The sequence below is a fragment of the Paenibacillus sp. J22P143 genome (assembly GCF_059692035.1).
Genome location: NZ_JCAUAQ010000002.1, coordinates 57672 through 115342 on the forward strand (window position 1 = coordinate 57672; position 57671 = coordinate 115342).

58 protein-coding genes and 1 riboswitch (2 of these 59 cut by a window edge) are annotated in these 57671 nt (G+C 46.0%); of the genes, 49 read left to right on the top strand and 9 right to left on the bottom strand.

Annotated elements, in window-relative coordinates; genetic code table 11:
* Window positions 1–401, top strand: the end of a protein-coding gene (locus AC58PQ_RS04025) for a bifunctional metallophosphatase/5'-nucleotidase (RefSeq protein ID WP_497240691.1). 1195 nt of this gene lie to the left of the window's left edge; 401 of the gene's 1596 nt are visible here — the last part of the coding sequence; its start codon lies off the left edge, out of view; the stop codon is at window positions 399–401.
* Between the two features lie 85 nt (window positions 402–486).
* On the opposite strand, the gene AC58PQ_RS04030 is transcribed toward AC58PQ_RS04025, so the two are convergent.
* Entirely contained in the window at window positions 487–711 is a 225-nt protein-coding gene (locus tag AC58PQ_RS04030) for an HD family phosphohydrolase (RefSeq protein WP_497240692.1), read from the bottom strand.
* Window positions 712–728: 17 nt separating this feature from the next.
* A complete protein-coding gene (locus AC58PQ_RS04035) occupies window positions 729–1049 on the bottom strand; it encodes a YbjQ family protein (RefSeq protein ID WP_497240693.1) in 321 nt (106 codons plus the stop codon).
* A 117-nt stretch (window positions 1050–1166) separates the two neighbouring features.
* Here AC58PQ_RS04035 and AC58PQ_RS04040 point away from each other — a divergent pair, with 117 nt between their 5' ends.
* From AC58PQ_RS04040 to AC58PQ_RS04095, 12 genes are all read left to right on the top strand, one after another.
* Window positions 1167–1952, top strand: coding sequence for an alpha/beta hydrolase (locus AC58PQ_RS04040; protein ID WP_497241285.1), 786 nt, complete (start codon window positions 1167–1169; stop codon window positions 1950–1952).
* The gene (gene pxpB, locus AC58PQ_RS04045; RefSeq protein WP_497240694.1) at window positions 1949–2728 is read left to right on the top strand and encodes a 5-oxoprolinase subunit PxpB; all 780 of its coding nucleotides are present in this window, start codon (window positions 1949–1951) and stop codon (window positions 2726–2728) included. Before AC58PQ_RS04040 ends, pxpB begins: the two co-directional genes overlap by 4 nt.
* Window positions 2718–3731 carry a 5-oxoprolinase subunit C family protein gene (locus AC58PQ_RS04050; protein ID WP_497240695.1) on the top strand — a complete coding sequence of 338 codons (1014 nt, stop codon included), beginning with the start codon at window positions 2718–2720 and terminating at the stop codon, window positions 3729–3731. Before pxpB ends, AC58PQ_RS04050 begins: the two co-directional genes overlap by 11 nt.
* 439 nt (window positions 3732–4170) lie before the next feature.
* Window positions 4171–4938, top strand: a complete 768-nt coding sequence (locus AC58PQ_RS04055) for a LamB/YcsF family protein (protein ID WP_497240696.1) — start codon at window positions 4171–4173, stop codon at window positions 4936–4938.
* 653 nt (window positions 4939–5591) lie between these two features.
* Complete coding sequence (locus AC58PQ_RS04060) at window positions 5592–5879, top strand: CD3324 family protein (RefSeq protein ID WP_028556449.1); 288 nt, start codon at window positions 5592–5594, stop codon at window positions 5877–5879.
* A 100-nt stretch (window positions 5880–5979) separates the two neighbouring features.
* Window positions 5980–6363 (top strand): gamma-glutamylcyclotransferase family protein, encoded by a 384-nt coding sequence (locus tag AC58PQ_RS04065; RefSeq protein WP_497240697.1) that lies wholly within the window; start codon window positions 5980–5982, stop codon window positions 6361–6363.
* Window positions 6364–6459: 96 nt separating this feature from the next.
* Window positions 6460–6834: a response regulator gene (locus AC58PQ_RS04070; protein WP_497240698.1), complete on the top strand. Its 375-nt coding sequence runs from the start codon at window positions 6460–6462 to the stop codon at window positions 6832–6834.
* Between the two features lie 48 nt (window positions 6835–6882).
* Entirely contained in the window at window positions 6883–8646 is a 1764-nt protein-coding gene (locus AC58PQ_RS04075; RefSeq protein ID WP_497240699.1) for a response regulator, read from the top strand.
* Between the two features lie 154 nt (window positions 8647–8800).
* Entirely contained in the window at window positions 8801–9304 is a 504-nt protein-coding gene (nikR, locus tag AC58PQ_RS04080; RefSeq protein ID WP_497240700.1) for a nickel-responsive transcriptional regulator NikR, read from the top strand.
* 52 nt (window positions 9305–9356) lie between these two features.
* Window positions 9357–9761 (top strand): DUF2203 domain-containing protein, encoded by a 405-nt coding sequence (locus AC58PQ_RS04085; RefSeq protein ID WP_497240701.1) that lies wholly within the window; start codon window positions 9357–9359, stop codon window positions 9759–9761.
* A gap of 10 nt (window positions 9762–9771) precedes the next feature.
* Window positions 9772–11427, top strand: a complete 1656-nt coding sequence (locus AC58PQ_RS04090) for a copper resistance CopC/CopD family protein (protein ID WP_497240702.1) — start codon at window positions 9772–9774, stop codon at window positions 11425–11427.
* Window positions 11428–11466: 39 nt separating this feature from the next.
* Window positions 11467–11652, top strand: coding sequence for a hypothetical protein (locus AC58PQ_RS04095; RefSeq protein WP_477587553.1), 186 nt, complete (start codon window positions 11467–11469; stop codon window positions 11650–11652).
* A gap of 77 nt (window positions 11653–11729) precedes the next feature.
* Here the strand turns inward: AC58PQ_RS04095 and glsA are convergent, their stop codons facing one another.
* Window positions 11730–12683: a glutaminase A gene (gene glsA, locus AC58PQ_RS04100; protein ID WP_497240703.1), complete on the bottom strand. Its 954-nt coding sequence runs from the start codon at window positions 12681–12683 to the stop codon at window positions 11730–11732.
* A gap of 24 nt (window positions 12684–12707) precedes the next feature.
* Window positions 12708–13628, bottom strand: coding sequence for an aldo/keto reductase (locus AC58PQ_RS04105; RefSeq protein WP_497240704.1), 921 nt, complete (start codon window positions 13626–13628; stop codon window positions 12708–12710).
* Window positions 13629–13761: 133 nt separating this feature from the next.
* Between AC58PQ_RS04105 and lepB the strand changes: the two genes are divergently transcribed.
* A complete protein-coding gene (gene lepB, locus AC58PQ_RS04110; RefSeq protein ID WP_497240705.1) occupies window positions 13762–14292 on the top strand; it encodes a signal peptidase I in 531 nt (176 codons plus the stop codon).
* A 50-nt stretch (window positions 14293–14342) separates the two neighbouring features.
* On the opposite strand, the gene AC58PQ_RS04115 is transcribed toward lepB, so the two are convergent.
* Both AC58PQ_RS04115 and AC58PQ_RS04120 read right to left on the bottom strand, forming a co-directional pair.
* On the bottom strand, window positions 14343–15989 hold the full coding sequence (locus AC58PQ_RS04115) for an MDR family MFS transporter (RefSeq protein WP_497240706.1): 1647 nt from the start codon (window positions 15987–15989) through the stop codon (window positions 14343–14345).
* 29 nt (window positions 15990–16018) lie between these two features.
* Window positions 16019–16447, bottom strand: coding sequence for a MarR family winged helix-turn-helix transcriptional regulator (locus AC58PQ_RS04120; protein ID WP_497240707.1), 429 nt, complete (start codon window positions 16445–16447; stop codon window positions 16019–16021).
* Between the two features lie 553 nt (window positions 16448–17000).
* Between AC58PQ_RS04120 and pheS the strand changes: the two genes are divergently transcribed.
* The 5 genes from pheS (at window position 17001) to AC58PQ_RS04145 (ending at window position 24662) form a co-directional block, all read left to right on the top strand.
* A complete protein-coding gene (gene pheS / locus AC58PQ_RS04125; RefSeq protein WP_497240708.1) occupies window positions 17001–18035 on the top strand; it encodes a phenylalanine--tRNA ligase subunit alpha in 1035 nt (344 codons plus the stop codon).
* Window positions 18036–18060: 25 nt separating this feature from the next.
* Window positions 18061–20559 (top strand): phenylalanine--tRNA ligase subunit beta, encoded by a 2499-nt coding sequence (gene pheT / locus AC58PQ_RS04130; protein ID WP_497240709.1) that lies wholly within the window; start codon window positions 18061–18063, stop codon window positions 20557–20559.
* 93 nt (window positions 20560–20652) lie between these two features.
* Window positions 20653–22845 (top strand): hypothetical protein, encoded by a 2193-nt coding sequence (locus AC58PQ_RS04135; RefSeq protein WP_497240710.1) that lies wholly within the window; start codon window positions 20653–20655, stop codon window positions 22843–22845.
* 6 nt (window positions 22846–22851) lie between these two features.
* A complete protein-coding gene (locus AC58PQ_RS04140) occupies window positions 22852–23406 on the top strand; it encodes a CvpA family protein (protein ID WP_497240711.1) in 555 nt (184 codons plus the stop codon).
* A gap of 614 nt (window positions 23407–24020) precedes the next feature.
* A complete protein-coding gene (locus AC58PQ_RS04145) occupies window positions 24021–24662 on the top strand; it encodes a transposase family protein (RefSeq protein WP_497240712.1) in 642 nt (213 codons plus the stop codon).
* A 78-nt stretch (window positions 24663–24740) separates the two neighbouring features.
* On the opposite strand, the gene AC58PQ_RS04150 is transcribed toward AC58PQ_RS04145, so the two are convergent.
* Window positions 24741–25130 (bottom strand): cupredoxin domain-containing protein, encoded by a 390-nt coding sequence (locus AC58PQ_RS04150; RefSeq protein ID WP_497240713.1) that lies wholly within the window; start codon window positions 25128–25130, stop codon window positions 24741–24743.
* Between the two features lie 175 nt (window positions 25131–25305).
* Window positions 25306–25674, bottom strand: coding sequence for a phage holin family protein (locus tag AC58PQ_RS04155; RefSeq protein ID WP_497240714.1), 369 nt, complete (start codon window positions 25672–25674; stop codon window positions 25306–25308).
* A gap of 242 nt (window positions 25675–25916) precedes the next feature.
* Here AC58PQ_RS04155 and AC58PQ_RS04160 point away from each other — a divergent pair, with 242 nt between their 5' ends.
* From AC58PQ_RS04160 to AC58PQ_RS04290, 27 genes are all read left to right on the top strand, one after another.
* Window positions 25917–28277: an endonuclease MutS2 gene (locus AC58PQ_RS04160; protein ID WP_497240715.1), complete on the top strand. Its 2361-nt coding sequence runs from the start codon at window positions 25917–25919 to the stop codon at window positions 28275–28277.
* Between the two features lie 91 nt (window positions 28278–28368).
* Entirely contained in the window at window positions 28369–29049 is a 681-nt protein-coding gene (locus AC58PQ_RS04165; RefSeq protein WP_497240716.1) for a PspA/IM30 family protein, read from the top strand.
* A gap of 125 nt (window positions 29050–29174) precedes the next feature.
* The gene (locus tag AC58PQ_RS04170) at window positions 29175–29594 is read left to right on the top strand and encodes a DUF350 domain-containing protein (RefSeq protein WP_477587538.1); all 420 of its coding nucleotides are present in this window, start codon (window positions 29175–29177) and stop codon (window positions 29592–29594) included.
* Window positions 29595–29732: 138 nt separating this feature from the next.
* A complete protein-coding gene (locus tag AC58PQ_RS04175; RefSeq protein ID WP_497240717.1) occupies window positions 29733–30233 on the top strand; it encodes a hypothetical protein in 501 nt (166 codons plus the stop codon).
* Between the two features lie 125 nt (window positions 30234–30358).
* Window positions 30359–31591 (top strand): MFS transporter, encoded by a 1233-nt coding sequence (locus AC58PQ_RS04180; protein ID WP_497240718.1) that lies wholly within the window; start codon window positions 30359–30361, stop codon window positions 31589–31591.
* 63 nt (window positions 31592–31654) lie between these two features.
* Window positions 31655–32575 carry a cysteine synthase A gene (cysK, locus tag AC58PQ_RS04185; protein WP_497240719.1) on the top strand — a complete coding sequence of 307 codons (921 nt, stop codon included), beginning with the start codon at window positions 31655–31657 and terminating at the stop codon, window positions 32573–32575.
* A gap of 172 nt (window positions 32576–32747) precedes the next feature.
* The gene (locus AC58PQ_RS04190) at window positions 32748–33239 is read left to right on the top strand and encodes an Lrp/AsnC family transcriptional regulator (protein ID WP_056609404.1); all 492 of its coding nucleotides are present in this window, start codon (window positions 32748–32750) and stop codon (window positions 33237–33239) included.
* 15 nt (window positions 33240–33254) lie between these two features.
* The gene (locus AC58PQ_RS04195; protein ID WP_497240720.1) at window positions 33255–34457 is read left to right on the top strand and encodes an aminotransferase class I/II-fold pyridoxal phosphate-dependent enzyme; all 1203 of its coding nucleotides are present in this window, start codon (window positions 33255–33257) and stop codon (window positions 34455–34457) included.
* 81 nt (window positions 34458–34538) lie between these two features.
* A complete protein-coding gene (locus AC58PQ_RS04200) occupies window positions 34539–34805 on the top strand; it encodes an aspartyl-phosphate phosphatase Spo0E family protein (protein WP_497240721.1) in 267 nt (88 codons plus the stop codon).
* 60 nt (window positions 34806–34865) lie between these two features.
* A complete protein-coding gene (locus AC58PQ_RS04205) occupies window positions 34866–35393 on the top strand; it encodes a hypothetical protein (protein ID WP_497240722.1) in 528 nt (175 codons plus the stop codon).
* Between the two features lie 32 nt (window positions 35394–35425).
* Window positions 35426–35579, top strand: a riboswitch (cobalamin riboswitch).
* Window positions 35580–35736: 157 nt separating this feature from the next.
* The gene (locus AC58PQ_RS04210) at window positions 35737–36756 is read left to right on the top strand and encodes an ABC transporter substrate-binding protein (RefSeq protein ID WP_497240723.1); all 1020 of its coding nucleotides are present in this window, start codon (window positions 35737–35739) and stop codon (window positions 36754–36756) included.
* A complete protein-coding gene (locus AC58PQ_RS04215; RefSeq protein WP_497240724.1) occupies window positions 36756–37793 on the top strand; it encodes a FecCD family ABC transporter permease in 1038 nt (345 codons plus the stop codon). Before AC58PQ_RS04210 ends, AC58PQ_RS04215 begins: the two co-directional genes overlap by 1 nt.
* Window positions 37794–37798: 5 nt before the next feature.
* A complete protein-coding gene (locus AC58PQ_RS04220) occupies window positions 37799–38575 on the top strand; it encodes a heme ABC transporter ATP-binding protein (RefSeq protein ID WP_497240725.1) in 777 nt (258 codons plus the stop codon).
* A gap of 23 nt (window positions 38576–38598) precedes the next feature.
* The gene (gene cobT, locus AC58PQ_RS04225; protein ID WP_497240726.1) at window positions 38599–39687 is read left to right on the top strand and encodes a nicotinate-nucleotide--dimethylbenzimidazole phosphoribosyltransferase; all 1089 of its coding nucleotides are present in this window, start codon (window positions 38599–38601) and stop codon (window positions 39685–39687) included.
* A 590-nt stretch (window positions 39688–40277) separates the two neighbouring features.
* Window positions 40278–40838, top strand: coding sequence for a bifunctional adenosylcobinamide kinase/adenosylcobinamide-phosphate guanylyltransferase (gene cobU / locus AC58PQ_RS04230; protein ID WP_497240727.1), 561 nt, complete (start codon window positions 40278–40280; stop codon window positions 40836–40838).
* A gap of 22 nt (window positions 40839–40860) precedes the next feature.
* Window positions 40861–41859, top strand: coding sequence for an adenosylcobinamide-phosphate synthase CbiB (gene cbiB, locus AC58PQ_RS04235; protein WP_497240728.1), 999 nt, complete (start codon window positions 40861–40863; stop codon window positions 41857–41859).
* The gene (gene cobS / locus AC58PQ_RS04240) at window positions 41835–42659 is read left to right on the top strand and encodes an adenosylcobinamide-GDP ribazoletransferase (RefSeq protein WP_497240729.1); all 825 of its coding nucleotides are present in this window, start codon (window positions 41835–41837) and stop codon (window positions 42657–42659) included. Before cbiB ends, cobS begins: the two co-directional genes overlap by 25 nt.
* A 23-nt stretch (window positions 42660–42682) precedes the next feature.
* Window positions 42683–43792: a threonine-phosphate decarboxylase CobD gene (cobD, locus tag AC58PQ_RS04245; RefSeq protein ID WP_497240730.1), complete on the top strand. Its 1110-nt coding sequence runs from the start codon at window positions 42683–42685 to the stop codon at window positions 43790–43792.
* Window positions 43785–45374 (top strand): cobyric acid synthase, encoded by a 1590-nt coding sequence (locus AC58PQ_RS04250; RefSeq protein WP_497240731.1) that lies wholly within the window; start codon window positions 43785–43787, stop codon window positions 45372–45374. The genes cobD and AC58PQ_RS04250 overlap by 8 nt, the downstream gene beginning before the upstream one ends.
* Before the next feature lies 1 nt (window position 45375).
* Complete coding sequence (locus tag AC58PQ_RS04255) at window positions 45376–45945, top strand: cob(I)yrinic acid a,c-diamide adenosyltransferase (RefSeq protein WP_497240732.1); 570 nt, start codon at window positions 45376–45378, stop codon at window positions 45943–45945.
* Window positions 45942–46883 carry an RluA family pseudouridine synthase gene (locus AC58PQ_RS04260; protein WP_497240733.1) on the top strand — a complete coding sequence of 314 codons (942 nt, stop codon included), beginning with the start codon at window positions 45942–45944 and terminating at the stop codon, window positions 46881–46883. The genes AC58PQ_RS04255 and AC58PQ_RS04260 overlap by 4 nt, the downstream gene beginning before the upstream one ends.
* A gap of 126 nt (window positions 46884–47009) precedes the next feature.
* Window positions 47010–47375, top strand: coding sequence for an arsenate reductase family protein (locus AC58PQ_RS04265; protein WP_497240734.1), 366 nt, complete (start codon window positions 47010–47012; stop codon window positions 47373–47375).
* A 7-nt stretch (window positions 47376–47382) separates the two neighbouring features.
* A complete protein-coding gene (locus AC58PQ_RS04270) occupies window positions 47383–48483 on the top strand; it encodes a site-2 protease family protein (RefSeq protein ID WP_497240735.1) in 1101 nt (366 codons plus the stop codon).
* A gap of 31 nt (window positions 48484–48514) precedes the next feature.
* On the top strand, window positions 48515–49690 hold the full coding sequence (locus tag AC58PQ_RS04275) for an aminotransferase class I/II-fold pyridoxal phosphate-dependent enzyme (RefSeq protein WP_497240736.1): 1176 nt from the start codon (window positions 48515–48517) through the stop codon (window positions 49688–49690).
* A 202-nt stretch (window positions 49691–49892) separates the two neighbouring features.
* Window positions 49893–51059: a DNA sulfur modification protein DndB gene (locus AC58PQ_RS04280; protein WP_497240737.1), complete on the top strand. Its 1167-nt coding sequence runs from the start codon at window positions 49893–49895 to the stop codon at window positions 51057–51059.
* A complete protein-coding gene (locus AC58PQ_RS04285) occupies window positions 51059–52234 on the top strand; it encodes a DNA sulfur modification protein DndB (RefSeq protein ID WP_497240738.1) in 1176 nt (391 codons plus the stop codon). The genes AC58PQ_RS04280 and AC58PQ_RS04285 overlap by 1 nt, the downstream gene beginning before the upstream one ends.
* A 171-nt stretch (window positions 52235–52405) precedes the next feature.
* A complete protein-coding gene (locus AC58PQ_RS04290) occupies window positions 52406–52597 on the top strand; it encodes a hypothetical protein (protein ID WP_477587515.1) in 192 nt (63 codons plus the stop codon).
* Between the two features lie 96 nt (window positions 52598–52693).
* Here the strand turns inward: AC58PQ_RS04290 and AC58PQ_RS04295 are convergent, their stop codons facing one another.
* Complete coding sequence (locus tag AC58PQ_RS04295; protein ID WP_497240739.1) at window positions 52694–53719, bottom strand: LacI family DNA-binding transcriptional regulator; 1026 nt, start codon at window positions 53717–53719, stop codon at window positions 52694–52696.
* Between the two features lie 524 nt (window positions 53720–54243).
* On the opposite strand from AC58PQ_RS04295, the gene AC58PQ_RS04300 reads away from it, so the two are divergent.
* The 3 genes from AC58PQ_RS04300 to AC58PQ_RS04310 form a co-directional block, all read left to right on the top strand.
* Entirely contained in the window at window positions 54244–55560 is a 1317-nt protein-coding gene (locus AC58PQ_RS04300; RefSeq protein WP_497240740.1) for a sugar ABC transporter substrate-binding protein, read from the top strand.
* A gap of 93 nt (window positions 55561–55653) precedes the next feature.
* Window positions 55654–56967, top strand: coding sequence for a carbohydrate ABC transporter permease (locus AC58PQ_RS04305; protein WP_497240741.1), 1314 nt, complete (start codon window positions 55654–55656; stop codon window positions 56965–56967).
* A protein-coding gene (locus tag AC58PQ_RS04310; RefSeq protein WP_497240742.1) for a sugar ABC transporter permease crosses the window boundary here: on the top strand, window positions 56964–57671 show its 5' portion. Its footprint extends 141 nt past the window's final position; the window shows 708 of its 849 coding nt (coding positions 1–708); its start codon is at window positions 56964–56966; its stop codon lies beyond the right edge, outside the window. The genes AC58PQ_RS04305 and AC58PQ_RS04310 overlap by 4 nt, the downstream gene beginning before the upstream one ends.

Sequence of the window (57671 nt, forward strand, 5' to 3'; positions counted from 1 at the left end):
GTCAGGATATTAAAGATGCGTTGGAGCAGTCTGCCGAATATTTTGAAGTGTCGGAAGATGGGGGCCTTCAAGTAAGTAAGGTGTTCATGGAACCGAAGCCTGCTCATTACAACTATGATATGTGGGAGGGAATCTCCTACACGTTGAACATTTCCCGTCCTGTCGGGAACCGGGTTGTACAGCTGGATTTTGAGGGACAACCGATTCATCTTGAAGCCTCTTTCGATGTGGTGATGAACAATTATCGCGCTGCTGGCGGAGGCAACTACGCGATGTTCCAGAATAAGCCGGTGATCAAGGATATCCCAACCGACGTAGCGGAGCTGCTGGCAGGGTATATCATGGAGCGAGGTACGATCGAAGCGAGTATCAACCATAACTGGAAAGTGATTTGGGAGTAGATATTGCTGCATATAAAAAGCCTGACAAGAGCGAGAGAATCTTAGGTTCTCAGCTGTTGCAAGGCTTTTTTTGCTGGTGAAAGGGTTACTTTTCACGAATATAAGCACGATCACCCGTTCGAGGATTATAGTAGACCCGATAAGTAAATCCGTCTTTGGGATCAATAAATACCTCGTTGGTGAATAAAAAACCATTTGGAGGCGATTGGGGTGTCGCGGCACCATCTGTTTTGTAGCGTTTGTCATAAACGAGATAGCCTAGAAGAAATAAAATAATGAAGCCAACAATCCATAAACCGTATATTAGCAAAATGGTTATGATCCCGCTCACAGCTTTCGCGCACGAACGGCTGTGCCGTAGGCAACGATCTCGCTCATGTTTTGACCAATATCCCCGCTATCGAAACGCATCATCACAATGGCATCGGCGCCCATGGCAGCTGCATTTTTGACCAGTCGGTCCATCGCTTGCTTGCGGCCATCTTCGACCATTTGCGTATACTGCGTGACTTCTCCGCCAATTAAGCCTTTCAAAGAGGCCATAATATCCCCTCCAATGCCTCTGGCCCGCACGACGACGCCAAATGTACTGCCCAAAACCTCTGTTACCTCATAACCTGCAATATTTTCTGTTGTAACTACAATCATTTCAAATCGCTCCTTTATAGCTGAAATAGATGCTTTTCTACTGGAACAGGATTGGCTATTATTAACTTAGTACGTTAATCGCATGAGGGGGTTTCACATTTGAACGCAGTGACAACGATGCAATTATGGCCAGGAGCTACACAAGATAGTCAAGGTGAGGCCAATCAAGGCTGTCCAAGCTTAACCTTATATCCAGCCGAGGGTGATGGCTTGCGCGCAGCAGTTATTGTCTGTCCAGGTGGCGGATACGGCGGGCGTGCCCCTCATGAAGGGGAGCCAATCGCAAAGTGGTTAAATGGGCTGGGCATTTCCGCCTACGTGTTGAATTATCGAGTAGCCCCGTATAAACATCCCGTACCGTTGCAGGACGCACAACGGGCTATTCGGACTGTGAAACATCATGCCGAGGCATGGGGAGTCGATGCAAACCGCGTTGGTATTCTTGGTTTTTCGGCTGGTGGACATTTAGCCGCAACAGCGGGTACGCATTACGATGCGGGAGATCAGACCTCCTCGGATCCGATTGAGCTGATCACCTCCCGTCCTGATCTTATGGTGCTGTGTTATCCTGTCATTTCATTCGGTGTGAACGCACATCAAGGTTCACGAATCAATCTGATTGGCGAAGATGCCAATGAAGAGTTAGTCAAGGATTTGAGCAATGAACTTCAAGTAACAACGGATACGCCGCCAACCTTCCTGTGGCACACAGCTGATGATGCAGCAGTTTCGGTGGAAAATAGCTTGCTTTTCGCAGGTGCACTTAGCCGTAATAAGATTCCTTTTGACCTACATGTTTTTGAATCAGGACGCCATGGTATTGGGATCGCAGCTGATCATCCGGAAGCGTATGTCTGGCCTGAGGTTTGTGCGAATTGGTTGAAAAAGCAGCGTTTTGCATGACCAAGCTTGTCTATGAATGCCATCCGCTCGGAGACTCGGCGATTGTGATTCGACTAGGCGCGGACATTTCGATAGTGAATCTTCATAAGGTCAGGCAGGTAGCGAATTACATAGAGAATAACTGGCGTGAGGGCTTCATGGAGCTAGTCCCCGCCTATACAACCATTACAATTTATTATGATGCTTTCCACATCTATAACTATGCTTCCGAAGCTGTGTTAAAAAGTGGGCCCGCCAACATGACGGCGACTTGGCTTCCTTATGATTATGTCTTGAAGTACATCGTTAAGCTATTAGATGCCTATAGGGAGGACGCTAGCTTAGCCGGGCAGTTGGGACCGATCATTGAGATCCCTGTTTGTTATGAGGCGGCGTATGGTCCTGATCTTAGTGAAGTAGCGGCCTATCATCAAGTAGGTACAAAAGAAATCGTGACTTGGCATACTGCTCGTGTGTATCCCGTGTATATGATTGGCTTTGCACCTGGTTTCCCTTATATGGGTGGTATGGATGAAAGACTTGTAACACCGCGCAAATCAGTGCCTCGCACACAAATTCCTGCGGGATCCGTGGGCATTGGCGGGGCACAAACAGGCATATACCCTTTTGAAACACCGGGTGGCTGGCAGCTCATTGGCAGAACGCCACTCCGTTTATTTCGTCCGGACACGGATCCACCCTCCTTATTAAAGGTTGGAGACCAAGTGAGATTTGTAGCCATCACATCAGAGCAGTTCCATGCCTTAGAAGAAGGGAATGCGAGCTATGGGCTTTGAGGTAATGAAACCTGGCCTTTTATCCACGTTACAGGATGAGGGGCGCTATGGTTCTCGGAAACATGGTGTGATCGTGGCGGGGCCGATGGATCGGTTTGCCCACCGCGCAGCGAATTTGTTGGTTGGCAATGGTCGCGAAGCGGTAGCTTTAGAAATGACACTTAGCGGGCCTGCACTGGTTGCGCAAAGAGATATGCTGGTTGCTATTTGCGGTGCAGACATGGAAGCGGAAGTGGATGGAACTTCAGCCCCAATGTGGCGTCCCTTCGTTCTTCGTACAGGAAGTGAGCTGTATTTTCGCTACGCATCACGTGGTTGTAGAACGTATTTGGCTGTGCATGGAGGTTTCAAGGCGAAATACGTACTGGGAAGCTGCAGTACCTACCTTAGAGCAGGTATAGGTGGATACGAGGGAAGAGCTCTACGTGCTGGAGATGTATTGGAAGTTAAGCAGGATGAACAGACTTCTCAGCTCATGAAAGGCTTTGAGCTTCGAAGTAAGTCCGTGAGTCCAACCAAGTATATGAGTACAATGATTCGTCCTGACTATCGCGACGATCCGATTATACGGATCGTGAGAGGCAAGGAAGCCTCCTTGTTTACTATCGATAGCTGGTTGAGATTGCTTTCTCAAAGCTTTCTGGTGACGTCCCAATCAGATCGCATGGGGTATCGGTTGTCGAGTGAGCCCAAGCTGGAGCTCGAAGCTGGCTTATCTTACGAAATGATCTCGGAAGCGGTAGTTGGAGGCACGCTGCAGGTACCTCCAAGCGGGCAACCCATTCTATTGCTGGCTGATTGTCAAACAACAGGCGGTTACCCTCGAATCGGTCATGTGATCACCGCAGATCTTCCGTTGGTCGCTCAGGTGAAGCCAGGTGGAACGCTGCGTTTTCAAGAGGTTACGCATCTCGAAGCGCAGGAGCAGCTGTTGCTGCAGGCGATGGATCTCAAGCTGCTGGCGGTGGGGATGAAGGCTTGGTTGAGAGATGAGATGAGATGAGATGAGATGAGATGAGATGAGATGAGATGAGATGAGATGAGATGAGATGAGATGAGATGAGATGAGATGAGATGAGATGAGATGAGTAAAAACCGAGAGTTGATTATGCACATGTGGATGACACGGAAAAATGAAGTTTACGAGTTGAACCCTAGAGAAACGAGAAACCTTATCGTAATTGTTGCTATCCTGTTCCCTTCACTAACTTTGGAAAAACTGAGTTAGTCGAAAAATTCGAGTATCTCGGGAGTGAAAGTAGCAAAAGAGGTAGAGTAAGTCGAAAAATTCGAGTATCTCGAAGTGAAAGTAGCAGAAGAGGTAGAGTTAGTCGAAAAATTCGAGTATCTCGGAGTGAAAGTAGCATAAGAGGCAGAGTTAGTCGAAAAATTCGAGTATCTCGAGAGTGAAAGTAGCATTTAAGAGGGAGTGTGAAAAAGTAATGCTGCGTATTGATTTGAATTGTGATATGGGCGAAGGCTTCGGCGCTTATCGCCTCGGCCGCGATGCGGAGCTGCTGGACTTCGTCAGCTCCGCCAACATCGCCTGCGGGTTCCACGCAGGCGACCCCGCAACCATGCGCAGCACGGTACAGCTGTGCCTGCGCAAGGGCGTTGCGATCGGGGCCCATCCGGGCCTGCCCGATCTGCAAGGCTTCGGCCGACGCGAGATCGCGATCACGCCGGCTGAGGCTTACGAGCTGACGCTGTATCAGCTCGGGGCGCTGCAGGCGTTCGTCCACGCCGAAGGCGGACGCCTGCAGCACGTCAAGCCGCATGGCGCGCTCTACCACATGGCTGCGAAGCGCCATGAGATTGCCGCCGCGATTGCGGCTGCAACGGCCAGCGTCAGCGCGGAGCTGACGCTGTATGGCCCGCCCGGCAGCGAGCTGCTGCGGGCGGGCGCCGCCGCGGGGCTGCGGCTAGCTCACGAGGCTTTCGCGGACCGCAGCTACCAGCGGGACGGCTCTTTGACGCCCCGCGACCAGCCGGGGGCGCTGCTTGAGAGCGCGGCCGAGGCTGCGGCGCAGGTGGAGCGGCTTGTCCGCGAAGGCAGGGTGCTCTCCCTCACGGGAGAGGATCTGAGCATGCGCGCGGACACGATCTGTATCCACGGCGATGGCGTTCACGCCGTGGAATTCGCGCGCGATATCCGCGCGCTGTTGGAGCGAGGCGGCATCGCGGTGATGCCGCTTGGCGCAAGCAACTAAACCGACAAGTAGCTAAAGTTGATTTAGGAGTGGTCAACCGCTCTTAACCAAGCTGTTGAGCCACTTTTTTACTTATCCCGCATTGGTCTCACCATGTCAACTCCTCCCCAAGGAAAGAATCCCTATAACCATTCTTTCACTTGAGACACGCTCGGCAATATGAGTAAATAGAGATGTAGCCGGCCGGCTTCCATGCCTTCAGAAAGGAGTGATCAAGGTGATTACAACGCAAACAGAGGTGATCTCTGCGTAAGCAGAGGTCACTGTTCCAAGCGGGGGCCCCTAGGCCCTCGCATAACTTTAACGAACGAGTAGACAGCGAGAAGCTTTTTACATATAATGAGAAATGTGAACACGATGTGAACACACAATAAACTATGGTGAAGGGAGTGCTTTATAAATGAACACAATGACAATGACAGTAGCGATGAATGTTGCGGCCGCCGCAGAGGTACTCGTCTCCTAACTGAATATCATTCGTGGAATAACCGTTCACCTGAATTGTATAATTGCATATACAACCGACAGGCACGATTATGATCGTGTTTTTTTTATTCCATTTTTGAGAATGGTAGGAGGTTAGTGGGCGATGAAGATACTCTCTGCAAATCAGTCAAAGTTAAGCTTTGCACAATTTGAGGAGGTTTTCATCCATGAGTTACAAGAACGGGAAAGATGTTCTTCCCCCTAACCTATTAAAACAATTACAAGAATATATCCAAGGCGAAATCGTGTATATCCCTAAGAAAGAGCAGAAACGTGCTGGTTGGGGTGAAAATAACGGCACTCGCATCATCATTGAGCGGAGAAATCGCGAGATTTTCCGTTTGTATCAGACGGGTTCGACGGTTTTGGAGCTGATCAAAGTGTTTCATTTGTCCGAAGACAGCATCCGCAAAATTATCGTTAAAACACGCGAATTAACAGCCAATCAGGCATAGCAGCAGCATCCATCGTGATGCTGTTTTTTTTTGTAGGAAATCATGGTTTCCACGACGAAATCATTCATATAGAGCTTGTAGACGATTAGGAGGCGTAGAGATGATAGCTGTATTTGTGTATGGCACATTACTAGTGGGAGAAAGTAATCATTCCGTTGTCTCTCCGTATTTACTAGATGTGCAACCTGGTGCGATCAAAGGACGATTATATGATGTAGGACCCTACCCAGCGCTAGTTCGCACAGGTGATGAACATGATCATAGGGTTGTGGGGGAATGGCTCGAGGTTACCGAAGAGGGGTTAGTGGCCATGGATGTCTTGGAAACGTACGTTGGTCCCGATCATGAGGACAATGAATACGAACGAATGTGGGTGAAGGATGTCAATGGGGAGCGGGAAGGCTGGGTCTATTGTTGGACAAGTCCTCGCGGATTGCCAGAAATAAAAGGTTCGTCATGGAAGGTCCATCTTCACGATAAGTAAGTGTGATTTCTTTCGATATTTTCCGACATTTTCCTATCAAGGCGCTAGCGATGGTGCTATAATTAATCGTAATTCATAGACTCGAGGAGAGAGAAAATGTCAGCTTACAAAATTTTGCTAGCCGATGATGAGTTGGCGCTTCGCTTTCTGCTGACGGAAACGTTATCTGATGAAGGATACGTCATCACTGAGGTTGAGGATGGTCAACAAGCGATTGACCAGCTGGGCAAGGAAGCCTATGATTTAATCATTTTGGATTACATGATGCCAGAGCGCACGGGCGTAGAAGTTTGCTCTTGGTTGAGAGAAAGTGACAATGTGAATCGGGACTTGCCGGTTATTCTTTTAACAGCCAAAGCACTAGAGAAAGATAAAGAGAGAGCTAAGGCAGCAGGTGTCACCACGTACATTGTGAAACCTTTCAGTCCACTTCAATTATTAGACACCATAGGGCAACTGTTGCAGCGCTAGGTTGAACAAGAATGCTTTGATTAAGCTTATAAAGGGTGATTGTCTGTTATGAGCCATAGAAATATAGAGAGATCCAAAGATTCAGGTTCAGAATCTGATCGAGATGCAAGAATTCTTAAACAAGGAAGAAAGCTGTTTATTCGTGAATATGACAAGCAGCTGCAGCAGCTTCAGTCGTTGCTGACAGCGATTCAAGCCCAGCCGATACTAGAGGAATTACAACAATGCTATCGAATTGCGCATACACTCAAAGGTAGTGCGCCCGTTTTTGGTTATACGAGAATCGGGAAGCTTGCGGAAGATCTGGTACGGAATTGGGAATGGACCCTAGCCATACAGAAGCAAGATGATGAGTTACTCTTCTCGACGAGCCCTGTCTATGAAAGCATAGAGCGTACGGTCGGATTATTGCTTGATTTGAAAATGGAGCTGGACATCGGCTTCACGGAAATTCAGATGGATGAGGAGCAAGACCCAGCTACGGGCTCCATGCTGAGAACCTTGAAAAGCCGCATATTGCTAGTCGATGATGACGATGCGCTGCGCTTCTATTTGACAAGACGATTGCAACTCGATGATTGTGTGGTTGATGAAGCCGCTGATGTGGAGTCAGCTAAGAAATTACTTCGTGAGCATACGTATGATCTCGTTACGTTAGATCTTATGATGCTCCCGCAGTCAGGCTATGAATTGTTTGAATACTTGAAGGAAGATCCTACACTGAAATGGCTGCCGCTTATTGTATTATCAGGACGGGACGATGTAAGTGATAAGGTTCGCTGTTTTCACTTGGGGGCGGATGATTATGTGACCAAGCCATTCCAATACGAGGAATTGGCGGCACGAATTTATGGTCTCCTCAAACGGACTCGGAATTTCGAGCAGTTAGCTTTCCGCGACCCACTGACCGGTGTGTTTAATCGTCGCTATTTTGATCTGCAAATTGGGCTAGAGCTGCAGCGTATTGAGCGCTACCCGGCGCCAATATCTCTTGTGTTTATCGATATTGACAGTTTCAAAAGCGTCAATGATACGTATGGACATCACGTAGGGGATTTGGTACTACAAGGATTAGCTCACTTGATGCAGGTCAATCTGCGATCGACGGACTTATTGGCTCGCTTTGGCGGAGAAGAATTCGTTATCGCACTTCCGAATACGAGTGTGGATCAAGCTCGATCTATTATGCAAGCTATTCTAGATACAGTTCGTGAGAAAGCTGTCGCCCAGAACGATGGCCAAATGTTCTCCATCACGTTTTCGGCCGGTGTAGCTGAATGGCAAGTAGGTATGACGGTTGCGGAGTGGGTAGCTAAAGCTGACGATGCGATGTATCAAGCGAAGCAACAGGGCAAGAATCGCATTATACTTGCCGACTTAGAAGATGAAGGTGTACAATTCACGAAGCTAGTCGCTCATGCGCATGCACAACTGCAGAAGAAAAAGCTCTTAATTGTGGACGATGATCCGATTCTAAGGGCGATTCTGAATTCCCAACTGGAACACTTGCCGATTGTAATTACGCAAGTTTCAGATGGTGAACAAGCTTGGCAGTTGCTGACTACGCAAGTCTTCGACGCATGTATATTGGATGGCATTTTGCCAGGCCTTGATGGTTTTACCATATTGGAGAAGATCAAGACGGATGCGAATGCGATCTCGAAAAATATGAAAATATTGATGCTATCTGGGAAGAAGAAGGAAGCGGATGTGGCGAAAGGCCTCCAAATGGGAGCCGATGATTATATGACGAAGCCGTTCTCACTCGTGGAATTGGAGAATCGCGTCAAACAGTTAATGAAACTCGTCTAGGAAGGGAGGGGCTGATGATGCCCTCTCCTTTTTTGCTTTTTGCCTAGTGAAAGCTTGTGTGCGGTGTAATCAGCCCTGATGGAGGTTTGCGACTCCAACGCTTTCTGCTACAGTAGGATATATAGACGAAGATACCAATGAAGGAGCAAGATGAATGTCGGATAAAGACAATCTAGTGCGTTTCGGAATTTCGATGCCGCAATCCCTGATCGAGCAATTCGATCGTTTGATTGCATTACAAGGGTATGATAATCGCTCGGAGGCCATTCGAGATCTTGCGCGCAAGGCGCTTTTAACCTCAAGCAGTATGCAGCCTAATGAATGGGTCGCCGGTACGATTGTTATGGTGTATGACCATGAAATTAGAGATTTGCCGATCACCTTAATGGAGCTTCAGCACGACTATCATCATGCCATCATCTCAACCATGCATATCCATTTAAACCATCAGCAATGCTTGGAAATACTCGTAGTTCGCGGTGAAGTGGAGAAGCTTCGAGAGTTGCAGCAACGGATCCAGGTTTTAAAAGGTGTCGGCTACGCGGAGCTGTCTGTTACACATGTGGACGAGCATAGCTCAAGCCAGAATCACGGTCACCACCATGGCCATAACCATAGCCATCATCACGTTCACGATAAGCCCCATACGGATTCGTAGAATTCGTAGTTCTTCCGTTTTTTTGCTAATATAAAGGACATGGAGGTGCGTTATGTCGGAAAAGAAATGGTTCTCTTTGGAAGAGGCCAATGGTCTATTGCCTTTTGTTGATCAGGAACTGAAGAAAATGCAAGCCTTGAAGAGTGAGTTTGAGGACAAATATATGGAGTTACGCCATAAGAAGAATGAATATGCTTCAATGCCTGGCACGGAAAAGGATCCTTTTTTTGTCATGGAAGCTGCATTGGAATTCCTACAAATTGAAGCGCGTGGACTCATACAAAGCTTTCAAAAGACGGGCATTGAGCTGAAGGATATCGATTCAGGTCTTGTTGATTTTCCAGCGATGATGAATGGTCAAGAAGTGTTGCTGTGTTGGAAGCAAGGAGAGGATCAGATTCGTTATTATCACGGGGAGCAAGATGGTTTTGCTGGCCGTAGACCGATTGCGGATTAGAGGGGTACGGATGACGAGATTATTCAAACAACGAACCAAGAATTGGTTCCTACGACTGCCTGTAGGCTTGATTGCTGTGTTAGCCATCATGTTATTGAGTGCGGTCATTGCGCCTCAATCTGCCTCTGCGCATGCTTCATTAGTTGAAGCAACACCGGAAGCGGGGGCGAAGCTCGAAAGCTCGCCTGCTGGGGTGTCCGTCACGTTCAATGAACCATTAGATAACGGGCTCTTTTATATTAAGGTTTACGATCATAGCGGAGCGCAGATAACGGATCGCAAAGCGACGATGAATAAGGATCAGATGGGTATCAAGCTGGATTTGCCGAAGCTGGCAGAAGGCGTGTACTTAATTAGCTATCACGTCATCTCAGCAGACGGTCATCCCGTGGGTGGAAGCTATCCGATCACAATCGGCAATCCGCCGCAGGAGGAAGTTCTTGATGTGCCTTCCGCACATACGGGACACGATCATAGTGCGGGTCCGTTGACGACAAAAGGCTTGCTGCAATACGCCTCTCGGGGCTTATGGTTCTTAATGTTGTTAGCCTTGACCGGATGGGCATTCTGGTTACGATTGGTGAGACCGCAAGGGGAAGAAGCACAGAAGTCGGTTTCCGAGTGGACACTCAATCTCCAACGCGCTCATATCGTTGCCCTACTGCTGCTGATTTTTACACATATCGAGGATTTATTGGGTGGCGGCGGTGTAGATGAAATATGGCAGCTGGTAAGCTCAACAAATATCGGGATTTCTTGGGTGCTGCTACTCGCGTTATCCTTCCTAGGCTTTGTTATGCTGGGCAGGTTGGCTTGGGTAGATGTGGGTTGGTCTCTGGCTCTGTTGGCTGTCAAAAGCTTTAGCGGTCACGCCGCCTCCTTTTCTCCCTTGTGGGCGACGATTGGGCTAGATTTTATTCATCTTGTCGCTGCAGCCTGTTGGGTAGGCGGATTAATTCTGCTGTATGCGAAATGGCGTCACAACAAGATGGATCTCGGCAGCTATATGCAGAAGTTCTCCAAATTTGCACTGATCTCGATTCTTGTTTTAACTGTTTCAGGGTCCATTTCCGTCTTGATATTCCTGCCGAATCTGCGTTACTTGACGTACACAACTTGGGGTATTCTCTTGCTTGTGAAAATTGGCGTAGTGGTGCTCGTCGCACTGATGGGGTTCGTGATTCGGCTATTCCTTCGCAAGAAGAAAGTGAATCAATCGATCGTCTGGGTGAAGCTAGATCTGTCTTTGATGGTCGTCATTGTTGTCCTTGTTGGACTGCTTACCTATATGGCGCCGATCCCGGCTAATGAGCCGCTTGGGTGGCATCAGATGGGGGAGAAAGTCCATGTTTCGGTCGATATTACACCGAAGTTACCTGGTAATAACACGTTTATTGCCAAAGTTTGGCTGCCTGAAAAATCAGGCCAACCTAAACAGGTTCTCTTGATTTTGCATAATAAAGACGATCAGGAAATCGCCCCGATTTCTGTTCCGTTAACGATATACCAGGATAGTAAGGAAGAGGAATCGTACGGCTTTGCGAAATTCAGCTATAAATCGGAAGGTCCTTTCCTGCCTTTTAGAGGGAACTGGGAGCTAGAAATGCGCGTGATGGATACAGAAGACAATGAGACTGTGTATACCAAAGACTTCATTGTGTATTGAGACTGAGGAAGTCTGATCAGAGTAGCGAGGAGGATGACCATGGCTTGGGTTCAAATTCTAGATAAAGACCATCTGTCAGTCAAACTGGATGACAAAGATGATACTGCGCTAATAGAAATCAATGACGGTGGCATTTCACCGAACTATGTGACGATTCGACTGAAAGAGCATGAAGTGGATGAGTTGATTGAGGCTCTTCAACGAATCAAGCAATCGATGCAATAATGGTAAACGTGAAAGAACCTTCCCTCGACTGCCAAACAGTCAAAAGGGAAGGTTCTTTTTGTAAGCAACTCGTTAGCTTAAAATAAGCTCCAGTCGAATTCCTGAGAGAGAATGCCGAGGAGATGCACACCAGCCGTGCTGTTCCCTTTACGGTTCAGTGCAGGTCCTACGAGGCCAATACCATATTGTCCAGGTACCATTGTCAGGATGCTGCCGGACACGCCGCTCTTGGCAGGAAGCCCAACATTCATGGCAAATTCGCCAGAGGCATTGTACATACCACAGGTAAACATGAACGTCTTGGCGATTTGCACGAAGCGCCGCGGGATGAGACGTTGCTTGCGAATCGGATCCACGCCGTTATGAGCGAGAACGAGAGCCATTCTGGCCAGATCCGTACAGTTGACCTCGACAGAGCAGTGGCTGAAGTAGACACGAAGCACATCGTCAACTTCTTTGTCCAAGACACCGTTATCTTTGAGGAAATAGGCTAAGGAACGATTGCGGTGAGCTGTATCGGACTCGGATTTAAACACGTTTTGATTGATGGTCAGCTTCGGATTATCGGCAATATCCCTGAAGAAAAGAAGGATACGATCGACCTGTTCATCCGTGCTGTTCCCAGCAATTAAGGAGGAGATGGCTATAGCACCGGCGTTGATTAAAGGGTTGAAAGGGATACCTGGCTCCACAAGCTCAAGCTTCAACATGGAGTTGAAGTCATCACCTGTCGGCTCCATACCTACTTTAGAGAATACAATGTCTTCGCCATTGTCCATCAGTGCTAGAATCAGTGTGAAAACCTTCGAAATGCTTTGCAAGGTGAAACGAAAGTCAGAATCCCCAGAGCTAGTAGTTTGCCCTTCGCTGTCCATAATACAAATACCTAGAATATCCCCAGAAGCGTTCGCTAACTCAGGAATGTAAGAGGCAACATAACCTTCCGATGTATGTGTTTTACTTACAGCAACCCATTCGTCGATGTGTGATTGAAGCTTCTTCCAGGTTTCATCGTGCTGTTGGTGAGGCATGGCGAAGTCAGTCCTTCCTCTTCTCTAGGCTTTCCAAGCTTGCGGATGATTGTCGCTGATAAGCTCTGTTGCCGCGGCATTCGCAATCACTTGCTCAGGGTTTTTGCAGCCTGGAATAACGGAAGTGACGGCATCATGCTTCAAGCACCAAGCCAATGCCCATTTGGCCATATCCATGCCTTCAGGCACTTCATTTTGCTGAATGCGCTGAACTTCTTCCAGCTTCTGTCTGACGCTTTCAGCATCGTGACGATGACGTACGTCCGTGTTACCGAAAACGGCGCCTGGCTTATATTTACCGCTTAGATAACCACTAGCTAGTGGTACGCGTGCGAGTACACCAAGATCTTGATCTATACATGACTGGAATACGAGTTCTTCCGGCGCGCGGTCCAAGCGATTGTACACCACTTGAATAGCTTTGGAGTTCATTTTACTTGAAGATGCCGTTTGATGAATATTGGCATTGCTGCCGATTGATGTTCCCAGGTGACGGATTTTGCCCGCCTGTACTTGTTTATCAAGCGTAGTCCAGAGATCATCGTTATCGAATAAAGGATCAGGCCCGGAATGGAATTGGTATAAATCAATGTAGTCCGTATGTAAAGCTTGCAGCGACGCATCCAGTTGTTTGATGACGGAATCCGCGCTAAATTCGTCGGTACGCGTAAATAAATCATGGAAATGGTGCCCGAATTTCGTGGCAACAACCCACTTATCACGATCACGGCGGGATAAATAATTACCAATAAATGACTCTGAAAGGTGATCTCCATAGCATTCAGCCGTATCTATCAAATTGATCCCGAGATCAGCGGCTTGATCTAGAATTGCGTCTGCTTCATTTTGCGTATACGTTAATCCCCATTCACCGCCAAATTGCCAAGTGCCAACACCAACGATGGAAACTTTCATGTCTGTTTTGCCAAGTCTGCGATATTTCATGTCGAGCACTCTCCTTAATAGGGTATCCACATTCATTATACAACAACATTTTATTTTGTTTTAATGTAAACTTTCCATAAATGGGTTACGGTGTAAATAGGGAATGATTCAGAACGAGAGGATGTTGGTTCTATTGGTCAAAAAGTATGTGATAAGCCTATTGAAAGAATGGGTGCCTACGATAGCATTCGCTCTCCTCATCGCACTTGTCGTCAATACCTATGTTGCGCAAGCGATGACAGTTCCAACCGGTTCTATGCTGCCTACCATTCAATTACAAGACGAGTTGATTGTTGAAAAAATGAAACCATTAACCGACTTTGAATTCGGGGATATCGTTGTATTCTGGCCGCCGCTTGAGGGGAATGAGGACCGCTATGTGAAGCGTCTAATTGGATTGCCTGGCGATACGATTGAAATCAAAGACGGCGCGTTATATCGGAACGGATCCAAAGTCGACGAGCCATATATCCAAGCGCCTATGACGTACACCTATCATCAGGTAACTGTGCCCGAAGGAAAATATTTTTTCCTAGGGGATAATCGCAACGACAGCTATGATTCCCATTTGTGGCCGACAACACCATTTGTTGCGGAAAAAGATATTATTGGCAAAGCCGTATTTCGAATTTTCCCTTTAAGTCAAATTGGAACAATCGAATAGGTGAATAAAGAAGCTCCCAACCTCGTTAGAGGAAGGGAGCTTTTCTCATTTTAAATGAGATGCGCTGGAGCTTGGTTGTCATCTTCGCTATTGTCTTCAGACTTCTTCGATTTTCGGTCGGAAAGCTTGATGTTCCCAACGAATAGCGTAAGTACCGCACCCAGAAGTACGAACACAAGACCGTAGATAAATACTTGATGCAGGGAGGAAACAAGTGCATCTTTGATGATAGGCAACTTATCTACTAATTCTTTTGGCAATTTGGCCATTGCCTCAGGACTTAATAGTGAGGAATAGAGAGATTGCGGATTCTTATGGATCATATCAATGAGTGGAGTTCCAACTTCAGCAGGGAACTGCTTGACCACCGGCTCAAGGTTTTGTTCGAGCAAAACCGTTGATCTATGGTTCATAATGGCTCCGAGAATCGTCATTCCAAAGGTACCACCGATTTGACGGAAGAATTGGCTAGAAGAAGTGACGACACCTAGCTCTGATTTAGGGAAACTTTCTTGCAAAGCCAACGTCAGGATTGGCATGACAAGCCCCATTCCAAGCCCTAGAAGTACCATGTAGCTTGAGGCAATCAACTTCGTAGTTGAGATTCCCATTGTGCTTAAAAAGATAAAACCGACTGCCATTACAAGCATCCCGATTAACATTTGTCGTTTTACACCGATCTTAGCAATCAATTGACCCGAGACCACGCTGGCAGCAATCATTGTTATCATCAGAGGAGTCATAACGGTACCAGATGCGGAGGCACTAATTCCAACAATACCTTGCATAAAGAGCGGAACGAACATAATGGCACCAAACATACCAACAGCCATTAAGAAGCCAACACCGTTAATCGTGGAGAAAGTTCTATTTTTAAATAAACGAACGGGTAGAATTGGCTCTTCTGCTTTGCTTTCAATACGAACAAAAGCAACTAGAGACACAACGGCAAGTACGAATAGGCCAATGATTTGCCAAGAACCCCAAGCGTACTCACTGCCGCCAAATGTCAGAGCAAGAAGCAAGCTTACAACACCGACGATCATCGTGATAATACCTGGAACATCAAATTTCACTTTTCCTACTGATTTATGTTTAGGCAATGCGAGTGAAATCAAAATAACGGCTAAAACCCCAACCGGTAAGTTGATGTAGAACACCCAACGCCAGTCCCAAGCATCTACGATCCAGCCGCCAACTTGCGGCCCAATAACAGAGGATAAACCGAAGATTGCTCCGAAAACCCCTTGCCATTTAGCACGTTGCTTACCTGTAAATAAATCCCCGATAATAATCATAGCCATTGGCATCATGATACCACCGCCAAGACCTTGCAGGCCGCGGAACAAAATGAGTTCAGTCATGTTCTGAGACATCCCACAAAGAGCAGAAGCGACGATGAAGATGATGAGTCCTGTTACATAAATGACGCGGCGGCCAATTAAGTCAGCCAGTTTACCCGCGATGGGCACGACGACTGTTGAAGTTAACATGTAAGCTGTTGTTAACCATGTCATCAGTCCGAGTCCACCGAACTCGCCGACGATACGCGGCATTGCTGTACCTACGATTGTGCCGTCCAAAGCTCCGAAAAGCATGGCGATGATCAATCCGGTGAGTAGGAGTCCCCTATTTTTAAGCTCTGGTGCAGCAGCTTCGTTGATATCCTTAGGCGCTGCTTTTTGAATACTTTCCATGTGTATCACTCCTTTGATGACATAAAAAATTAATAAAATGAAGTAAACTTTTCGAATGCTTCTACGAAAAAATGAAGTTCATCTGGAGGAAGCTGTGATAAACCACGTGCAATCACTTTCTTTTGCACTTCATGAGCCTTAGCAAGGACAGCTGTCCCTTCAGCCGTGTTTTCGACCAGTACGATTCGACGATCTGTCTCATGATGTTTACGTATAACATGCCCGCTTTGAACAAGTCGATCAATCATGACTGTGATTGCACTTGGCTTAACGCCCAATTTATCGGCAAGATGGGATTGTTTCGGTGTGTTCTCCTTGGCGATCATCGCTAACATGAATAATTGTGGAGCTGTTAACTCAGAATTGAGTTCACTAAGAACACAATGCGTAATTTTGCGATGAGTCTGTTCAAATGTTGTGCGGAAGCGATTGGTATAATCCGTCAATTCCTCTTCCAAATCATAACCTCCTTGCAAATATGAAATTGTTAGAATTGTCTAATAATTAAATAATATAATAATTAAATAATATAATAATTAAATCAAGAAACATTTAAACTATTTAAGTAAAATATAAACCTGTCGAAGAATGAAGTCAATGGGATATTTCTGAAACTTTGAGAAAGGAAGGATCGATGTACTTGCATATCCTTTGTATCTTGCATATAATAACTGGTACATATACGTGGAAATGCTTTGACGGAGAAGAGTACGCAGTGCTTCTTGACAGGGAGGGTAAGCCGATGATTGAGAGCTGGCCCCGAGAATCAGGCTGTGGAAGTTCGCTCCCGAGCAGTCCTTTGAACAGAAGCGTTTAGACGCTTCTCATTAGAGGGAACCGGACACATCGTCCGTTATCTGGAATGAAGTGAGACTCGTTTATTTGGCGATTGTACATAGACGAATCTAATTAGGGTGGTACCACGGCTTTTCGTCCCTTGCGAGGGAGCGGAAAGTCTTTTTTGTGTTTTCATAAAGGGCGATTCAGAGGCCTAATTCAGGAGGGATTTCGATGAAAGAGCGTTTAGAAGCTTTGAAGCAGGAAGCGCTGCAGGAGCTTAGCGGTGCCCGCAGTCAGCAGGAGCTGAACGATTTAAGAGTTAAATATTTGGGTAAAAAGGGACCGTTAACCGAGGTTCTTCGCGGCATGGGCGCGCTAAGCGCAGAGGAAAGACCGGTTATCGGCCAAGTGGCCAATGATGTTCGAGCAGCCATCGAAGCTGTTATTGAAGAGAAACAAGCCGCTTATACGAAGCAAGAAACAGAGAACAGACTACGTGCGGAGATGATCGACGTTACGTTGCCTGGACGTCCTTCACAGCAAGGTGCTGTACATCCTTTAAGCAAAGTCATTCAAGAGATTGAAGACATTTTCATCGGGATGGGCTACACGGTAGCTGAAGGCCCAGAGGTTGAACAAGATTACTACAACTTCGAAGCCTTGAACCTGCCGAAAGATCACCCGGCTCGTGATATGCAAGATTCTTTCTATATTACAGAAGAAATTTTGATGCGTACGCAGACATCCCCTGTTCAAGTAAGAACAATGGAGAAGCGCCAAGGTGAAGTTCCGATCAAAATCATTTGCCCGGGCAAAGTTTACCGCCGCGATGACGACGATGCAACTCACTCTCACATGTTTCAACAAATTGAAGGTCTGGTCATCGACCGCAATGTGCGGATGAGTGATCTCAAAGGGACGTTGCTTCAATTCGTACAAGAAATGTATGGCCCAGCAACGAAAATTCGCATGCGTCCAAGCTTTTTCCCGTTCACAGAGCCGAGTGTTGAAGTCGATGTGAGCTGTGCGATGTGTGGCGGCGAAGGCTGTCGTACTTGTAAGCAAACAGGTTGGTTGGAAATTCTCGGTGCAGGTATGGTTCATCCGCGCGTTCTTGAAATGGGTGGCTACGATCCGAAGGAGTACACAGGCTTTGCATTCGGGATGGGCGTTGAGCGTATCGCTATGTTGAAATATGGCATCGAAGATATTCGCCATTTCTATACCAATGATTTGCGTTTCTTAAAGCAATTTTTACATGTGTAAGCACTAGGAAAAGGAGGGTATAAGCATGAAAGTTTCTTATCAATGGTTGTCCGAATATGTGGACGTAACAGGCTTCACAGCCGAAGAATTAGCTGAAAAATTAACCCGCAGCGGTATCGAAGTGGATATCGTAGAGGATCGTAATAAAGGTGTATCGAACGTTGTTGTTGGTTTTGTAAAATCACGTGAGAAGCATCCGGATGCTGACAAACTAAGCGTTTGTGTGATTGATGCTGGGCAAGGCGAAGACTTGCAAATCGTGTGTGGCGCCAAAAATATTGATGCTGGACAAAAGGTTCCTGTCGCTATGATCGGTGCCGTCCTACCAGGCGGATTAGAAATTAAACGCGCTAAACTGCGCGGCGTCGAATCACAAGGTATGATCTGTTCCGCTAAGGAACTTGGGCTTAACGACAAGCTGCTTCCGAAGGAAATTCAGGAAGGCATCCTTGTATTGCCTGAGGATACGCAAGTTGGAAACTCTATTCTTGATGTGTTGGCAATCAGCGACAAAGTGATGGAGCTTGATTTGACGCCGAACCGCTCCGATTGCTTAAGCATGCTCGGAGCGGCTTACGAGATCGCGGCGATCCTTGGCCGCGAAGTGAAACTGCCTGATGCGGAAGCTGTGTTGCAAACAGCAGGAAAAACTAATTTGATACCTGCTGCGGATCGCATCAGCGTGAAAATCACAGCGACAGAGCAGTGCACGCACTACGCGGCTCGCCTGATCGAAGGCGTGCGCGTAGGCACTTCGCCGCTGTGGATCCAGAACCGCTTGATGGCCGCGGGCATCCGCCCCATCAACAACATCGTAGACATCACGAACTTCGTGATGTTAGAGTACGGCCAGCCGCTTCACGCGTTCGACGCGGAGCAGCTGAATAACGGTCACATCGACGTACGACTCGCTGAAGCAGGCGAGAAACTCGTTACACTTGACGGTGTGGAACGTACGCTAGAGTCGCACATGCTGCTCGTCACGGACGGCACCAAGCCTGTAGCGATCGCCGGAGTGATGGGTGGCGCCAACTCCGAAGTGACTGAGGGAACTTCACGGATCCTGCTTGAATCCGCCAAGTTCGCAGGCAGCTCCGTGCGTCGCACTTCGCGCCAGTTAGGTCTTCGCTCCGAAGCGAGCCTTCGCTTCGAAAAAGAAGTGAACCCGGAAGCGGTGCTTCCGGCGCTGAATCGTGCTGCTGCGCTGATTGCGCAATACGCAGGCGGTACTGTCGCTTTCGGCATCGTAGAAGCAGCTACCGAAACAAACAAGTCGGTCAGCATCGAGCTTGCCGCTGACCGCGTGAACAACTATCTCGGCACAGCGCTTTCCTTGGCCGAGATGGGTCAAATCCTTTCGCGCTTGCATTTCACATTCGAGCAAGCTGGTGAAGGCAAACTGCTCGTGCATGTGCCGAGCCGCCGCGGAGACATTACGCGTGATGTCGATTTGATCGAAGAAGTGGCACGTCTCTTCGGCTACGATAACATCCCGACAACCTTGATGACCGGCGTAACAACGCCTGGGTCCCTATCCAAAGAGCAATCCATCCGCCGGATTACTCGGAATATTTTAACGCAAAGCGGATTGAATGAAGTGATCACCTATTCCTTCACAAACCCGCGTTCACACGGTGGCACTGATGAAGGTGAAGTGAATCAACAATCTCAAGTAGATGCCATTCCTGGTTTGTACCCAACTGCTACGCCAATCTCACTGGCGATGCCAATGAGCGAAGACCGCAGCCAACTGCGTACTAGCTTGGTGCCGCATTTGCTCGATGTTGTTAGCTATAACCGCAACCGTACGATGGATGATGTCGCCATTTTCGAAATTGGCAAAGCGTTCATAACAGACGAAGCGGCACTAACGGCTCTGCCACAAGAAAAGCTATTGCTGTCTATCGTCTTGGCAGGCAAACGTCGTCAAGCGCACTGGGCTCAGAAGTCCGAAGCTGTTGACTTCTATGACATCAAAGGGATTTTCGATCGTTTAGTTCAATACCTAGGAATTAAGGGTCTTACGTACACATCAGCAGCACCAGAGGGCTTCCACCCAGGTCGCACAGCTGAAATTCAGCTTGCTTCCGCTGAAGGTACGAAGGTTATTGGTCGCATAGGTCAACTACATCCGACTGCGCAACAACAGCGTGATTTGGATGACACCTATGTGCTTGAAGTAGAACTATCTCCGATCCTAGAAGCCGCTGGCGATGAGATCGTCTATAAATTATTGCCGCGATATCCGTCTATCGGACGTGATATTGCAGTTGTGGTGAATGCTAGCGTTCCAGTTGGACTCATGGAGCAAGCGATTGCCGAAGTTGCTGGGGAATTGTTGGAATCCATTCACGTATTCGATATCTATACCGGAGAGCGTCTTGGAGCTAATCGCAAAAGCGTAGCGATCGCACTCGTGTACCGTCATGGGGACAGAACTTTGCTTGATGAAGAAGTAACTGAACTCCACGCCAAAGTTGTGGCAACACTTGAACAACAATTTGAGGCGGAGTTAAGAAAATAGTGTAACTTTCCTTATAGGTTGCAGGAATATAGGCTGGTCTTATCGAAATTATTCTCGATAGGACCAGCCTTTCATCTTAAGGGAGGATTTAAATTGACTACAGAAGATAAAACAAGAATTACTGTTGATATATATGGACACCAATATAAGCTCAAAGCAGATACAAGCACGAATCATATGAAGCGTGTTGCTGAATATGTAAATGACCAAATGTTTCGCATTGCCAAAGGCTATCCGCGTTTGGATTCGCAGCGAATCGCTGTTTTGGCCGCTGTAAATATGGCGGATGAGTGTTTCCGAATGAATGAAATTTTGGAAGAGCTTAGTAATGTACAGAAAGAGCAGGAAGCGACTAAAATCGCTTACGAAAAGCTAACAACCCGATATCATGAATTGAAACAAGAGGATGATAAGAATCAGGCTCTTCTCACTGAGCAAGTCGGGAAACTGCAACAAATTACAGAACAAGAGAAACAACATAAACAAGAGATTATTAAAGTCAGACAAGAACAAGAACAAACGAAACAGCAAATGCTGCAAATGAAACAGCAGAATGAGCTGGGCAAGCAACAGCTAGATCAAACAAAACAGCAGTTAGATCAAACGAAACAACAGTTAGACCAAGCTAAGCAACAGTTAGATCAGGCGAAACAACAGCAAGTTCAAACCAAACAGCAGATTGATCAAGCGAAACAACAGATCGATCAAGCGAAACAACAACAAGATCAAGTCACGCAACAAATGGATCAATTCAAACAGCAAATAGACCAAGAAAAGCGCCAAAATCTGCAAGCGAAGCAGCATCTAGAACAAGTTAAACAACAATTAGACCGAGAAAAACAACAACATCAGCAAAGCAAACAACAGCTAGAGCAAGCGCAACAGCAGAAATCGCAACAACTTCTGAAGTTGGCCGAACAGCATAAGCTGGAGCTGGCTGCGATAGCGGATACGCATAGCAAAGAAAATGAAAGCCTGCACCAACAGCTTCAGGAAGAAAAAGAATCACTCATTCAGTTACATCTTCAAGACAAAGAAAACGTAGAACTTCAGCATCAAGAAGCATTAGCTTTACTGTCTAAGCAAAGCGGTTCTGATATTACCAGTATCCATAAGCAGTACCAAGCGCAAATTGAATCCATAACCAAGCATCATCAAGATGAACAAGCGTCCATGGCACGTGAGCATCAATCCCAAATAGTGTCCTTGAAACAAGAACATAAGGCCGCTATTGAGACCCTTACAGACGAGCAACAAGCTACGATAGCGCTCATGGTTGAGGAACATCAAGTTGCAACAGAGCTCATGACAGAGGAACACCAAGTTGCATTAGCGCTCATGACAGAGGAACACCAAGTTGCATTAGCGCTCATGACAGAAGAACATCAAGCAGAATTAATTGCTATATCAGATAGTCATCTAAGTGAAATAGAATCGATTTCAGATGAATACCAAACGGAGTTATCAGCTATCGCAGATAAGCTTCAAAACGAAATAGCAAATCAAACGGATGAGCATCATTTTGAGATTGCATCTCTGACAGAGAGTCATCAAAATGAGATAGCTTCTATCGCAACGAACCACCAAATCGAGCTGAGTTCTATGTCGGAGAAGCATCAAATTGAACTGAGTTCTATTTCAGAGAAGCATCAAATTGAACTGAGTTCTATTTCAGAGAAGCACGAAATCGAATTGAGTTCTGTGTCAGAGAAGCATCAAAACGAATTGGAATCGATCTCTGAGCAACTCCAAGATGAATTAGCGTCTAATACAAAGAAACATCATAATGAAATCGCAGCCATCGTACGTGGGCACCATGCTGAGATTCATGCCATTAAACAGAAGCATCAATCCGAGCTCGAGGTTGCAGCTAGCACGCATCAAGAGGATATAGACTCTTTAGCGTTGCTTTATCAGGAAGAAGAAGAGGCAAAAGTTCGACGTTTTGAAGTGGAACAACAAGCAACATTCAAGCAGCAGCTTGAGGAGCAGAAAGCAACAATTATTCAGCATTATCAAGGGAAAATAGAAGAACTGCTTGCACAAATGCAGGCGGAGCGAGATACACGCGCAGAACAGTTTGAAGTAGAGAAAGAACTTATTTGGGCCCAAGCTCAACAGGAAAAAGAAGAGCTCCTTCAGATGAGCATGAACGACGAAGCTCAACAAGAAGAGCTGCAAGCTGTTAAAGAGGAATATAGGAAATTGCGTGAGGAATATGCTAAGCTACAAATCGAATACAACGAATGGATTGAGCTTGTAGAAGCTGATAGCCCAGTCGGGTAGCCCTTAGTGACTTTGAACCTACTTGATTACGTCTTGATGTCGGTTATTGCCTTAGGACTGCTCATTGGCTACTTTAGAGGATTTATCGCTCAAATCGTTTCTATTTCGGGCATGATCCTCGCTTATCTTGTTGCCTTTTATTTTTATAAGGATCTTGCTCCCTTACTCAAGAGTGCAATTTCACTACCCACATATCAAAATTATCAAAAATATGAATTCATCGTTAAAGGTCTCAATTTAGAAGCGTATATCCTAAATGCCATCGCCTTTGCGCTCCTATTCTTCGGTGTTAAACTTGCGCTTGTGATCATTGGCAGAGCATTGAATATTCTCGCCAAAACGCCGGGCCTCAACGCCATTAACCGTTGGAGCGGCGCATTGCTGGGGTTAGCAGAAGCGCTGCTTATCATTGTAATTGCAGTAAATGTCATGACCATCATTCCTTCAGACGGCCCTCAAAAGCTGTTATCAAGCTCATCCATAGCTCCCTATTTGATTAACGAGCTACCGCAGGTAGCAGGTAAACTGCATGACCTGTGGAAGCAAGGAATCCCCCTATAGAAACTACCGCCCTTTGAATAGAAGCGGTAGTTTTTATTTTTTTGCGAGGACCTTTATCACAAAACTATTTTTCTGACGTATCTACAACTCCACAGCTATCCACTTCGCCCTCTAGAGATCTTACTCCATATAAGCTGATATAGATTCCTACAGTACAAGCAGCACTCACAGTGTTGCCCCCCAGGAGTTCACACTAAGAAAGTTGAGATTATCCCACAGTCCAAGTTAGCGCTCGCCGCTTCGCCCCCTGTATTTCTTCTCAAATTAGTACAAATTGGTGTACCCCTCTAAGTATAAGTTAGCACTCGCCGCATCGACCTTGAGTATTCATACACCACTAGCCCCGTCACTGGCAATCTCGATTGATTCCGCCCAAATTGTAAGCTGTTGTCCCTCACATAAGGTTCAAGTTCAGGATCGTCGCTATCACCCTGTACAAGCTAGAAGAGTGTTGCAGCGAGTAACGAATAGCAAAGTTAATTGTAGTTACCTCAGAAATTTCGAAACTCGGAATACTCCCTCTCGAATGGACAGTTTTTCCTTTACATGGAAACAAATGTTCGATATAATTAAATTATGGGAACACAAGTTCCATTGATGGAGTGGGTCTTATAATGGAAATGCATCTTATAGATTCAATGGATAATGCCTTTCAATCAGAGGAAGATTGTGAGAAGTTCTTAATGAAAAGTCGTTGGGCTAATGGGTTCTTTTGTCCAAGATGTGACCATGATTCATTTTATAAAGTGAAGACACGCAGCTTACTCGAATGTAAGGAGTGCCGCACACAAATATCGATTACAGCTGGGACTGTTATGCATAAATCAAAGCTGCCTTTATTACTCTGGTTCAAAGCTATTAAAATGTTGATTCTGGATGAGATGACTTATTCAATTCCAATGTTTGCAAGATTACTTGGCGTGAATTATCGAACAGCTAAGTTGATAATAGAAAAACTTCAATTTGCTTTACATAAGCAATACGCACGTATGGGCAACAACAAGCATGGAAAACCAACAGAAGAATCGTTGGAAGTCAAAACTGATCAGTATAGCAGTGAAGAGAACAAAGAGAACAAAGAGAACAAAGAGAACGGTATAAAACCGAAGAAGAATACGAGTATCTTGGCAAGATTTCTTTTTAAGACATCTAGAAATGTTAGATACGCAGAACAGGATATGTTCAGAAAATGGATGCATGCATGCTTTTCTGTGTATTTATATCCTCATTTTTTACGATATTTTCAAGTTGTCTGAAAACAACTAGAAATCTGGATATAGAAATAGCCTTATCACGGAAGTCGTGATAAGGCTATTGGAAGCAGGGACTCTAGATTATTCAACGATAAGTGTTGTTTTCATACCTGAGTGGCCAGTACCGCACATGATAGAGCAGTTGATTGGGAATGAACCTGCTTTATCTGGCGTAAAGGTAACGGTTTTATTACCATTGTTGAGGTTAATGTTAAACTCTTTGATAGCTGCTCCGTGAATACCTTGGGAATTATCAAGTGTGATTGTGACAGATTCACCTTTTTTCACGCGATATTCGGTCTTATCAAATTGATAATTGGTAGCTTTTAAGACGACTTGTTGTCCACCGGTTGCCGCTTTCGTAGTCGCAGCTGGCGATGCTGTAGCTATTGTTTTGGAGTCTTTGTTTCCACATGCTGTGATAGCAATAATTACTGCTAGTCCCATCATAAGAATTGTAAGTTTTTTCATAGGTACCCCTCCGTATATATAATGATTTCCATATTATTGTACACGACCTATTTCCAAGAATATAGTGACAAACTAGTGAAACCACAAAGAAAAGATCGGCCCGGCGATTAAGAACGCTGCAGGCCGATCTTTTTGTGGCTTTACATTGGCTATCAGTTATCGAAACTGACAGGTTTTATCGACGATCTTCTCTACCCGTGAGCCCTTGTTCGAAAGGGGTTTTCACTGGAATGAATAAGTCGATGATCCCAATGACTAAAGCAGCTAAAATGGCACCTATCATGCTCGTAGACACATTGGTCACAACAAATTGAGCGGCCCAAATGACTAGTGCGCTCACTATAAACCCTACGATACCTCTGCCAAATGGGGTGATTTGTTTACCGAAAATCCCTTCGATGATCCAAGCCGCGATCGCAATGACTAGTGCCAAGAAAAATGCACTCCAAAACCCACCGACTTTAAATCCTGGGACTAACCAGCTTACAAACATTAAAACCAAAGCTGAAACAATAAACCTTACCAGATGTCCAAGAAAATGCATGTCGTGAACCTCCTTCTTTTTGTCGTGGAATAGCATCCACCGACAAGAAGCGATTTTTGGTGCAAAATGCTTTGATTGTGACAATTTGCAATTCCTTTTGGCAGAGGATTAGATGCACAACTTAGTGTATCCAAATTTGTGATATTTATGGGGAGCAGTATCTTCCATATAATCATTGTCTCCGTAGCTAATCAGGATCCAATTGGTTTATAATATAGGATAGAGAAAAGAGGTTGGGACCATTGAATCCGAAAATTATAAAAACATTAGAATATCAGAAAATTTTACATAAAGTTGCTCATCATGCATCCACTTCGCTAGGTAAAGATGCGGCAGAGAAACTCGAGCCTATAGGGGATTTTGAACTTGTTAAGCTTCGCTTACAAGCAACGGATGAGGCAGTTAATGTAGAGAGGCTCAAAGGAAATGCGCCTTTCGGCGGAATCAGAGATATTCGCTCTCCCCTGCATAGAGCCAGAATCGGTGGGATGTTAAACCCAACAGAGCTGCTTGAGATTTCAACTACGATGTTTGGAACACGAAGATTGAAACGATTTGTACTTGCTGCCCATGAGGAATATGCAATTCCGATGCTGAAGTCGCAGGTGGATTTGTTGACAGAAAATAAACAATTAGAGGACAAAATCAATAGCTGCATTGATGAAAATGCGGTTGTTGTTGATGGTGCTAGTCCCGAATTAGGTCGTGTTCGAAGTGAACTTCGGACGGGTGAGGGAAGAGTTCGCGAAAGATTGGAACAGATGATTCGTAATTCTTCTGTCCAGAAGATGTTGCAGGATGTGCTCATCACGATTCGGAATGACCGTTTTGTAATTCCAGTGAAGTCAGAGTACCGTTCCAGCTTTGGCGGAATGATTCATGATCAATCCGCTTCTGGTGCCACACTTTATATAGAACCCGATGCCATCGTGCAATTAAACAATAAAATCCGTGAACTTAAATTTAAAGAAGAAGCAGAGATCGAGAAAATTCTTCGGGCACTGACCGAATTGGTTGCTGAACAAGTAGAAGTTCTTGTTTTGGATGTTGATCAGCTAGCAGAACTTGATTTTACTTTTGCCAAAGCAGGCTTAGCTAGAGAATTAAAGGCAACAATGCCAAGATTGAATGACCGCGGCTTTATCAAAATTAAAAGAGGACGACACCCTCTCATTCCAGCAGATGCCGTTGTACCGCTTGATTTGGAGTTGGGCAACGATTTCTCACAAATTATCGTAACGGGCCCGAACACAGGAGGGAAGACGGTTTCCCTTAAAACCGTAGGTCTACTAAGTCTGATGGCGATGTCAGGGCTGTTTGTCCCTGCGGAGGAAGGCACGCAATTGTGTGTGTTCGATGCTATTTATGCGGATATTGGAGATGAACAAAGTATTGAGCAAAACTTAAGTACTTTTTCTAGTCATATGACCAATATCATTAGCATTTTACGTGACATGACACCGAAAAGCTTAGTACTGCTTGATGAGCTAGGCGCAGGTACGGATCCTGCAGAAGGGTCTGCATTAGCTATCTCTATCTTGGATTATATTCATCAAATAGGTTGCCGAATTATAGCAACAACGCATTATTCGGAGTTGAAGGCGTATGCCTATCAAAAGCCAGGTACGATTAACGCGAGTATGGAGTTTGATATCCAAACGCTTAGCCCGACGTATCGTTTGTTAGTTGGCGTACCTGGACGAAGTAACGCATTCGCGATTGCTGAGCGCCTTGGTTTATCTCGTCGTATTATAGAGCATGCTCGCACACAAGTGGGTGAGGAAGATCAGCGCGTAGAGTCCATGATTGCTTCCCTCGAGGAGAATCGTCTAATCGCCGAATCGGAGCGAAATGCGGCAGAGGAGCTGCGCAGAGAAGCTGAAGCGATGCGCAAATCGCTGGAGGCTCAGCAGCTCAAATTCGATGAGCAGCGTGATAAGCTGCTAGAAAAAGCAGAACGCGATGCGCGCGAGGCTGTTCTTAAAGCTCGTCGCGAAGCGGACGAAGTCATCGCTGACCTGCGCCGTATGGCGCAAGAAGAAGCGGGTGGGGTGAAGGATCACCGCTTAGTGGAAGCCAAACGGCGTCTTGATCAAGCGACGCCGGAACTGCGGAGCAAGCAAGTTCGCGCTTTGAAGAAGCGTCCCGAGCAGATTGAAGCGGGCGATGAAGTACGCGTCGTTTCACTAGGACAAAAAGGACACGTCGTTGAACTTGTGGGTACAACCGAAGCTAATGTTCAGTTGGGGATTATGAAAATGAAGGTGCAATTGTCCAACCTTGAAAAAACAGGCAATGCGCCTCAGGCGAAGCAACCGCAGAAAGTGGCAACTACACTAAAACGTACACGTGATGACAATGTCAAAATGGAATTGGATATGCGCGGCATGAATATGGAAGAAGCTTTGATCGAAGCAGATCGCTTCCTAGATGAGTCATACTTGAATAATTTTGGCCAAGTATATTTAATTCATGGCAAAGGTACAGGTGTGCTTCGAACGGGGATGCAAGAATATTTGCGCCGACATAAGCACGTGAAAAGCTATCGGATGGGTAATTACAATGAAGGTGGAGCTGGGGTCACAGTCGTCGAATTGAAATAATTTAGAATTTTTCATCCATTTTGAAACTCATTCTTTGGTTGTTGCGTATGAAATAGGTATAAAGAGTATGAAACCTTAGGAGGAATTTTAGATGGGAATTTTCAAAAGACTTCGTGATATGACAATGGCTTCAATTAATGATTTATTGGATAAGGCAGAAGATCCTGTTAAAATGTTAAATCAATTTTTGCGTGATATGGAAGAAGATATCATGGAAGCAGAAGCTGCAGTAGCGAAATCAATTGCGATCGAGAAGAAATTCAAGTTGCAATTTGAAGAGTCTGAAGAGATGGTAACGAAACGTACAGAGCAGGCTATGAAAGCCCTTGAAGCAGGGAATGAAGATTTGGCCCGCCGCGCGCTGGAAGATAAGAAAGAGCATCAAGGTCGTTATGATGAATTGAAACGTCAATATGATCTTGCCAAAACAAATGCGGATCAACTTCGTGCACAATTGACGGAGATGAAAGACGAGTTCACGAAAATGAAAAACAAAAAAGATTTGTTAATTGCTCGTGCTGAAACAGCGAAAGCACAAAAACAAATCAACCAAGCGATGTCTGGTTTTGGTACAGATAATGCGGCTAAAGGTTTTGATCGCATGAGTGAAAAAGTGCTTCAAATGGAAGCTGAAGCGCAAGCAAGCGGAGAAATTCGTGCTAAAAACCGCAGCTTGGACGATGAATTAGACGGCTTAGGCGCAAGCAGCAGCGGAATCGATGATGAGCTAGCAGCTATGAGAGCAAAGCTTGCTGAAAAAAAACAATCCTAATGTTATACTAGATGTACCTGCGAGAGACTGAGTCATACTCAGTCTCTACTACCATATATAGGACTAAGGGAGCTTTAATCGAAGTTAAAGTTTCTCTACTTGTGTAAAGGAAGGCAGGAGAAGATATGAACGAAGAGGTGGATGTCTTGTTGAGTAACCCGTATTTATCAACGCTCGCTTTTTTTGCTGTAGCAGTGGTCGCGCTTGTGATTTTTCTTACCATCTTTGAAATGGTTACAAAGTATGACGATTGGGCTGAAATTAAAAAAGGTAATTTATCGGTAGCCATGGCGACTGGTGGGAAAATTTTTGGGATTTGTAACTTGTTCCGCTTTGCCATTTTAAACAATGACACCATGATTCATTCTCTCGTTTGGGCTGGCTATGGCTTCGTGCTGTTGCTAGTTGCTTACTTTATTTTTGAGTTCTTAACGCCTTATTTCAAAATTGATGAGGAAATTAAGAAGGATAATCGTGCGGTAGGGTTCTTATCTTTAACATTGTCAGTCTCCTTATCCTATGTGGTCGGAGCATGTGTAACTTAGTATTTTACATAGTCTTGGAGGCTTAAAAAATGAAATACCTGTGGGGAACCTTGTTTGCTATCGCGCTTGTGTTTGTAGCGGCTGGGGTTTATTATGTATGGAAATATGCATGATTGCATTTAGGTGGAGGATTTCGCAATGAGCAGCAATGAAGAAGTTGTGTGTCCGTGGTGCCAAACAGAGATCGTTTGGGATCCGGAAATTGGACCAGAAGATGAGTGTCCGCACTGTTTTAATGAATTAAATGATTACCGCAGCATTGATCTGAAGGTCAAGCAGACGGGGCAGAAGCTGCGTTTCAACGAACAAGAATATGCTGAATCCGATGAGGATTTATCATTGGCTTGGGATGATTCCGATGAGCCGCTCGATAAATATGGCGAGAAGGTCCAACAATTGACGGATGAACAGGAAGAAGCGCCGGAGTGTTCGAATTGTCATGAATTCTTGCTCCTTGCTGGAACGGAAGTAACAAGCGGAGCTTCGTTCACGCCTAGTATTCCTAAGACGTTAGGAAGTGCTTTCCTAACAGGTCCTTTCACTACGGATGTTTATGTGTGCCCATCGTGTTTCAGGGTGGAAAAAGTGCTCTCAGATACAGATCGATTACTGATGGTTGAACGCATCAAATCGGAATAGCAACGCTTGAAAGGAAACCGAGTCCTCATGGATTCGGTTTTTTTTGCGTCTATTCGCCTCATATTTTCACTCCAAAGGGGAAACTTAACAAGAGCCAATATTCGGTCTCAGGTAGGAGGAGGAGTATGCAAACGAATCAAACGAATGTGAAAAGCAAGGGGAAGCTGGATGCTCAAGCGATCCTTTTGCTTATTGTTCATGCGTTATTCGGCGGAGCAAATGCGTTGTCAGGTACATTCGTCGGCGTCTATTTGTGGAAAGCCAAGAACGATTTTACCTTAATCGGCTGGTTTACTTTAACGACCCATTTAACGATGGCCATTACCTTTTGGTTAGCCGGAAAGTGGGTGAAAGAACACAATAAAATGAATTGTTTACGTATTGGTGTTTCGATCTCAGCGTGTTTCTACATGCTAGTGCTATGGATGGGGACGAGCAGTGTCCACTATTTTGTATGGTTAGGCTTCGTGCAAGGGATCTCCGTAGGCTTGTTCTGGATTGCCTTCAATGTCGTTTATTTTGAGGTGACGGATCCTGACAATCGGGATCGATTTAATGGTTGGGTTGGCCTTCTGGGCGCAGGTGCTGGCATTATTGCTCCGTGGATTTCTGGTTTACTCATTGTTAATTTAGGAGATGGAGCGGGTTATCGTCTTATTTTTTCCATTTCCTTAGGCATATTTGTATTAGGCGTTGTAGTCAGTTTTTTTCTGAAAAAGAGGAAGTTGAGTGGAACCTACGAATGGCTGCTTCCGCTGCGAATACTTAGACAACCTGAAACGGCTTGGAAGCGAGTAAGTCTGGCTTTACTTTTTCAAGGAGTCCGCGAAGGTGTATTTGGCTTTATGATTGGGTTGCTGGTGTACATATCCACTTCAAGTGAAGCAAGCTTAGGAAATTTCGCTCTAATTACATCATCCGTTGCGCTAGTTAGTTTCTGGGCAGCAGGTCGTTTCATTCGACCAACTTTTCGCAAGACAAGTATGTTCATTGGCTCGGTTATGGTTGTTCTTGTGATTTTGCCGTTCTTTTGGGAGATAACATACAGTACCTTACTGATGTTTGGGATAGGGTCTGCCCTCTTTTTCCCCATGTACTCCATTCCCATGATTTCTGTCGTCTTTGATTTGATTGGTTCGGATGAAGAGAGTGCCAAACAGAGGGAGGAATACATTGTCCTGCGAGAGCTATCCTTGAATGTAGGGCGCGTCTGCGGTGTGTTGTTATTTATTTGTGTCATCTCATGGAGCAAGGAGCCAATAGTGATCAATGTTCTGCTGCTGGTTATTGGGAGCTCAACGTTCTTCTCATGGTTATTCATCAGAAATAATCTAACCGCATCCAAGCCTAAGCCTTGACATAGACTAGGTTTCAACATGAAAATGTGAGTAGCATGATTGTGGGATGAGGAGGGGGCACCAATGCCTAAAAAGATGGTTAACAGCATCACAGAGCTAATCGGAGATACCCCCGTAGTAGCGATTAACCGATTAGTAGAACCGGAAGCTGCCGAGCTGTACGTGAAGCTGGAGTATTTCAATCCGAGCGGAAGCGTGAAAGATCGTGCTGCATGGAATCTCATTGATCAGGCTGAAAAGTCAGGTCAGCTTGGGCCAGGAGCGACGATTATTGAGCCTACAAGCGGAAATACCGGCATCGGACTAGCGATGAACGCGGCGGCGAAGGGTTATAGAGCGATTTTGATTATGCCGGATAATATGAGTAAGGAACGTATAAATATTCTGAAGGCCTACGGTGCAGAAGTGGTTTTAACGCCAGCCGCTTTGCGGATGCCAGGTGCCATTGCTAAGGCTGTGGAGCTACGGGATCAAATTCCTGGTAGCTTTATTCCACAGCAGTTTGAAAACCCAGCGAATCCAAGTATTCATCGCATCACGACAGCGCCTGAAATCTTGCAGCAAATGGAGGGCAGGTTAGATGCATTCGTCGCGACCTCCGGAACGGGTGGCACGATTACGGGGACTGGTGAAGTACTTAGGGAACATTTGCCGAATATCCAGATTTATGTCGTAGAGCCAAAGGGATCACCAGTGCTTTCTGGTGGAAGTCCAGGACCGCATAAACTGGTGGGTACAAGCCCAGGCTTTGTTCCAGCTATTTTGAACACAAGCGTCTATGATGAAATTGTGCAAGTGTCAGATGAGGATGCCATCCAAACGATGAGAAATTTGGCAAGTATGGAAGGCATCCTAGTCGGTCCTTCTGCTGGAGCCTCGGTCTGGACAGGTATACAGGTTGCAAGGAAGCTCGGGGCAGGAAAACGAGTGCTTTGCATTGCACCAGATACAGGTGAACGGTATTTAAGTATGGATCTTTTTTAAGCAAAAGCCACTTGGAGGTCATCCAGTGGCTTTTTTTTGCCAATCCGAGTGGAATTTTCAAATATATATAAATATTCTGCCTATCTTCCGCGATCAGTAATTGAATTAGGACAGCGATTCATTGTAAGATGAATGGATGAATGAAACATATCTCAGAAAGGTAGGTTTAACCATGGATACTTTGAAGCTTAAAATTCTCGATTTACTAAAGGAAGACGCCCGCAGGAGCGCGGATCTGATCGCCACCATGTTAGGAACGGCGGAGGCCGAAGTTGCGCGAGCGATAAGCGAGATGGAAGCGGATAAGGTCATCGTTAAATACGCGACAGTCGTAAACTGGAGCAAAGTAGATGACGAAAAGGTTACCGCCCTAATTGAAGTGCAAATTACGCCGGAGCGCGGGCGCGGGTTTGATGCGATTGCGGAACGGATCTATTTATATCCAGAAGTCAAATCAGTTTATCTCATGTCAGGGGCCTATGATTTGCTTGTCGAAATTGAGGGAAGCTCGTTGAAGCAGGTTGCTTCTTTCGTATCTAATAAGCTATCGCCGATTGACCGAGTTCTTTCAACGAAAACGAACTTTATTTTGAAAAAATACAAACAAGACGGCATTATTTTCGAAGATCAGGAAGATGATCATCGGATGCTTGTTTCGCCGTAAGGAAGAGGTAGCGCCATGATCAAGGATGAGACCACGATTCAATCCAGTAAAAAATCCATGCAGGACTACCTCGCGCCTGCTGTACGTGACATGAAGCCGTCCGGCATTCGGAAGTTTTTTGATCTCGTAAGCAATAGTAAAGAGGATATCATCTCACTGGGTGTCGGCGAACCGGATTTCTCCACACCTTGGCACGTTCGTGAGGCTGCTGTTCATTCCTTGGAGCGCGGCAGAACGAAATATACGCCAAACTCCGGTATTCCTGAACTCCGCGAAGCGATTGCGAACTATTTGTATACTTCATTTAAAGTTAAATATGAACCATCGAATGAAGTGCTCGTAACCGTTGGCGGCAGCGAAGCGATCGATCTAGCACTGCGCTCACTGATTACACCGGGGGATGAAATTCTGATTCCGGAGCCATGTTATATTTCATACTCGCCAATCACAGCCATTAGCGGCGGTGTGCCAGTTGGTATCGAAACATTCGCGAAGGATCAATTTAAGCTGACGGAAAAAGCGCTTCGTGATGCGATTACGCCACGCTCCAAAATATTAATTCTGTGCTACCCAAGCAATCCAACTGGCGGTATTATGACCTATGAGGACTGGCTGCCGATTGCCAAAGTTGTCGAAGAACATGATCTGATTGTCATTTCCGATGAAATTTATGCAGAGTTGACATACGGTCAGAAGCATGTGAGTTTCGCCGCGGTTCCAGGGATGCAGGATCGGACGATTCTTGTTAGCGGGTTCTCCAAGGCTTTCGCAATGACAGGCTGGCGGATGGGGTATGCCTGCGGTCACCGTGAGTTGATCTCAGCGATGACTAAGATTCACCAATATACGGTCATGTGTGCACCTGTCATGGGGCAAGTAGCAGCGCATGAAGCGTTGACGAATGGACTTGAAGAGAAAGATCGTATGATTGAATCCTATAATCAACGGAGACGATTGGTTGTCAGAGGCTTCCGAGAGGTAGGACTCGAATGCCATGAACCACAGGGCGCATTCTATGCATTCCCAAGTATTGTTGCTACAGGATTAACCTCTGATGAATTTGCACAACGACTCTTGTACGAATGTAAGGTTGCTGCTGTACCTGGTGATGTATTTGGATTGGGTGGAGAGGGCTTCCTACGATGCTCTTATGCGTATAGTGTTTCTCAGCTTAATGAAGCATTAGAGAGAATCGGTAATTTCTTAAGAAAATTATAATTGTTACAAGAAATTTTTGTGATAAATTCATATATTCATAGGGAATGAAAACTGGTATTCTTAGAGTAAGGAGGGATGAGCATGGTTTTTATGGAATATCAGCTTACTAACTTTCAGAAGCAATTTCAAATTCGCGAGCAAGAGTTCGGACAGCGCTGGCTGACCAGAAATGCCAAGAAGCAAAATTCCCGAGCTTTACTTGAAGAAGAGATCAACACGTTGAGAAGAAAAATGGAACAGATGGTCATGGAAGGTCGAGAAATGACATCTGATGAGGTTGTTGAATTAAGCACGATGCTGGATCACAAAATAAATGAATACATGACATCTGGAAAGAAAAGTCGGTGAAAACCGACTTTTCTGGCGACTATCGATAAGAGAGAGTACATGACGGAGGGAATTACATACATGAAGGCGAAATGGCTATTCGTTGTAATGCTAGGAATGATGCTGACACTTACCGCTTGTGGTGGGCCGAAAGCAGATGTATCGCTATTTATTATGGGACCTAACGGTTTTCCAAGTGAAGCGGCGGAGAAGATGGAAGTATCCTTGAAAGACAAGGTAGGAGAATTACCTACTGTGAAGCTGAATACATCCCCTATTTTTTCAATGGAAAAAATGATTGTTGAGCTGGCTGCTGGAGGTAACGGCATCTTCATTTTGGGCGAAGAACAGTTCAAGGGCTTGAGTAACCAAGCGGGATTCGTATCATTAGATGACACGATTAATCCAGCAGATTACCCTGAAGGGGTTATCGAAATCAAAGAAGAAGGCAAAGCCGCTGAAAAGCATTTATATGGCATTCCGCTTACAGGAAACAAATGGATGAAAGAGCAAGGCTATGAGGGAAAAGGTTTATTCGCGTTCATACCTCAGAATGCTCCGAAAATGGACGAGGCTTTGAAAGTCCTCAAAATCATTGCGCAAAAGTAAGAGAACGTCTATAATCGACAAATAGCTTGATCTTATAATTTGCAACTATAGGTACTGATAAGTTTCCAAAATGGAAGGTTATTAGTTTAGGGGAAGCCGGTTTAAATCCGGCACGGTCCCGCCACTGTAATTCAACCATGCGAATGGTTGGAGAGTCAGGATACCTGCCTATGGTGCCAATACAACATCCTTCGAGGAAAAGGATCGCGTTAAATCAGGAAGCAGCGTACGTTAGTTCGTTGCCCAATACCGCGATTTATCGTCTCCCTCGTTCCTAGTGAACAGGGAGACTTTTTTGTTTGATGGGATCGATAATTAATGAAAAAGAAAGAGGGTTTATTTGATGAAACAAAGTAGGTTCAAAAAAGGTCTTATTTTAACATTAGCGGTTGCAACAGCTATTTCTTTAGCGGCATGTGCTAAAAAAGAAACGGAAATCACGGATCCATCGAAACTCGGCGGTGAGGGGACGAAGGCTCCAACAACAACGGCATCGACATCAGCACCTGTCTCAGCGAAGAAAACGACATATCCTTTGAAAGTGGAGGATGCGACTGGGAAAGAGTTTACGTTCGACAAAGCGCCAGAACGAATTGCATCGGTTTCGCCATCAGAGACAGAAGCGCTGTTCGCGATTGGACTAGAAGCGAATATCGTGGGAGTATCTGATTTCGATGATTACCCAGAAGCAGTTAAATCGAAGCCGAAGCTGGGCAGCATCACGCAACCAAACATGGAGGCCGTCATTGCTTCGAATGCGAATATTGTTTTCTCTGGTGTTTCCATGGAAGCTAAATCAGTTGAGGAACTACGTGGGATGAACATTAATGTCTTTAAAGTAGAGCCAAAAACGCTAGATGATGCGATGAACAATATTATAACATTTGGACAGATTACCGATCATCAAGAACAAGCTGAGAAAGTTGTCGCTAAAATGAAAGCGGATCGTCAGAAGGTTGTCGATGCCGTGAAAGATGTGAAACAAGAGAACAAGAAAAAAGTGTACATCGAGTTTGCACCAGGCTGGACCGTGGGAAGCGGAGTGTTCATGGATGAATTAATCACGCTCTCAGGTGGAATTAATGTAGCTGCCGATAAAGCTGGCTGGTATGAAATCAGTGAAGAGAAGATCATTCAGCAGAATCCGAATGTTATCTTATTCGCTAATGGGATTACGGACTTCAAGAGCAAGAAGCCGTTAGAAGAAATTATTCGCACACGCGGTGGGTGGGATGCCATTGACGCCGTGAAAAATAAACGTGTGGTAGGTTTAGACCAAAACTCGCTAAGCCGCCCAGGTCCGAGATTGACAGACGGACTGCTGGAAATGGCGAAAGGCATCTACCCTGAATTGGTGAAATAATGAAAAGAAAATTGATGTTTGGGGGAGGAGTAGGAGTTATACTCCTTCTTCTTTCTATTGTGGTGAGTTTATCCATCGGCTCAGCTCAGCTTCCTATTTCTCATATAGTGGGGATTCTTGGGAAACATCTTCCTTGGGTTGGAAGTCATATTGAGGTGAAATGGCCGCAATCTTCCGAACAAATTATTAATAAAGTGAGAATTCCTCGTGTTCTGCTTGGTATTCTAGTTGGGGCTGTACTCTCCATAGCTGGCGCTGGATTTCAAGGGGTACTGCGCAATCCTCTTGCTGACCCTTATTCGCTTGGCGTATCTTCAGGAGCTTCTGTCGGGGCTGCTTTTCTTATTTACTTCGGATTGCAATTCGCCTGGTTCGGGCAATGGTCGATCCCGATTGTGGCTTTCGCGACAGGGCTTATTTCCCTGTTATTGGTCTTAAAGCTGGCGATGATTGAAGGGAAGCTGAAGATGGAGACGCTGATTTTATCCGGAGTTGTGATGCAAGCCTTTCTAGGCGCGTTCGTGTCCTTCTTGGTTGCAATCTCAGACCAAACGATTAATGAGATTATTTTTTGGCTCATGGGCAGTCTTACGATGCGGGGATGGTCATATACGTATATGATTGCACCCTATCTCGTTATCGGTCTTGTAATTCTGTTAAGCTATGCGAGATCGTTAAACCTGCTTGCGTTGGGTGAGCGACAAGCGGCCCATCTCGGCGTTCATGTGGAGCGCACGAAGTTGATCGTACTGATCGCTTCGACATTGATTACGGCTGCTGCTGTATCCGTGGCTGGAGTTATCGGCTTCGTAGGACTGATCGTGCCGCACTTGGTACGACTGTTGGTGGGTCCGGATTATCGATTAATCATTCCTTTATCCGCGATTGGCGGTGGGATTTATGTGTTATGGGCAGACACCCTAGCTCGAACGCTGCTTAGTCCTACGGAAATTCCTCTCGGGGTTATAACGGCGTTTCTGGGGGCGCCATTCTTTGCCTATCTGCTCCATAAAGATAAGAAAACGTTAAGAGGTTGATGACGATGATTAAAGTGGAGCAGCTTTTTCAGAGCTTTCGGGAGCAGCAAGTGTTGGATAATGTTAGCTTTGAGGTTCAGCAGGGGGAGTTTTTTGGGATTATTGGACCCAATGGCAGTGGTAAATCAACCTTGCTTCGACTCCTCTCCGGCATGGATCCTGTCATGCATGGGAAAGTGTGGGTAAAGGGAAAAGAGGTATCCTCTTATTCTCGTAAAGAGTTGGCAAAATGGCTTGCTGTTCTTCAGCAAGATGCGTTGCCACCCGTTGGCTTCACGGTTCGTGAGGTTGTTGAGATGGGACGCTATCCCTTCCAGAATTGGCTTGGCGAGGATAGGATGGAAGCGGATGGACTCATAGATGCGATTATTACTAAGCTAGAGCTGGAAGCGCTCGTAGATCGAACGATTGAGCGTTTAAGCGGCGGTGAGCGTCAACGTGTTGCACTGGCCAAAGTAATGGCACAGCAACCAAGCTTGCTTATGTTGGATGAACCAACCACCTTTCTAGACATCGGCTATCAAATACAGATGATGGATTATATTCGTTGCTGGCAGCAAGAGTCAGCGCTTACGGTTGTAGCTGTGCTGCATGACTTGAATTTGGCAGCGCAATACTGCACACGATTGATGATCGTGCATGAGGGGCGGGTCATCGCGATTGGAGCACCAGAAGACATCATTACGAGTGAACAAATAGCAGAAGTGTACGGAACAGAGCCGATTGTCCTGAAGCACCCTGTAAGTGAGGTACCGCAAATTTTATTACAACCTGGGAAATAATTATAGGCGGGAGGATGACGAGAATGAACACACTACATAATTTGATTAACGCGATTGAACCCATCCATCATGAGGTGGCTCTTCAAGCTAATGATCACTTGAACCAATTGACAAAGCCGCAAGGTAGCTTAGGGAAGCTGGAGGATATCGCACGTCAAGTCGCAGGAATTACAGGCGAAGTGATGCCGACTTTTGAGAAAAAAGCGGTTATTGTCATGGCTGGTGATCATGGTGTTTGTGAGGAAGGCATCAGTGCCTTCCCAGCGGCAGTGACCCCCCAAATGGTGCTCAATTTCCTATATGGCGGGGCTGCTGTTAATGTACTAGCTCGACATGCCGGAGCTGATGTGGTGTGTGTAGATATGGGGGTCAATGCGGACTTGGAGCATCCGAACCTCGTCTCTCGCAAAGTCAGAAAGGGTACGCGTAATATGGCGAAGGAAGCGGCTCTCTATTTGGAGGAGACGGTTCAGGCGATTCAAGCAGGCAGCGAGATCGTGGACGATTTGGTGGCAAAAGGCTACCGACTTTTCGCCACAGGCGAAATGGGCATCGGAAATACAACCGCGAGTGCAGCGATTTTGTGTGCGTTGACTGGTTTGGACGCTGGCCTTGCTGTCGGCCGTGGAACAGGCATTGACGATGCTACATGGTTGCACAAGCAGTCGGTGGTGAATAGGGCGTTGGATGTGAATGGATTGCGTGGGCGGAGTGTAAGTGCAGAAGAAAGTGCGAGCTCAAGCGGTGATTATGCGCTTGAGGTGTTAAGTAAGGTCGGCGGATTAGAGATCGCCGGACTCGTTGGGGTGATCCTCGGCGCAGCGAAGCATCGCTGCCCGGTTGTCGTCGACGGCTTCATCTCGTCGACAGCGGCACTCGTGGCGAGCCGATTAGCTCCGCTAAGCGCGTCCTACATGCTCGCCTCGCACTTATCGCAGGAGCAGGGACATACGAAGCTGCTCGAGTCAGTTGGCCTCGCAGCGATGCTGCAGATGGATATGCGACTGGGCGAAGGCACGGGCGCGGTGCTTGTGTTCAACTTGATCGATGCCGCAGGCAAGATCATGAAGGAAATGGCGACATTCGAAAGCGCAGGCGTGTCGCGGGGTTAATGTATGGAGGCGGCGAGCCTGAAGCCGAAATGCGAGTACGTGAGAGTAACTAATTTTGACATGCAAGTCAGGTTCAATCCCTGGAAAAAGCAAATATTGGATTGGAAATGGAGCAATGGCGTTTGCGCGTAAGTTGATTGTTTTTGTAACCACTTTCAGTTTTATACATTGTGGGTTCAGCGGTCTACACATACTCAAAGATGCTTAAAGTACACTTATTTTCGGGGAAAACCGCTAAACTTAGCTGAATTAGTGCAAAAGTGCATCCTTTAGGATCAAAAATGCTTCGAAATGATGAGTACAGCAGAAATAGTTGCACTTTCGCAAGCATTTCAGATCGTGAGGTTAACTAGCTAAAAAAGGATGCACTTTTGCATCTTTGGTATGCTTCACAGCTGCTCTTACGACATGAATAAAGTCATTTTGAGGAATGTCTTCCTCCAGTCGATTAGCAGGGGTCGCACTTCCATCTTACCAAGGACCAATTGCTATTGGCTTTTAGAAAAATGCAAGAAGAGGGGCCTTCGTCACATACATTGTTTTTGGGACATCTTCAAACGGATAGAGCAGAGAGAAGGAGGCGAGATGCCATGGCAGTTCTGGTAACTGGTGGCGCGCGCAGCGGCAAAAGCTCCTTCGCGGAGAAGCTGGCGATGCACCGCTGCCAGCGAGGGCTTTACATCGCTACCTCCCACATCTACGATGAGGAAATGAGGGAGCGGGTCGGGCTGCACCAGCAGCAAAGGCTTCACTCGGAATTCCCTTGGGAAACCCGAGAGGAGCCGTATGCGCTGCGTGCTTGTCTCGAGCAGCTCCACGAGAGCGGCGATGGGGCTGTGGTGTTAGTAGACTGCCTAACACTGTGGCTGACGAACTGGCTGCTCTACTACGAGAAGGAGAGCGAGGTCTTACAGCTCGTAACGAAGCAAATTGACGAGCTCGTGGATGTCGTGTCCTCCTACAGTGGACAACTCATTCTAGTTACGAACGAAGTGGGCGATGGTATTGTGCCGGAATACCCGCTGGGTCGTCAATTTAGAGATTTGGCTGGACGGATGAATCAACGCGTAGCCGAGGTTTGTGAGCAAGTGTTTCTAGTGACGGTTGGAATTCCCATGGAACTAAAGAGTAGAGCTTATGTGATGGACTAGAAATAGAAATGGTGATCTCTTGATGTGGCTATATACATGGCAGGAAATCGTCTGGATGACGGCTGCTGCAATCGCACTAGACTGGATGATTGGCGATCCGAAATGGCCCACTCATCCTGTTATTATCATGGGCCGTTGGATCCGCTGGGTGGAGGACAGACTGCATCCAAGAAAAGATACAACGCATCCCCTAGAAGGAAATCACCCGAGATGGCTGCGTATGAAAGGCGTTCTGCTCGTTTTATCGACAGTTGCCTTGAGCTACTTCGTAGCTCTTGCGCTGGTACATTTCGCCAACGAGATACATCCATGGCTTGGATATGCAGTTTCAACTTGGCTCATCTCCACTACGGTGGCGATCAAAGGCTTAAAGGATGCCGCGTATCTGGTCTACAATCCGCTGCGTGAAGGCAACCTCGCGGATGCTCGCAAGTACACCGGCTACATCGTTGGCCGGGATACAGATGCGCTCCACGAGGAGGAGCTGACGCGAGCCGTCGTGGAGACGGTCGCGGAGAACATCGTGGACGCGGTCATCGCGCCCTTGTTCTATGCGCTCATCGGAGGTGCGCAGCTCGCGATGTTATACCGTGCATCGAATACACTGGATTCGATGGTCGGCTACCGAAATGACAGATACCGTCATTTCGGCACCGCGTCGGCCCGCTGGGACGACGCCATGAACTGGATCCCGGCGCGGCTCACCGGGATCTTGCTGATCCTCGTGGCCCTGGCGAAGCCGGGCCTCTCAGCTCCACGCGCAGCGGCGGCGATTCGCCGCTTCGCGCATCTACACCCCAGCCCGAACAGCGGGATACCCGAGTCGGCGGTAGCCGGGGCACTCGGGATCGAGCTCGGCGGGCTGAACGTCTATGGCGGCGCTGCGAGTGAGCGCGCCCGCCTGGGCTGGCCGCTGCGTCCGCGGACGCAGCAGGATATTGTGCACGCCGTGAGCATGCTCTACGGCGTCAGTTATCTAGTGATGGGAGGACTCCTGTGCGTCATACTCGTGCTTGGGTAGACTGGCTGCGAGCTGGTCTAGCCGCCTTTCAATTCCTGACGCGTCTGCCGATTCCCGTGCAGATCGACTACACCGAGCGCGTGTTTCAGCGCAGCTCGGTCTTTTACCCGCTCGTTGGCTTCGTGATCGGAATAATTCTTCTATTGGCTGGCAATCTACTATCCCACGTGCTGCCAACCATGTCTGCAGCTGTGTTGCTGCTAGCCATTTGGGTGGTGCTCACAGGCGGCCTACATCTGGATGGTCTGATGGACACAGCAGATGGCATTCTAAGCCACAGGCCCCGCGAGCAAATGCTTGAGATTATGAAGGATAGTCGCGTTGGCGCAATGGGCGTTATCGTGTGTGTCCTGCATGTATTACTAAAATTTTCCTTGCTGTATACCTTGCTGGATACGGATCAAATACAGCGAGGTAGTCTGCTAATCCTATTGGCCATCGTACCGATATGGAGCCGTTGGTTCATGGTTGCAGCAATTAAAATGTGGCCTTATGCACGACCGAATTCAGGACTAGGGAGCCTGTTCCGTGGCGTTAACGGCAAGCATGTCACGTTATCCTTATTAGTAGCTCTGCTTACTACTACGTTATTTATTTACATGATTAACCCTATTTCTTTACCCAGCTGGAGCATCGTTCTAGGCTTTGCTGCCATAACAACGCTAGTTGGAAGCGGGATTGCAGCTTACATCAGCAGCAAACTAGGCGGCCTTACAGGAGATACCTACGGCGCGTTAAACGAGCTTCTAGAGAGCGTGCTTTTACTTGCTGTAGTCATCGTCGGAACGAACGCTTTGTAATTTTTTCAGGGAAAGGAATGAGCATGATGTTAGAGCGTTACGGACATGGTGGCGATCTGTGGACGGCGGAGGAAGCTTTTCATCGGCCGAAGGAGCAGTTTCTGGACTACAGCTCTAATATGAATCCACTTGGACCACCCGAAGTGGTCAAACAAATTCTGACAGAGAGTTGGCGTGATATCGTCAAATATCCAGATCCTGCTGTTCGAGAGCTTCGGAGAAAGCTGTCCCGCAAATATGAGATTGATCCCGAAAGCATACTGGTCGGAAATGGTGCCGCAGAGCTGATTGATTTGATCGTCCGTGTGTTGAAGCCAAGGACAACGGGCCTTGCTAGGCCTTCTTTTAGCGAATATGAGGAAGCGGTTCACAAAACGGGTGGTGGGCTAACCAACATCCCGTTACACCCTCAGTATCAATTTGAGCTGCAATGGCATGACATCGAAGCAGCTTTACCCGCTGTTGATTTGTTTTTCCTCGGCCATCCCAACAATCCCACAGGCAAGGTACTTTCTCACCAGGTGCTAAGCAGTCTGCTCCAGAGTCGACGTAAGCTTGTGCTTGACGAGGCTTTTATGGATTTTGTTCCTCAGGAGTCGGAGCATTCACTGCTCAAGCTTGCGGCATCCAGTCACGATCTGATCGTGATTCGCTCGATGACCAAATTTTATTCCATTCCAGGGATACGTTTAGGCTTTGTGGTGGCACATCCAGATCTCATTCAGCAACTGCGACAGCAACAGGTACAGTGGAGTGTGAATTATCTAGCTCAGCGCATAGGAGCAGCGGTTCTGGATGATGAAGCCTTTGAACAGTCCACGAGTGAGTGGTTGAGCGTTGAGAAGCCTTGGTTAACGGAGCAACTAGGCCAATTGGGGCTGGAAGTCGTTCAGAGCGATGTGAATTTTCTGTTATTTTCATTCCCTGAGTCGAGCGGGATTAGCGTTAAGCAGGCGCAGCAACATATGGGGCAGCAAGGTATTCTCATTCGGGATGCATCGTTATTTGCAGGCTTAAATGAACGGTACTGTCGCGTTGCCATTCGACTTCGTGCGGATAATGAACGCTTACTACACGCCCTGCACAATATGATGAGCGACTTATCTAGGAATGGAGGTGCAGATCATGCGTGAATCGAAGTCAGCCGTTCTCATGATTCAAGGCACAGCTTCCGATGTAGGCAAAAGTATTCTTACGGCAGCCCTATGCCGTATTTTCACGCAGGACGGCTGGCAGACAGCGCCTTTTAAATCACAAAATATGTCGCTTAATTCCTACATCACTTTCGACGGCAAAGAGATCGGCAGAGCACAAGGCGTACAAGCGGATGCTTGCCGAATTGTTGCTACGACGGACATGAACCCGATTCTGCTCAAGCCTAAGCAAGACATGGTCGCACAAGTCGTTGTTCACGGTAAGCCATATGCAGATTTGGATGCAAGGACGTATAGAGAATCCTATTTGCCACAAGCGGAAGTGATTGTGAAAGATGCTTTAGAACGCTTGCGAAGTGGGCATGACATTGTTGTTCTGGAAGGGGCAGGTAGTCCAGCTGAGGTCAATCTCAAGGATCGTGACATCGTCAATATGAGGCTGGCTGGTTGGGCGGATTCTCCTGTTTTGCTAGTTGCTGATATAGATCGTGGCGGGGTTTTTGCTTCGATTGTGGGGACGCTTGAAATCTTGACCCCAGAGGAAAGAGACCGTGTGAAAGGGTTTATCATTAATAAATTTCGCGGGGATGTCAGCTTGCTGAAGCCAGGCTTGGATTGGTTGGAAGAGCGCACAGGGAAGCCAGTACTCGGCGTTATCCCCTATCTACAGCAGCTGGGGATTGAGGATGAAGATTCAGCTTCTCTGGATTCCAAACGGACAGAAAGCAGAAGGTCTCCGAACAGTATTGGAAAAAAAGCAGACCAATTGGACGTCGCTGTCATTCGGTTGCCCCGCCTTTCTAACTTCACGGATTTTGATCCGCTTCAAGAGGAAGCAGACGTGCATTTCCGTTACATTGAGCATCTCTCTGAATGGAGAGAGCCGGACGTCGTCTTGCTTCCTGGAAGTAAGAATACGATGGAAGACCTACGCTACCTGAAGGAATCGGGCTTGGCTGCGAGACTTATTTCTTTTGCTCAAGGGGAAGAAGGTTGGATTGTCGGCATTTGTGCAGGTTATCAGATGCTTGGTGTCACACTTTCGGATCCCGGGAAGTATGAATCGGAGCATGCGGAGCTCGAAGGCTTAGGGTTGTTACCGACAGAGACTGTGTTCACACCAGATAAACGAACGGTACGGATACAAGGTGTCAGCACGCTTTTCGCCTCGAATTTTAGTATCGACGGCTACGAAATCCACATGGGGCGGACGCAATATCTGCAAGATATCGTTGCTCCATTCCAAATCGCTGAAACGAACGCAATTGCCTCCATTCAAACCGAAGCTCCCCTTCATCATGACGGAGCAGCCTCGCTAGGTGGGCGTGTGTGGGGAACTTACATCCATGGTATTTTGCACAATGATGATTTCCGTAGAGCATGGTTAAATCAGATTCGTACACATAAAGGTCTTACGCCTATTGCGCAAGGGCTTCGTTATAAGGAACGTCGAGAAGCAGCGTTTGATCGATTAGCAGAGCACGTAAGAGCACACTTGGATATGCAGCGAATCTATGAGATGATGGGAGTAACACATCCTACAAAACGGGAGGGGTTCTGAGATGAAAATATATACGCGTTCGGGAGATGCTGGCCAAACCAGTGTGATCGGTGGTCGTGTGGACAAAGATGATGATCGAGTTGAAGCCTATGGGACGACGGATGAGCTGAATAGCTTCCTAGGTCAAGCGATGAGCTTCATGGATCCGCAGAAATACCCGGATTTACTGCTTGATTTACTGCAGGTTCAGCATGAACTGTTTGATTGCGGAGCAGATCTCGCGCTGCTGAAACAGGATTTGCATCCCTATAAAGTAACGGCAGACATGGTAGATGCGTTAGAAGCTTGGATTGATAAATATGATGCTGAGACGCCTGATATCACACGTTTTATTTTGCCGGGAGGCGGGACTGTTTCATCCACTTTGCATGTTTGTCGTACGGTATGCCGCAGAGCTGAGCGTCTTGTCGTTACCCTGGCTCGCACGCAGGAGATTAATCCCGAGGTGCGCAGATATTTGAACCGTCTGTCTGACTTTTTCTTCACGATTGCCCGCACAGCGAACTTCCGTGAGGGGATTGCTGATGTGGAATATTTACGCAGTGCTGAGGTGTTTAAACGTAAATCATGAGCTATTATGAACCGTTAGTGTACGTTGTCCCGCCAGAGGAAGAGGGATTTATTCTCAAAACGGTGCTGCAAAAAAGATTGATGGTCTCACGTAAATTGTTATCCCGCATCAAACTAACCGAACGTGGGATTACGGTAAACGGGGAAAGGCAGTACATCAATATCAAAGTGAAGGCTGGCGACCGTGTAGAAATTCGGATGGAGGAAGAGCAATCGGAGGATATCCTACCTCAGGACCTTCCGCTGCACATTCTTCATGAAGATGAGCATCTGCTCATCCTAGCTAAGGATGCGGGCATCATTGTGCATCCGACGCATGGTCATTATGTGAATACGATTGCGAATGGGGTCGTGTATCATTGGCAGCAAGCGGGGATTACGTGCCGTTTCCGTCCTGTACATCGACTGGATCAAGAAACCTCCGGCGTCTTGGCCATTGCCAAGACACCTTATGTGCATCAGCAAATTTCTGAGCAAATGATCCAACATCTCGTGAAAAAAGAGTACCTCGCATTCGTATGGGGCACGGTAGCCTCACCTACAGGGACGATCAATGAGCCGATTGATCGAGATCCCGATCAGCCGCATGTGCGCATTGTTAGGCCTGACGGATACCATGCAGTGACCCATTATGAGGTAGTGGAACAATTCGAAAAGGCTGCCCTCGTCCGAATTTGGCTAGAAACGGGGCGTACGCATCAAATTCGTGTACATATGCGACATTTAGGGCATCCGCTATTAGGGGATAAAATGTACACATTGCCTCAGTTCGAGGAGTTTGCTACTGATCTTGAAGCCAGCGAGCGGTTAAATCGTCAAGCGCTTCATGCTTTTAAACTAGGCTTTGTGCATCCAGGAACAAGGGTATGGACAGAATTTAACGCGCCATTGCCTGCCGATTTATCCGAACTTGAGCAATGGTTAGCCGATAAAAAGTAAATTATCAAAAACCATGCCAATTATGGGTGGTTTTTCTTTGCAATTACTTGACTTTCCTTGGCAATTAGCAGAAAATTTTAAGTAGTTCTATTAAATCATCATACGGCATAAAGGAGTTACTACAACGTGGGCGTTAAAGTGTATGGTTACGATAAATGTGGGACGTGCAGGAGTACAGTAAAGTGGCTAAGAGCACACGAAATTGACATTACAGATCAGGTCCCTTTATTTGAAACACCGCCTACAGCGATAGAACTAGCGGAATTGCTCAAGTTAAGCGGTTTTGAGATTAAGAAGTTTTTCAATACATCAGGTGATGTGTACAAAGAGATGAATTTGAAAGACAAGCTGCCTGGCATGTCGCAAGAACAAATGCTTGATTTGCTAGCCTCCAATGGGCGATTAATCAAGCGACCAATTGTAACGGATGGCCATAAAGTGACCGTCGGCTTTAAAGAAGACGTATTTGAAGGTGTTTGGGCGAAAGGGTGATGTGTACATGGGAGACAACCAGAAACCAGCACGCAAAAAGTCACCACTAGCTATAGGCGGATTCATCGCCATCCTCCTTTCGCAAGGCAAATTGCTTCTTGCCTCTTTAAAACTGTTTAAGTTCGGCGGGGCCGTCATCTCCATGTTCATCACGATCGGGGCTTATGCCATTCTGGCGCCATTGCCGTTCGCGATTGGTATTGTCATCATGCTCCTCATTCACGAGTTAGGTCACGTGTTTGCAGCGAAGATGAAGGGGCAACCCGTTTCAGGGATTCTCTTTATTCCTTTTTTTGGTGCATTGACTAGAATCAAAAGAAATCCATCGGATGCAGTAACAGAAGCATTTATTGGCTTCGGTGGGCCGATTCTAGGCACCATTGGTGGATTGTTGACGTTTCTTTTAGGTGTATATATGGATTCGGCCGTAATTGTATCCGTAGCTTATGCAGCATTTTTTCTGAATTTGATTAATCTACTACCGATTAACCCCTTGGATGGCGGGCGAATCTCAACTGCAGTAACACGCTGGTTATGGTTGCTTGGTTTGATTGGCGGGCTCGTAATTATTGTCTATATCGATAGTTATTTTTCGAGTAAAGTTATTTTCTTTATCATCTGGGCGATGTTTGCTTGGGATCTGTACAAGAAATATGTGCGGTATCGACATAAGGAAGAGCGCGTAACCGTTGCTACACGATTCGAATTTCCAGCCAATCATTTGTTGCAGCAAGGGTATATGATCCCAGGTGAGAATCACACTCGTGACTTGGACTATATCACTTATTCAGAGCTGCAAGGAGCAGGAACCGGCCGACAAACCTTGAATATGTACTGGCAAGCTATTAGCTTTGAGGGACATGCGTATTTGCCGGTACAGGGGGTCGTTAAGAGAGTCCAATTGGTAAAAGTGGAACGTATGAATAAAGAGGATGGCTTGCACCTAGGTCTCCAGGTTCAAGTGGAATACTCCCCTTTAGGGCTACATGAGAATTATTATGAGGTGCCAGTCAAGACACGTTGGAAGTTCGGTATCTCGTATTTGGTATTAATTTTATTTTTGCTGTATATGATTAGACTCGTTCATCAGGTCGGCATTATTTCCTGACTATCACACTTACATAATGAGGAAGCTATCCATGACATTTAAAGGATCTAAGCGGCTGCAACAGCTAGGCTCGGCTATTTTTTCGGAAGTGGCAGAATGGAAGAGAGAGGTTATGAACCGAGGGGTGGACGTCATAGATTTAGGTATAGGAAGTCCTGACTTGCCTCCCTCTGATCGAATTTTGAAAGCTATGGCTGAGGCCGTGCGTAACCCTTCACATTATGGTTACCCATCATCTGAAGGTAGCTTAGCCTTTCGAGAAGCTGTTTCTAAATGGTATAACTATCGTTTCGGGGTGGAGCTGGATGCTGAAACTGAAATCTTAACCCTGATGGGCTCACAAGATGGGCTTGCTCACTTAGCGCTTTCTCTCTGTGATCCTGGGGATATCGCAATTGTCCCTGATCCAGGTTACCCCATATATTCGGCAAGTCTCGTACTAGCGGGTGTTGAACCCTATTTACTCCCGCTGCGTGCAGCAAATGATTTTTTACCCCGATTAGAGGACATTCCAGATGACGTGGCTGCGAAGGCGAAATTCATCCTGCTTAACTATCCAAGCAATCCGTTGTCTGCTGTTGCAGATCGTGCATTCTTTGAGCATTTGATTTCCTATGCCAAGAAGCAGGATTTGATAGTTGTACATGATCTTGCCTATTCCGAAATGGCTTTTGACGGCTATAAGCCCATGAGTATTTTGGAGATTGAATGTGCTAAGGAGGTTGCCATTGAATTCCATTCTCTATCCAAAAGCTTCAATATGGCTGGCTGTCGCATCGCATTTCTAACCGGTCATGCGGATGCGGTCAAAGCTCTCAAGACGCTCAAATCAAACATCGATTATGGCGTATTCGGGGCCGTTCAAGCAGCGGGTATTGCAGCGTTAGAAGAAGACATGGAAAACGATCACACTGTCTCAAGTGTATATGAGAAGAGACGAAATGGTTTTATTTCGGCATTAAATGATGCGGGTTGGATCATTCCTCCACCGAAAGCAACGATGTTTGTTTGGGCTCCCATTCCTAAGGGTTGGACGTCTCGACAAATTTCCCGGGAAATGTTATTTCAGACAGGTGTTGTTGTTATTCCTGGCGATGCATTTGGCGCTGAGGGAGAAGGATTTGTCCGTATTGCTTTAGTGCAAGAAGAGGCTCGATTACTTGAGGCAGCAAGACGTATAGGAGATTGGCTGCGGTCCTTAGAATGAAAGTCAGAGATTTTGGTAAAAATAGGAGAATGAGAGACATATTTAGGTGTAGGATTGAGAAAACCTATAATCGAGGACATTCAAAGTTGAGCGACCGCGTTTAGAGGATGGTTTTATCGCCAATATGAAAGCTGTTTTCGGAAGCCGAAAACTTTATCTTTCCTATGTGGAAGAAATTTTATACATTGAAAGGGGTAAGCATATGGATGCCATTTCTTCACTATCGGAGCTGTTAGCTGATCAGAAGCCGTCATCGTTCGTAGAAATTCCCGGAATTTTAGGACAGACGTTCGGTCAAGCAACTATAGCTGCTACATTACCTATTAGCAAACTATTTTCTATTTTTGAGGTGGATTTAGAAGTACAACGTGCGATCATTCCGCGGAACCTCTCCAAGTTAATTGACTATGTGAATTTATATTTAGAAGATCGCCAGCCCATCTATTTCCCAGGCATTATTTTCTCAGCAAGAGGTGCAGGGTATTACGATGAGGAGCACCAAGCCCTTCGACTACAGCCGATTGAAAAATTGTACGTTGTCGACGGTCAGCATCGCTTGGCGGCATTCCAACGTATAATGGAAACGCTGCAAAGTCAAATGGCACGCGCGAAAGATCGTCGTGAATACGACAAAATGGAAGAGATTACGGAAAAGCTGCGCCGTTTATATGCCTTCCCGATCTCAACGATGACGTATTTGGATATCAATGCGCGTCAAGAACGTCAATTGTTCTCCGACATTAACAAGCTTCCTCGTAAACTTGGAGGTAACTTGGCTGTACTTCGCGATCAGCGCCGGTTCTATCATGTGGCTGCAACTGAGCTAGCGGCGAAAGCACCTGCTATGCAGAAGTTAACTGTCGATATGTTCTCAGAGCGCGGGAAATCGCCGGAGTATTTGTTCTCCTACCACTTGTTAATTGAGATTCTAGTGGGATTGTTTGAAGGTCGAATGAAATCAGCCGCTCGAAATAACAACTATCAATATGCGGATAAAGATTTACAGGAGCTTATTTCGCTAGCAGGCGGCTATTTTAACGGATTATTGACACACTTGCCGTCACCGACAAAGGGTGAAATCGTGTGGTCCGAGAATATCCAAATTGCATTAGCCCTGTTCATGCATGAAGAAGCGACGAAAACAGGCAGCTTTAATCGTTATGCGCTTGAACATGCTTTGAAAATATTACCGCATGTGAATTGGAATAGTATTTACGCAGGGGAAGAAAAGGACCGTTTGCCAAGACGTACACGCATTATGAAGGCCTACAACCATATCAAGAGCTTCTATCAAGAGCAAAATGCGTTCCTAATCAGTGATGCAGAAGCCTATAAAGCTAGTTTTGAGAATAAGGAGGACGTGAGCTAATGGAAGGATTACGCCTGAAAATGACCATCCATCCTTTCTGCGAGAGGTTCGGTCTCTCGACCGTTGCCTTGCGCGTTCAGGACCTGCTGAACTATACGATGATCGATCCGATGGTTCAACGGAAGCTGAGTAATATGCAGCGCCGGAAGATTTCGACATATTTGCAGGAACGCGAGTTAGACCATGTTTTCTTCGGTCCTGTTACACTATCACTTCGCGAGGTGAACCAACTCTCCAAGGGAGCGAAGGAGTTCCTCTTGCGTCATGGTTCGAAGCTATCCATACTTGATGGCCAACATCGTATTCTAGCACTTGGATATGTGAATGATCAGATGCAGAAGGAAGTACGACGCTATGAGAAGAAGTTGGCTCTACTGAAAATTAAGCAACGGAAGTTTAGTGACGATGCAGAGATTAAGCAAGAGGTTGAGGAAACAGAAGGCACGATTAATCAACTTGAGGGAAGACGCTTGGATCTCATGGAAACACAGCTGGCTGTGCAAATTTATATCGGTTTAACGGAGGAAGAAGAGCAGCAGTTATTCGGCGACATCAACTCCAAAGTGCAGCTAGTTAGTAAGGAACTCGGGCATTCCTTCGATTCCATCGATCCTCTTAATCTGGTTATTCAACAGGTTGTGGATCACAATGTGTATCTGAAGGCAGCGGGTGTGGAGAGACGCAGTAATTTGACCTCCTTTAACCGTAACTTTACATGCTTCAGCTGGTTGTATGCGACGGCGACGATGCTGTTCTCAGGTAGAATGCAGCCTTCTTATGAGCTGCAGCGTAAAATTCGTCATGATCCATCGACATATGTTGAAATCTTGCATCAATTTTTCAATACCATTCTTCCGATGATGCCTGAACAGCCGGGCTTGGCGCAATATACGTCCGCGAACCGTGTGATTCAGGAAAGTATTGCCCTCTATGCTAACCGCTTTTTATTCCCGAATGGCGAATATAACGAAGAGTGGACGCAGTCCCTGCAGCTGCTAGATGGCTTTGATTGGTCACATGATAATGAAGAATTAATCTATGTATTTGGCTCGTTGGACAATGGGAAAATTAACCTCATTCACGAGAAATCGTTGAAAAAGCATGTGAAGCTTGTGCAATTCTTCCTAGAAGGCACGGATTCTGCTAGCGATTCCGAAGAAGTATCCTCCGCATAAGCGAAAGACATGGAAAACCTTTCTATCTCAATGGAAGTTGAGAGATAGAAAGGTTTTTTGTGTTCCAATAGTAGTCTTTTAAAATATACGCATCCAATTCTTCATTCGTCTATATCAAAAGTGTCAAGCTAGAATACTATATCATATAAAGATTGAAGGGAGGAAAACACAATGAGTTGCTCCGTATTTGCTACTTTAGCTCATGTTGGACTTGGCACAGTTATTACGATTCATGCTGGTACTACACCAAATCATCAAGGTAGATTTCTAGGTATCCAAAATGGTAATGTAGTTATCGCTAATGCTGCTGGTACTGTATTCTATTTCCCAATTGATAAAATTGCTGTAGTTCATATTCCTTAATGTTCGTACAAAAATGAAAGAATAAGAAAGCAAGAGAGTGGACGAGCTCTCTTGCTTTCTTTTGTGCGAAGATTAGGCCATTGACCAACAAAGTTCTTAACTATGAATGGAATGAAGAGAGGATTCTCTTGTCATCAATCGATGCGGAATGATGATGTGATGATGATGAATTGGTTCTCCCTTCACAGCTTTAATCAAGGTTTGTGAAGCTGTATATCCGAGTTGATAGATGCCGATATCGATAGAGCTGATCGGTGGAGAAGATAGCTCTGACATCGGAATATTGTTGAAACCAACCAAGCTAAGGTCAGTCGGCACTTTGTACCCAAGTTCAGTTACACCGCGAAGAACGCCGAAGGCAATGATATCATCAATGACGACAAGCGCAGTGGGACGCTCAGGCAGATTCATAAAAAACGACATGGCGCGATAACCGCTTTCTTGCAGGAATTCACCTTCTACAATCCACTCAGATTGGATCTCCAGCTTCGCTTCGCTCATGGCTTGTACATATCCATCCATACGATCTCGTGAAACAATGAGGTTTGGCGGACCGCTCACGAATCCAATGCGCTTATGGCCTTGGGCGATCAAATGCCTTGTCGCATCATAGGCAGCCAGTACGTTATTATTATCAACGGATAAAACCTCTGGAAAATCCTCGCTTCTACCCACAAGGACGAATGGAAATTTCATCTCTTGTAAGAAGGAGATCACGGGGTCGGATTTACGAGAATAGAGCAGAATGATACCGTCAACTCGGCGTCCTTTGACAAGTCTAGTAATCGCTTCTACCTCTTCACGCTCTGATGTTCCTGTGGTCATCATCAGGTCATATCCGCTGCGCGTAGATTGTGTTACAACGCCGCGAATGATTTCGGAGAAGAATAAGTTTAAGAAAAGTTCCTCTGCGGAACGTGGCAGGAGAATCCCGATCGTTTGGGTTGTTTTGGATACAAGACTTTTGGCCATCACATTAGGGTGATAACCCATTTCGTCCATAATCTCTTTCACTTTGCGGATCGTTGCAGTGCTAATTCGCGAATTGCCGGATATAACACGAGATACGGTAGAGGGGGAAACCCCTGCTTTTTTAGCGACATCGATAATTGTAACGGACATGGTCCGAACCTCCAGTGCAAACGATTGTGCTCACGGGTCGTGATGCGTTATTGTCTATGTTAGCTATTTCTACAGCAAAAGTAAATCACTAAGATGAGAAAGCTTGTAGATGTCTCAGAAGGAGTGCGGCTTGTAAGGTTAGCATAGCATCTGTGCAATTTGCATTAAATGTTGTGCAAGATGTTTAATTTTGTGATTTAAAAAACTTTTTGAAATACTTTGAGAATGAGAGTAAATAGAAGTATTTAAGCTATTAGTACGAATAATTCGCCGAATACAATCTGTGCAAACATTTTCACTAATGCTAAAGGGTGTTGTATGATTACTCATGAATAAAGCGCTTGCAAGAAGGTTATTGACATTGATTGAGCACTTATATTCGAGGATTTAGACGTTTTAAGCCATTCTTACTGGAATTTGAGCAAACGATTGCACAACTTTTTGGAGTCGCTTAGATGCCATTGTTTCACCCGCAATACTACGCAAGAATCACTATTTACCTAATATGAGAGGGGTTTTACAAAATGAAAAAATCACTATCCATGATCGCAGCAGTATCCGTTGTTGCACTATCTGTTACGGCATGTTCTTCCACACCTGAGGAAACAGCAAAGCCTTCGGCAGCTGCAGCTACCGAAGCACCAAAGGCAGCAGCAACAGCAGCGGCAACAGCAGCAGATACAGATATGGGTCTTAAACCTGAAGCTGGTGCCAAACTAGTTGTATGGGATGCACCAGATCAAAAAGCTTTCATTGAATCCGTTGCGAAGCAATTCGAAGCGAAATATAAAGTGTCTGTTAAATTTGAAGAAGTGAACCCGCCGGATCAACCAGCTAAATTAACTGCAGACGGTCCTGCAGGTGTAGCTGCTGACGTAACCGTTATTCCACACGATAACTTAGGTAAAATGGTATCTGCAGGCTTGTACTTGCCAAATGATGTGTTCGCAGATCAAACGAAAAAAGAAAACGCAGAAGCTGCTGTACAAGGCGCAACTTTCAATAATACACTGTTCGGTTACCCGAAATCCGTAGAGACGTATGCTTTGATTTATAACAAAGACTTGGTGAAGACACCTCCAAAATCATTCGATGACGTAGTAGCATTTGCTAAAACGTACAATGATCCAGGCAAAAACAAATTCGCCTTTATGTTTGATATCGGAAACTTCTATTTTGACTATGCGTTCCTAGCTGGTCCTGGTGGATACGTATTCGGTAAAAATGGCACAGATAAAACGGATATCGGACTTAACAATGAGGGTGCCGTTGCTGGAGCGAAGTTCTTTGCATCATTGAAAAAGGATGTACTGCCTGTTAAATCCGGCGATGTGACGTATGACATCAAAAAAGGTCTTTTCACAAGCGGTACGCTTGCAATGGATCTTAACGGACCATGGACAATCCTGGATTACAAAAATGCAAAAATCAACATTGGCGTAGTTCCGATCCCGACAATCAATGGGAAACCAGCTGTATCCTTTGCAGGTATCAAAATTCTAGGTGTTAACGCATATACGAAATACCCGAATGCAGCTAAACTATTCGCTCACTTTGCAACTTCTCAAGCGGCGCAATTGGAAAACTTCAAAATTTCCGGACAACTTCCTTCTAACAAAGCAGCAGCTGAAGATGCTAGCGTGAAAAACGATGAGCTGGCTAACGGCTTCCTACAACAATTGAAAACATCCCAAGCGATGCCATCCATTCCGGAAATGGGCAACATCTGGACACCGATGGGTGCAGCACTTGGCGACATCTGGAACGATGGCAAAGATCCTAAAGCAACACTAGACAATGCGGTTAAACAAATTAAAGATACGAACGCGGCAACAAAATAAGAGTTATAAAATCACTTGTATAGGTTGCGGACACCCGTCGAGGAATCGGCGGGTGATTCCATTCTAGGATAGGGAAGGAGCTGGCTGAAGGAAATGGGTACTCATCGTCGCATGGCGGCCGCTTTATCTGTGATTAGTCTTGGCCTTGGGCAATTATATAATCGCCAGTATATGAAAGGACTCCTTCTACTTCTAATCGAAGTTGTAGGACTCAATTATTTTATCAAAAACCTGAGTCACGCCATTTGGGGGCTGTTTACACTCGGCAAAACCCCTACACATTTCGAAACCATTGATGGTATTGCCAAAACAGTGAAAGGGGATCATTCCATCTTCCTCATGCTGGGTGGGCTGATTACACTACTGCTCCTGTTCCTCTTCGCTGTCGTGTACGTGATGAACATTAAAGACGCTTACCTGACGGGAAAGAAGCGGGAAGAAGGAAAGCAGCCAGCGAACATCGCGCAGTCTATCCGATATGTACTGGATAAGCGTTTCCCGGAGATTTTCCTTTCCATTCCGATCATTGGCGTTTTGTTCGTTACGATTTTGCCGATTATTTTTACGATACTCATTGCCTTTACGAATTATTCAGGTCCTGATAATTTACCTCCTGCGAAGGTGTTGAAATGGGTAGGTTTCCGCACGTTTCACGATTTGATTATGTTCAAAACATGGAGCTATTCCTTTTTCCACATCTTAGGATGGACGATTATTTGGGCGATTGTCGCAACCTTCACAACCTATATGGGCGGGGTTCTGGTAGCTTTACTCGTGAATCAAAAAGGCATTCGCCTAAAGGGCATGTGGAGAACGATTTTCATTATCCCTTATGCGATTCCACAGCTGGTTTCCTTGTTGGTAATGAAAAATATGTTCAATGGCCAGTTTGGACCGATTAATCAATACCTGGGCTATTTCGGCTTAGGCAAGCTTCCATGGCTGACAGATCCCACCATGGCGAAGCTTACCGTTATTATTGTCAACATGTGGGTTGGTATTCCGGTCTCCATGATTCTAATTATGGGTGTATTAACAGCGATTCCAAAAGATCTGTATGAAGCTGCAGAGGTAGATGGGGCATCCGCATTTCTGAAGTTCCGACTGATCACAATGCCGTTCATTTTATTCACAACAGCACCGTTACTTATTATTCAATTTGCAGGGAATATCAATAACTTCAATGTTATTTTCCTACTGACCAAAGGAGATCCAGTTAACGGTAAATACCAATATGGCGGTAGTACGGATTTGCTAGTGACTTGGTTATATAAGCTGACGTTGGATCAACAGAAGTACAATATTGCGGCAGCCGTCGGGATTATCATCTTCTTTATGATTGCTTCACTCTCCATCTGGAGCTATCGGAAGACGCGCTCATTCAAAGAGGAGGATATGATCCAATGAGTACTACTCGCAAAAAATCCAAATTTACCTTCGGACTGCTTCTAAGCTATATCGTGCTGATTATTATCGCGATTTGTTGCATCTATCCCGCGCTTTGGGTTGTTTTAGCCTCTTTCCGGCCAGGTGCCGCACTCTACAGCCCAACATTGATTCCGAAAAGCTTAACCCTTGATCACTATCACGAGCTATTAACATCTACGCGTTTTAAATTTACAACCTGGTATTGGAACACGCTGAAAATTGCTACGTTAACGATGATCTTCTCGACGGTCCTAACGACGATCAGCGGCTACGCCTTGTCCAGATTCCGCTTCAAAAGCAGAAAAACGATCATGACCGGTGTACTGATTTTGAGTATGTTCCCAACATTCATGAGCTTAACCGCTTTTTATGTCTTACTGCTGCAGCTCAAATTGTTTGATAATATTTATGCGCTTGTCGCGATTTATTCCGCCGCTGGCTTGTTACAAGCTTTTGTGGTGAAGGGCTTCTTCGATACGATTCCGCGGAGTTTGGAAGAATCAGCACGCATTGACGGCGCATCGAATCTGCAAATTTTCATAAGAATCATGCTGCCACTTTCTAGACCGATGCTAACATATGTCGCATTAATGTCCTTTACAAGTGCTTGGGTCGATTTTATTTTGGCAAAAGTAGTACTGCGATCCAAAGATCATTGGTCTGTCGCTGTAGGCTTGTTCGAT

Coding starts and splice junctions, on each gene's coding strand:
- AC58PQ_RS04035 (WP_497240693.1), bottom strand. CDS start 1,049: ATGATTGTAGTTACAACAGAAAATATTGCAGGTTATGAGGTAACAGAG.
- AC58PQ_RS04040 (WP_497241285.1), top strand. CDS start 1,167: ATGCAATTATGGCCAGGAGCTACACAAGATAGTCAAGGTGAGGCCAAT.
- pxpB (WP_497240694.1), top strand. CDS start 1,949: ATGACCAAGCTTGTCTATGAATGCCATCCGCTCGGAGACTCGGCGATT.
- AC58PQ_RS04050 (WP_497240695.1), top strand. CDS start 2,718: ATGGGCTTTGAGGTAATGAAACCTGGCCTTTTATCCACGTTACAGGAT.
- AC58PQ_RS04055 (WP_497240696.1), top strand. CDS start 4,171: ATGCTGCGTATTGATTTGAATTGTGATATGGGCGAAGGCTTCGGCGCT.
- AC58PQ_RS04060 (WP_028556449.1), top strand. CDS start 5,592: ATGAGTTACAAGAACGGGAAAGATGTTCTTCCCCCTAACCTATTAAAA.
- AC58PQ_RS04065 (WP_497240697.1), top strand. CDS start 5,980: ATGATAGCTGTATTTGTGTATGGCACATTACTAGTGGGAGAAAGTAAT.
- AC58PQ_RS04070 (WP_497240698.1), top strand. CDS start 6,460: ATGTCAGCTTACAAAATTTTGCTAGCCGATGATGAGTTGGCGCTTCGC.
- AC58PQ_RS04075 (WP_497240699.1), top strand. CDS start 6,883: ATGAGCCATAGAAATATAGAGAGATCCAAAGATTCAGGTTCAGAATCT.
- nikR (WP_497240700.1), top strand. CDS start 8,801: ATGTCGGATAAAGACAATCTAGTGCGTTTCGGAATTTCGATGCCGCAA.
- AC58PQ_RS04085 (WP_497240701.1), top strand. CDS start 9,357: ATGTCGGAAAAGAAATGGTTCTCTTTGGAAGAGGCCAATGGTCTATTG.
- AC58PQ_RS04090 (WP_497240702.1), top strand. CDS start 9,772: ATGACGAGATTATTCAAACAACGAACCAAGAATTGGTTCCTACGACTG.
- AC58PQ_RS04095 (WP_477587553.1), top strand. CDS start 11,467: ATGGCTTGGGTTCAAATTCTAGATAAAGACCATCTGTCAGTCAAACTG.
- glsA (WP_497240703.1), bottom strand. CDS start 12,683: ATGCCTCACCAACAGCACGATGAAACCTGGAAGAAGCTTCAATCACAC.
- AC58PQ_RS04105 (WP_497240704.1), bottom strand. CDS start 13,628: ATGAAATATCGCAGACTTGGCAAAACAGACATGAAAGTTTCCATCGTT.
- AC58PQ_RS04115 (WP_497240706.1), bottom strand. CDS start 15,989: ATGGAAAGTATTCAAAAAGCAGCGCCTAAGGATATCAACGAAGCTGCT.
- pheS (WP_497240708.1), top strand. CDS start 17,001: ATGAAAGAGCGTTTAGAAGCTTTGAAGCAGGAAGCGCTGCAGGAGCTT.
- pheT (WP_497240709.1), top strand. CDS start 18,061: ATGAAAGTTTCTTATCAATGGTTGTCCGAATATGTGGACGTAACAGGC.
- AC58PQ_RS04145 (WP_497240712.1), top strand. CDS start 24,021: ATGGAAATGCATCTTATAGATTCAATGGATAATGCCTTTCAATCAGAG.
- AC58PQ_RS04150 (WP_497240713.1), bottom strand. CDS start 25,130: ATGAAAAAACTTACAATTCTTATGATGGGACTAGCAGTAATTATTGCT.
- AC58PQ_RS04155 (WP_497240714.1), bottom strand. CDS start 25,674: ATGCATTTTCTTGGACATCTGGTAAGGTTTATTGTTTCAGCTTTGGTT.
- AC58PQ_RS04165 (WP_497240716.1), top strand. CDS start 28,369: ATGGGAATTTTCAAAAGACTTCGTGATATGACAATGGCTTCAATTAAT.
- AC58PQ_RS04170 (WP_477587538.1), top strand. CDS start 29,175: ATGAACGAAGAGGTGGATGTCTTGTTGAGTAACCCGTATTTATCAACG.
- AC58PQ_RS04175 (WP_497240717.1), top strand. CDS start 29,733: ATGAGCAGCAATGAAGAAGTTGTGTGTCCGTGGTGCCAAACAGAGATC.
- AC58PQ_RS04180 (WP_497240718.1), top strand. CDS start 30,359: ATGCAAACGAATCAAACGAATGTGAAAAGCAAGGGGAAGCTGGATGCT.
- cysK (WP_497240719.1), top strand. CDS start 31,655: ATGCCTAAAAAGATGGTTAACAGCATCACAGAGCTAATCGGAGATACC.
- AC58PQ_RS04190 (WP_056609404.1), top strand. CDS start 32,748: ATGGATACTTTGAAGCTTAAAATTCTCGATTTACTAAAGGAAGACGCC.
- AC58PQ_RS04195 (WP_497240720.1), top strand. CDS start 33,255: ATGATCAAGGATGAGACCACGATTCAATCCAGTAAAAAATCCATGCAG.
- AC58PQ_RS04200 (WP_497240721.1), top strand. CDS start 34,539: ATGGTTTTTATGGAATATCAGCTTACTAACTTTCAGAAGCAATTTCAA.
- AC58PQ_RS04205 (WP_497240722.1), top strand. CDS start 34,866: ATGAAGGCGAAATGGCTATTCGTTGTAATGCTAGGAATGATGCTGACA.
- AC58PQ_RS04210 (WP_497240723.1), top strand. CDS start 35,737: ATGAAACAAAGTAGGTTCAAAAAAGGTCTTATTTTAACATTAGCGGTT.
- AC58PQ_RS04215 (WP_497240724.1), top strand. CDS start 36,756: ATGAAAAGAAAATTGATGTTTGGGGGAGGAGTAGGAGTTATACTCCTT.
- AC58PQ_RS04220 (WP_497240725.1), top strand. CDS start 37,799: ATGATTAAAGTGGAGCAGCTTTTTCAGAGCTTTCGGGAGCAGCAAGTG.
- cobT (WP_497240726.1), top strand. CDS start 38,599: ATGAACACACTACATAATTTGATTAACGCGATTGAACCCATCCATCAT.
- cobU (WP_497240727.1), top strand. CDS start 40,278: ATGGCAGTTCTGGTAACTGGTGGCGCGCGCAGCGGCAAAAGCTCCTTC.
- cbiB (WP_497240728.1), top strand. CDS start 40,861: ATGTGGCTATATACATGGCAGGAAATCGTCTGGATGACGGCTGCTGCA.
- cobD (WP_497240730.1), top strand. CDS start 42,683: ATGATGTTAGAGCGTTACGGACATGGTGGCGATCTGTGGACGGCGGAG.
- AC58PQ_RS04250 (WP_497240731.1), top strand. CDS start 43,785: ATGCGTGAATCGAAGTCAGCCGTTCTCATGATTCAAGGCACAGCTTCC.
- AC58PQ_RS04255 (WP_497240732.1), top strand. CDS start 45,376: ATGAAAATATATACGCGTTCGGGAGATGCTGGCCAAACCAGTGTGATC.
- AC58PQ_RS04260 (WP_497240733.1), top strand. CDS start 45,942: ATGAGCTATTATGAACCGTTAGTGTACGTTGTCCCGCCAGAGGAAGAG.
- AC58PQ_RS04270 (WP_497240735.1), top strand. CDS start 47,383: ATGGGAGACAACCAGAAACCAGCACGCAAAAAGTCACCACTAGCTATA.
- AC58PQ_RS04275 (WP_497240736.1), top strand. CDS start 48,515: ATGACATTTAAAGGATCTAAGCGGCTGCAACAGCTAGGCTCGGCTATT.
- AC58PQ_RS04280 (WP_497240737.1), top strand. CDS start 49,893: ATGGATGCCATTTCTTCACTATCGGAGCTGTTAGCTGATCAGAAGCCG.
- AC58PQ_RS04285 (WP_497240738.1), top strand. CDS start 51,059: ATGGAAGGATTACGCCTGAAAATGACCATCCATCCTTTCTGCGAGAGG.
- AC58PQ_RS04290 (WP_477587515.1), top strand. CDS start 52,406: ATGAGTTGCTCCGTATTTGCTACTTTAGCTCATGTTGGACTTGGCACA.
- AC58PQ_RS04295 (WP_497240739.1), bottom strand. CDS start 53,719: ATGTCCGTTACAATTATCGATGTCGCTAAAAAAGCAGGGGTTTCCCCC.
- AC58PQ_RS04300 (WP_497240740.1), top strand. CDS start 54,244: ATGAAAAAATCACTATCCATGATCGCAGCAGTATCCGTTGTTGCACTA.
- AC58PQ_RS04305 (WP_497240741.1), top strand. CDS start 55,654: ATGGGTACTCATCGTCGCATGGCGGCCGCTTTATCTGTGATTAGTCTT.